At 68.3% G+C, this 49,438-nt stretch carries 55 protein-coding genes and 4 tRNA genes (1 of these 59 cut by a window edge); 33 read left to right on the top strand and 26 right to left on the bottom strand.

Annotated elements, in window-relative coordinates:
• Positions 1-87: 87 nt before the first annotated feature.
• From AC5Y7V_RS20095 to AC5Y7V_RS20085, 3 genes are all read left to right on the top strand, one after another.
• On the top strand, positions 88-1,230 hold the full coding sequence (locus AC5Y7V_RS20095) for an LLM class flavin-dependent oxidoreductase (RefSeq protein WP_499881774.1): 1,143 nt from the start codon (positions 88-90) through the stop codon (positions 1,228-1,230).
• A gap of 11 nt (positions 1,231-1,241) precedes the next feature.
• Positions 1,242-1,694, top strand: a complete 453-nt coding sequence (locus tag AC5Y7V_RS20090; protein ID WP_499881773.1) for a tautomerase family protein — start codon at positions 1,242-1,244, stop codon at positions 1,692-1,694.
• A gap of 61 nt (positions 1,695-1,755) precedes the next feature.
• Positions 1,756-3,408 (top strand): PE family protein, encoded by a 1,653-nt coding sequence (locus AC5Y7V_RS20085; RefSeq protein ID WP_499881772.1) that lies wholly within the window; start codon positions 1,756-1,758, stop codon positions 3,406-3,408.
• Positions 3,409-3,412: 4 nt separating this feature from the next.
• Here the strand turns inward: AC5Y7V_RS20085 and AC5Y7V_RS20080 are convergent.
• The 3 genes from AC5Y7V_RS20080 to AC5Y7V_RS20070 form a co-directional block, all read right to left on the bottom strand.
• Positions 3,413-3,489: transfer RNA gene (locus AC5Y7V_RS20080), tRNA-Phe, on the bottom strand.
• Between the two features lie 26 nt (positions 3,490-3,515).
• Positions 3,516-3,592, bottom strand: a tRNA-Asp gene (locus AC5Y7V_RS20075).
• A gap of 28 nt (positions 3,593-3,620) precedes the next feature.
• A tRNA-Glu gene (locus tag AC5Y7V_RS20070) sits at positions 3,621-3,693 on the bottom strand.
• A 135-nt stretch (positions 3,694-3,828) separates the two neighbouring features.
• Here AC5Y7V_RS20070 and AC5Y7V_RS20065 point away from each other — a divergent pair.
• Both AC5Y7V_RS20065 and AC5Y7V_RS20060 read left to right on the top strand, forming a co-directional pair.
• Positions 3,829-3,901 (top strand) — tRNA-Lys (locus AC5Y7V_RS20065).
• A 115-nt stretch (positions 3,902-4,016) separates the two neighbouring features.
• Positions 4,017-4,826 (top strand): TIGR04255 family protein, encoded by an 810-nt coding sequence (locus tag AC5Y7V_RS20060; RefSeq protein WP_499881771.1) that lies wholly within the window; start codon positions 4,017-4,019, stop codon positions 4,824-4,826.
• Here the strand turns inward: AC5Y7V_RS20060 and AC5Y7V_RS20055 are convergent.
• The gene (locus tag AC5Y7V_RS20055; protein ID WP_499881770.1) at positions 4,816-5,715 is read right to left on the bottom strand and encodes a class I SAM-dependent methyltransferase; all 900 of its coding nucleotides are present in this window, start codon (positions 5,713-5,715) and stop codon (positions 4,816-4,818) included. The genes AC5Y7V_RS20060 and AC5Y7V_RS20055 overlap by 11 nt on opposite strands.
• Before the next feature lie 90 nt (positions 5,716-5,805).
• Here AC5Y7V_RS20055 and AC5Y7V_RS20050 point away from each other — a divergent pair, with 90 nt between their 5' ends.
• Together AC5Y7V_RS20050 and AC5Y7V_RS20045 are read left to right on the top strand one after the other, a co-directional pair.
• Positions 5,806-6,306, top strand: a complete 501-nt coding sequence (locus AC5Y7V_RS20050) for a nucleoside deaminase (protein WP_499881769.1) — start codon at positions 5,806-5,808, stop codon at positions 6,304-6,306.
• An 18-nt stretch (positions 6,307-6,324) separates the two neighbouring features.
• A complete protein-coding gene (locus AC5Y7V_RS20045) occupies positions 6,325-6,735 on the top strand; it encodes an ArsR/SmtB family transcription factor (RefSeq protein WP_499881768.1) in 411 nt (136 codons plus the stop codon).
• A gap of 89 nt (positions 6,736-6,824) precedes the next feature.
• On the opposite strand, the gene AC5Y7V_RS20040 is transcribed toward AC5Y7V_RS20045, so the two are convergent.
• On the bottom strand, positions 6,825-7,838 hold the full coding sequence (locus AC5Y7V_RS20040; RefSeq protein WP_499881767.1) for an oxygenase MpaB family protein: 1,014 nt from the start codon (positions 7,836-7,838) through the stop codon (positions 6,825-6,827).
• Between the two features lie 68 nt (positions 7,839-7,906).
• On the opposite strand from AC5Y7V_RS20040, the gene AC5Y7V_RS20035 reads away from it, so the two are divergent.
• The 5 genes from AC5Y7V_RS20035 (at position 7,907) to phoU (ending at position 13,892) form a co-directional block, all read left to right on the top strand.
• Positions 7,907-8,521, top strand: coding sequence for a TetR/AcrR family transcriptional regulator (locus AC5Y7V_RS20035; protein WP_499881766.1), 615 nt, complete (start codon positions 7,907-7,909; stop codon positions 8,519-8,521).
• Positions 8,522-8,689: 168 nt separating this feature from the next.
• On the top strand, positions 8,690-9,712 hold the full coding sequence (locus tag AC5Y7V_RS20030) for an acyl-ACP desaturase (RefSeq protein WP_499881765.1): 1,023 nt from the start codon (positions 8,690-8,692) through the stop codon (positions 9,710-9,712).
• Positions 9,713-9,728: 16 nt separating this feature from the next.
• Entirely contained in the window at positions 9,729-10,862 is a 1,134-nt protein-coding gene (gene dusB / locus AC5Y7V_RS20025; protein WP_499881764.1) for a tRNA dihydrouridine synthase DusB, read from the top strand.
• Between the two features lie 204 nt (positions 10,863-11,066).
• On the top strand, positions 11,067-13,166 hold the full coding sequence (locus AC5Y7V_RS20020) for an LCP family protein (RefSeq protein WP_499881763.1): 2,100 nt from the start codon (positions 11,067-11,069) through the stop codon (positions 13,164-13,166).
• 57 nt (positions 13,167-13,223) lie between these two features.
• On the top strand, positions 13,224-13,892 hold the full coding sequence (gene phoU, locus AC5Y7V_RS20015; RefSeq protein WP_499881762.1) for a phosphate signaling complex protein PhoU: 669 nt from the start codon (positions 13,224-13,226) through the stop codon (positions 13,890-13,892).
• Positions 13,893-13,898: 6 nt separating this feature from the next.
• Here the strand turns inward: phoU and pstB are convergent, their stop codons facing one another.
• The 6 genes from pstB to AC5Y7V_RS19985 form a co-directional block, all read right to left on the bottom strand.
• Positions 13,899-14,675 carry a phosphate ABC transporter ATP-binding protein PstB gene (gene pstB / locus AC5Y7V_RS20010; protein WP_499881761.1) on the bottom strand — a complete coding sequence of 259 codons (777 nt, stop codon included), beginning with the start codon at positions 14,673-14,675 and terminating at the stop codon, positions 13,899-13,901.
• A gap of 12 nt (positions 14,676-14,687) precedes the next feature.
• A complete protein-coding gene (gene pstA, locus AC5Y7V_RS20005) occupies positions 14,688-15,602 on the bottom strand; it encodes a phosphate ABC transporter permease PstA (RefSeq protein ID WP_499881760.1) in 915 nt (304 codons plus the stop codon).
• Entirely contained in the window at positions 15,599-16,639 is a 1,041-nt protein-coding gene (gene pstC / locus AC5Y7V_RS20000; protein ID WP_499881759.1) for a phosphate ABC transporter permease subunit PstC, read from the bottom strand. Before pstC ends, pstA begins: the two co-directional genes overlap by 4 nt.
• A gap of 59 nt (positions 16,640-16,698) precedes the next feature.
• The gene (gene pstS, locus AC5Y7V_RS19995) at positions 16,699-17,823 is read right to left on the bottom strand and encodes a phosphate ABC transporter substrate-binding protein PstS (protein WP_499881758.1); all 1,125 of its coding nucleotides are present in this window, start codon (positions 17,821-17,823) and stop codon (positions 16,699-16,701) included.
• A 159-nt stretch (positions 17,824-17,982) separates the two neighbouring features.
• Positions 17,983-18,906, bottom strand: a complete 924-nt coding sequence (gene mshD, locus AC5Y7V_RS19990) for a mycothiol synthase (protein WP_499881757.1) — start codon at positions 18,904-18,906, stop codon at positions 17,983-17,985.
• Positions 18,903-19,679 (bottom strand): winged helix-turn-helix transcriptional regulator, encoded by a 777-nt coding sequence (locus AC5Y7V_RS19985; RefSeq protein WP_499881756.1) that lies wholly within the window; start codon positions 19,677-19,679, stop codon positions 18,903-18,905. Before AC5Y7V_RS19985 ends, mshD begins: the two co-directional genes overlap by 4 nt.
• 177 nt (positions 19,680-19,856) lie before the next feature.
• Here AC5Y7V_RS19985 and lmeA point away from each other — a divergent pair, with 177 nt between their 5' ends.
• The 7 genes from lmeA (at position 19,857) to AC5Y7V_RS19950 (ending at position 23,761) form a co-directional block, all read left to right on the top strand.
• The gene (gene lmeA, locus AC5Y7V_RS19980; RefSeq protein WP_499881797.1) at positions 19,857-20,669 is read left to right on the top strand and encodes a mannan chain length control protein LmeA; all 813 of its coding nucleotides are present in this window, start codon (positions 19,857-19,859) and stop codon (positions 20,667-20,669) included.
• Entirely contained in the window at positions 20,666-21,082 is a 417-nt protein-coding gene (locus AC5Y7V_RS19975) for a thioredoxin family protein (RefSeq protein WP_499881755.1), read from the top strand. The genes lmeA and AC5Y7V_RS19975 overlap by 4 nt, the downstream gene beginning before the upstream one ends.
• A 29-nt stretch (positions 21,083-21,111) precedes the next feature.
• On the top strand, positions 21,112-21,201 hold the full coding sequence (locus AC5Y7V_RS19970) for an Ms5788A family Cys-rich leader peptide (protein ID WP_499881754.1): 90 nt from the start codon (positions 21,112-21,114) through the stop codon (positions 21,199-21,201).
• Positions 21,202-21,308: 107 nt separating this feature from the next.
• Entirely contained in the window at positions 21,309-21,773 is a 465-nt protein-coding gene (locus AC5Y7V_RS19965) for a DUF4395 domain-containing protein (RefSeq protein WP_499881753.1), read from the top strand.
• 38 nt (positions 21,774-21,811) lie between these two features.
• On the top strand, positions 21,812-22,645 hold the full coding sequence (locus AC5Y7V_RS19960; RefSeq protein WP_499881752.1) for a sulfurtransferase: 834 nt from the start codon (positions 21,812-21,814) through the stop codon (positions 22,643-22,645).
• Between the two features lies 1 nt (position 22,646).
• Entirely contained in the window at positions 22,647-22,949 is a 303-nt protein-coding gene (locus tag AC5Y7V_RS19955) for a DUF1416 domain-containing protein (RefSeq protein ID WP_499881751.1), read from the top strand.
• Positions 22,950-23,092: 143 nt separating this feature from the next.
• Positions 23,093-23,761 carry a heme-binding beta-barrel domain-containing protein gene (locus AC5Y7V_RS19950; protein ID WP_499881750.1) on the top strand — a complete coding sequence of 223 codons (669 nt, stop codon included), beginning with the start codon at positions 23,093-23,095 and terminating at the stop codon, positions 23,759-23,761.
• A 250-nt stretch (positions 23,762-24,011) separates the two neighbouring features.
• Here the strand turns inward: AC5Y7V_RS19950 and AC5Y7V_RS19945 are convergent, their stop codons facing one another.
• Positions 24,012-24,878, bottom strand: a complete 867-nt coding sequence (locus tag AC5Y7V_RS19945) for an aminodeoxychorismate lyase (protein ID WP_499881796.1) — start codon at positions 24,876-24,878, stop codon at positions 24,012-24,014.
• 124 nt (positions 24,879-25,002) lie between these two features.
• On the opposite strand from AC5Y7V_RS19945, the gene ygfZ reads away from it, so the two are divergent.
• Together ygfZ and AC5Y7V_RS19935 are read left to right on the top strand one after the other, a co-directional pair.
• Positions 25,003-26,085 carry a CAF17-like 4Fe-4S cluster assembly/insertion protein YgfZ gene (ygfZ, locus tag AC5Y7V_RS19940; protein ID WP_499881749.1) on the top strand — a complete coding sequence of 361 codons (1,083 nt, stop codon included), beginning with the start codon at positions 25,003-25,005 and terminating at the stop codon, positions 26,083-26,085.
• Positions 26,086-26,233: 148 nt separating this feature from the next.
• Positions 26,234-26,410: a DUF3073 domain-containing protein gene (locus AC5Y7V_RS19935; RefSeq protein ID WP_499881748.1), complete on the top strand. Its 177-nt coding sequence runs from the start codon at positions 26,234-26,236 to the stop codon at positions 26,408-26,410.
• Between the two features lie 49 nt (positions 26,411-26,459).
• Here AC5Y7V_RS19935 and purM read toward each other — a convergent pair whose 3' ends face one another.
• From purM to AC5Y7V_RS19905, 6 genes are all read right to left on the bottom strand, one after another.
• Entirely contained in the window at positions 26,460-27,554 is a 1,095-nt protein-coding gene (gene purM / locus AC5Y7V_RS19930) for a phosphoribosylformylglycinamidine cyclo-ligase (protein WP_499881747.1), read from the bottom strand.
• Between the two features lie 71 nt (positions 27,555-27,625).
• Positions 27,626-29,161 (bottom strand): amidophosphoribosyltransferase, encoded by a 1,536-nt coding sequence (purF, locus tag AC5Y7V_RS19925; RefSeq protein ID WP_499881746.1) that lies wholly within the window; start codon positions 29,159-29,161, stop codon positions 27,626-27,628.
• Between the two features lie 138 nt (positions 29,162-29,299).
• Positions 29,300-29,689: a sterol carrier family protein gene (locus AC5Y7V_RS19920; protein ID WP_499881745.1), complete on the bottom strand. Its 390-nt coding sequence runs from the start codon at positions 29,687-29,689 to the stop codon at positions 29,300-29,302.
• Between the two features lie 3 nt (positions 29,690-29,692).
• The gene (locus AC5Y7V_RS19915) at positions 29,693-30,307 is read right to left on the bottom strand and encodes an Rv0804 family intramembrane glutamic endopeptidase (RefSeq protein WP_499881795.1); all 615 of its coding nucleotides are present in this window, start codon (positions 30,305-30,307) and stop codon (positions 29,693-29,695) included.
• Positions 30,295-32,580, bottom strand: coding sequence for a phosphoribosylformylglycinamidine synthase subunit PurL (purL, locus tag AC5Y7V_RS19910; protein WP_499881744.1), 2,286 nt, complete (start codon positions 32,578-32,580; stop codon positions 30,295-30,297). The genes AC5Y7V_RS19915 and purL overlap by 13 nt, the downstream gene beginning before the upstream one ends.
• A gap of 17 nt (positions 32,581-32,597) precedes the next feature.
• On the bottom strand, positions 32,598-33,386 hold the full coding sequence (locus AC5Y7V_RS19905) for a helix-turn-helix domain-containing protein (protein ID WP_499881743.1): 789 nt from the start codon (positions 33,384-33,386) through the stop codon (positions 32,598-32,600).
• 125 nt (positions 33,387-33,511) lie between these two features.
• Here AC5Y7V_RS19905 and AC5Y7V_RS19900 point away from each other — a divergent pair, with 125 nt between their 5' ends.
• On the top strand, positions 33,512-33,901 hold the full coding sequence (locus AC5Y7V_RS19900; RefSeq protein WP_499881742.1) for a nuclear transport factor 2 family protein: 390 nt from the start codon (positions 33,512-33,514) through the stop codon (positions 33,899-33,901).
• A gap of 14 nt (positions 33,902-33,915) precedes the next feature.
• Here AC5Y7V_RS19900 and AC5Y7V_RS19895 read toward each other — a convergent pair whose 3' ends face one another.
• The gene (locus AC5Y7V_RS19895) at positions 33,916-34,263 is read right to left on the bottom strand and encodes a VOC family protein (protein ID WP_499881741.1); all 348 of its coding nucleotides are present in this window, start codon (positions 34,261-34,263) and stop codon (positions 33,916-33,918) included.
• 14 nt (positions 34,264-34,277) lie between these two features.
• Positions 34,278-35,534 (bottom strand): M18 family aminopeptidase, encoded by a 1,257-nt coding sequence (locus AC5Y7V_RS19890; RefSeq protein ID WP_499881740.1) that lies wholly within the window; start codon positions 35,532-35,534, stop codon positions 34,278-34,280.
• 51 nt (positions 35,535-35,585) lie between these two features.
• On the opposite strand from AC5Y7V_RS19890, the gene AC5Y7V_RS19885 reads away from it, so the two are divergent.
• Both AC5Y7V_RS19885 and AC5Y7V_RS19880 read left to right on the top strand, forming a co-directional pair.
• Positions 35,586-36,605, top strand: coding sequence for a Dyp-type peroxidase (locus AC5Y7V_RS19885; RefSeq protein WP_499881739.1), 1,020 nt, complete (start codon positions 35,586-35,588; stop codon positions 36,603-36,605).
• Complete coding sequence (locus AC5Y7V_RS19880; RefSeq protein WP_499881738.1) at positions 36,602-37,399, top strand: family 1 encapsulin nanocompartment shell protein; 798 nt, start codon at positions 36,602-36,604, stop codon at positions 37,397-37,399. Before AC5Y7V_RS19885 ends, AC5Y7V_RS19880 begins: the two co-directional genes overlap by 4 nt.
• A 29-nt stretch (positions 37,400-37,428) precedes the next feature.
• On the opposite strand, the gene AC5Y7V_RS19875 is transcribed toward AC5Y7V_RS19880, so the two are convergent.
• Positions 37,429-38,145, bottom strand: coding sequence for an SDR family oxidoreductase (locus AC5Y7V_RS19875; RefSeq protein ID WP_499881737.1), 717 nt, complete (start codon positions 38,143-38,145; stop codon positions 37,429-37,431).
• Between the two features lie 151 nt (positions 38,146-38,296).
• Here AC5Y7V_RS19875 and AC5Y7V_RS19870 point away from each other — a divergent pair, with 151 nt between their 5' ends.
• The 6 genes from AC5Y7V_RS19870 (at position 38,297) to AC5Y7V_RS19845 (ending at position 44,451) form a co-directional block, all read left to right on the top strand.
• Positions 38,297-39,169 (top strand): alpha/beta fold hydrolase, encoded by an 873-nt coding sequence (locus AC5Y7V_RS19870; protein WP_499881736.1) that lies wholly within the window; start codon positions 38,297-38,299, stop codon positions 39,167-39,169.
• 77 nt (positions 39,170-39,246) lie between these two features.
• Positions 39,247-40,578: a TetR/AcrR family transcriptional regulator gene (locus AC5Y7V_RS19865; protein WP_499881735.1), complete on the top strand. Its 1,332-nt coding sequence runs from the start codon at positions 39,247-39,249 to the stop codon at positions 40,576-40,578.
• A gap of 164 nt (positions 40,579-40,742) precedes the next feature.
• Positions 40,743-41,789, top strand: coding sequence for a zinc-binding dehydrogenase (locus AC5Y7V_RS19860; protein ID WP_499881734.1), 1,047 nt, complete (start codon positions 40,743-40,745; stop codon positions 41,787-41,789).
• Positions 41,790-41,835: 46 nt separating this feature from the next.
• Positions 41,836-42,522 (top strand): haloacid dehalogenase type II, encoded by a 687-nt coding sequence (locus tag AC5Y7V_RS19855; RefSeq protein WP_499881794.1) that lies wholly within the window; start codon positions 41,836-41,838, stop codon positions 42,520-42,522.
• A gap of 3 nt (positions 42,523-42,525) precedes the next feature.
• Positions 42,526-43,980, top strand: a complete 1,455-nt coding sequence (locus AC5Y7V_RS19850) for a dihydrolipoyl dehydrogenase family protein (RefSeq protein ID WP_499881733.1) — start codon at positions 42,526-42,528, stop codon at positions 43,978-43,980.
• A 3-nt stretch (positions 43,981-43,983) separates the two neighbouring features.
• Positions 43,984-44,451 (top strand): cupin domain-containing protein, encoded by a 468-nt coding sequence (locus tag AC5Y7V_RS19845; protein WP_499881732.1) that lies wholly within the window; start codon positions 43,984-43,986, stop codon positions 44,449-44,451.
• Here the strand turns inward: AC5Y7V_RS19845 and AC5Y7V_RS19840 are convergent.
• Positions 44,445-44,843 carry a VOC family protein gene (locus AC5Y7V_RS19840; RefSeq protein ID WP_499881731.1) on the bottom strand — a complete coding sequence of 133 codons (399 nt, stop codon included), beginning with the start codon at positions 44,841-44,843 and terminating at the stop codon, positions 44,445-44,447. The two genes, AC5Y7V_RS19845 and AC5Y7V_RS19840, sit on opposite strands and share 7 nt — an antisense overlap.
• 120 nt (positions 44,844-44,963) lie before the next feature.
• Between AC5Y7V_RS19840 and AC5Y7V_RS19835 the strand changes: the two genes are divergently transcribed.
• Both AC5Y7V_RS19835 and AC5Y7V_RS19830 read left to right on the top strand, forming a co-directional pair.
• Positions 44,964-45,434: a hypothetical protein gene (locus tag AC5Y7V_RS19835; protein WP_499881730.1), complete on the top strand. Its 471-nt coding sequence runs from the start codon at positions 44,964-44,966 to the stop codon at positions 45,432-45,434.
• A gap of 110 nt (positions 45,435-45,544) precedes the next feature.
• Complete coding sequence (locus AC5Y7V_RS19830) at positions 45,545-46,360, top strand: lysophospholipid acyltransferase family protein (protein ID WP_499881729.1); 816 nt, start codon at positions 45,545-45,547, stop codon at positions 46,358-46,360.
• Between the two features lie 27 nt (positions 46,361-46,387).
• On the opposite strand, the gene purQ is transcribed toward AC5Y7V_RS19830, so the two are convergent.
• The 3 genes from purQ to AC5Y7V_RS19815 form a co-directional block, all read right to left on the bottom strand.
• Complete coding sequence (purQ, locus tag AC5Y7V_RS19825; RefSeq protein WP_499881728.1) at positions 46,388-47,062, bottom strand: phosphoribosylformylglycinamidine synthase subunit PurQ; 675 nt, start codon at positions 47,060-47,062, stop codon at positions 46,388-46,390.
• On the bottom strand, positions 47,059-47,298 hold the full coding sequence (gene purS, locus AC5Y7V_RS19820) for a phosphoribosylformylglycinamidine synthase subunit PurS (RefSeq protein ID WP_066937110.1): 240 nt from the start codon (positions 47,296-47,298) through the stop codon (positions 47,059-47,061). The genes purQ and purS overlap by 4 nt, the downstream gene beginning before the upstream one ends.
• Before the next feature lie 64 nt (positions 47,299-47,362).
• Positions 47,363-48,094, bottom strand: coding sequence for an ATPase (locus AC5Y7V_RS19815; RefSeq protein ID WP_499881727.1), 732 nt, complete (start codon positions 48,092-48,094; stop codon positions 47,363-47,365).
• On the opposite strand from AC5Y7V_RS19815, the gene AC5Y7V_RS19810 reads away from it, so the two are divergent.
• Positions 48,071-48,709: an MBL fold metallo-hydrolase gene (locus tag AC5Y7V_RS19810; protein ID WP_499881726.1), complete on the top strand. Its 639-nt coding sequence runs from the start codon at positions 48,071-48,073 to the stop codon at positions 48,707-48,709. The two genes, AC5Y7V_RS19815 and AC5Y7V_RS19810, sit on opposite strands and share 24 nt — an antisense overlap.
• A 92-nt stretch (positions 48,710-48,801) precedes the next feature.
• Here AC5Y7V_RS19810 and AC5Y7V_RS19805 read toward each other — a convergent pair whose 3' ends face one another.
• A protein-coding gene (locus AC5Y7V_RS19805) for an FAD-binding dehydrogenase (protein ID WP_499881725.1) crosses the window boundary here: on the bottom strand, positions 48,802-49,438 show its final stretch. The gene runs 1,028 nt beyond the window's last position; 637 of the gene's 1,665 nt are visible here — the last part of the coding sequence; its start codon lies off the right edge, out of view; the stop codon is at positions 48,802-48,804.

Here is a 49,438-nt window from a genome sequence, read left to right as displayed (position 1 = left end):
AGCCATTGATCAACCGCGGTCCGTGCTCTATCGTCCCTGGATAGCCGATCGGCTAGTCTCTGGCCGGCGGCTCGAAGGAGCAGACAGATGGCCGGTCTCGGTGTGGGCGTAATGCACAACACCATCAATTCGCGCTTCGGCCCAAAGCCCTTGATCCACGCCGACTACCTGACCGGGCTCGCCTGCGGCGCCGACTCCTTCTGGGTGGCCGACCATCTCAATTCGGTGCTGCCGCCGTCGATGTGGACTCCCAAGCACGTGGGGGCCGCCCGCATCATCCCCAAGATGGACGCTCACCTCGAGCCGTGGACGATGCTCGGCTACCTCGCCGGCCGCAACCGGCTCGGCCGCATGCGCCTTGGCGTCGCCGTGACCGACACCGGCAGGCGCAACCCCGCCGTCACCGCGCAGGCCGCCGCGTCGCTGCACCTGCTCACCCGGGGCCGGTCGGTGCTCGGCATTGGAACCGGCGAGCGGGAAAGCAACGCGCCCTACGGCGTCGACTGGTCCAAGCCGGTGGCACGCTTCGAGGAGGCGGTGGCCACCATTCGCGCGCTGTGGAACTCCAACGGCGAGTTGGTCACCCGCGACTCACCGTTCTTCCCTTTGCACAAGGCCACTTTCGCGCTGCCCCCGTACAAGGGCAAATGGCCGCAGATCTGGATCGCCGCGCACGGGCCGCGCATGATGCGGGCCACCGGGCGGTACGCCGACGGGTGGTTCCCCGGAACGACCCGCGCGACCGAATACGGGGAGCAGCTCGAGCTCGTGCGCACCGCGGCGTCGGACGCCGGACGCGACCCGATGGCCATCACCCCCGCGCTCATCCGGTTCATCGTCACCGGTCGGTCTCGCGACGAAATCGACGAAGTCGTGGACAGCGACATCGCCAGAGTGTTCACCCTCAACTGTCCCGCCAAGGACTGGGCCCGCCACGGCGCCGAACACCCGATGGGAAACGACTTCACCGGGGTGCAGGACCTCATCCCGCAAACCATCGACGAGGCGACGGCGCTCTCCTACGCGGCCAAGGCCCCACAATCACTCGTCCGGGAGTTGTTCGCCGTGGGCACACCCGACGAGGTCCTCGATCAGATCGCGGAGTTCCGCGACCACGGATTGCAATACCTCGTCGTCGGCAACGCCGGTGCCATCCAACCGAGTCTGCGCAAGAGCGCGTCGGTGACCGCGCCCTACGTCAAGGTCGTGCGCGGCCTGCGAAAGCTGTGAGGCGGTTTGCGATGCCGATGATCGATTTGACGTTCGTGCGTGGGTCGCTGGACGACGACGCATTGGGCCGGCTGGCCGACGAGCTGGTGACCGCGCTGCTGCGCGCCGAACGCGCCCCGGACACACCGTTTCTGCGGGACAACACGCTGGTGTACCTGCACCCGATGGAGGCGAGCGAGCTGTTGGTCGGCGGCCGCGGCCCGGGCGCGGCCCGCTTCCGGGTCGACCTGACGGTGTTCGAAGGGGCGCTGGATCAACACCGAAAGGAACGGCTCGCCGCCGACGTGCACGGCGCCGTGTGCGCCGCGGCCGGCATCGAGCCGCAGGGTCCCCGGGCGTTTCATGTTTGGACGCTGATCCACGAGATCCCCGAGGGCAATTGGGCCGGCGGCGGCAAGGTCATCTATCACCAACAGGTGAAAGGCCTTGTGGCCGAGGACATGCCCGATGAACGCCTAGCCTGAACGCCCGAACGCCCGCCCAGCCCGTCGGACCGCTTTATGCTGGCGTGGGAGGGAGGGGCCGATGGCGTCCGTGTTCGCGCAGCCGCAGGTCTTGGCGACCGCGGCCGCCGACGTGGCGGCGATCGAGACGACGATCGACGAGGCCGCGGCGGCCGTGGCGGGCAGGACGACCGGCGTGGCGGCGGCGGCCGCCGACGAGGTGTCCGAGGCGGTCGCGAAGTTTTTCAGCGCGTACGGCCAGGAGTGGCGGGCGCTGCTCAGGGGGGCGGCGGCGTTCCACGGCGAGTTCGCCCGGGCCCTGGCCTCGTCCGGTAACGCCTACGCCAGTACCGACGCCGCCAATGTGGCCGCGCTGGCGGACCCGCCCGTCACTTTCGTGCTGGGCGGCAGCGGAATGCCTTTCCCTCCGCCGGATTTCGTGTCCAACGTGGTCAGCAAGTACGTCGCGCCCAATTTCCCCGTCGGCCTGGTGCAGGCACTGTTCATGCCCGCGGGCGAATATCCGGATAGCGGCATCAAGGACTTGATGCAAAACATTTCGATAGCCCGGGGTGTCACGGCCCTGAACAACGCGATCCAACAGCAACTCACCGCCGGAAACACCGTCAACGTTCTGGGCTACTCGCAGGGCGCCAACATCGCCGCGCTGGAAATGCAGTTGTTGGACCCCGCCGGCACTCCGAGCAACTTACCGATCAACTTTGTGCTGCTTGGCAATTCGATGAACCCCAACGGCGGCTGGGACGCGCGCTTCCCGGGCTTGAGCCTGCCGACGTTGGGTTTTTCGACGCTTGGCCCGATGCCGACGAATGACTTCGTGACCAAGGTCTACACGCTCGAATACGACGGCTGGGCCGACTTCCCGCAATACCCGATCGATATCTTCGCCGACCTGAATGCCGTCGCGGGCATGGTGACGGTGCACGGGGGCTACGAAAACCTCACGCCCACGCAGATCAATTCGGCGGTGGTGTTGCCGACCCAGGGACCCACGACCACCACCTTCTACATGATTCCGACCCAGAACCTGCCGCTGCTGGATCCCGTGCGATACATCCCCTATGTCGGCAACCCGATCGCGGATTTGGTCCAGCCGGTCTTGCGGCCTCTGGTCAACTGGGGCTACGGCGATCCGAATTTCGGCTGGTCCACCGGCCCGGCCGACGTGACGACCCCGTTCGGTTTCTTGCCGCCGCTCAGCGACACCTTGGCGCTTGGACCGGCCCTGGTCAGTGGGCTTCATCAGGGCATCGGCGCCGCGATCGGCGACCTTTCCGCCGAGGGACCCCCGCAGCTGCCGTCGCTGCAGGACATATCTCAGGCGCTGACGTCATTTACCTCGGCGCCCGGCACACTGGCGCCGCCCAGCGGGCCGCCCTCGATAGCCGACCTCATCTCGGGGTTCGAAGCGGCCAATACCCAGATCGTCGGCGCCGCCACAACCGCGGTCTCGACGGCGTACTCGACGCTCCTTCCGACGGCGGATATCGGGACCGCCGTCCTCGTCTCGTTGCCGTCCTACGACGTGAACCTGTTCCTGAACGGGGTGACCCAGATGGTCAACGGTCAGCCGCTGGCCGGGCTCGTCAACGCGATCGGCTATCCGATCGCCGCCGACGTCGGATTGTTGCCGATGCTAGGCGGTTTGGAGGTTGCCGTGCTCGGGGAGGCCGCATATGCGATCGTCACGGGGACGCCGTACGGGAGCTTCTGACTGGTGGTGGCCAGGGGCGGGATCGAACCGCCGACCTTCCGCTTTTCAGGCGGACGCTCGTACCGACTGAGCTACCTGGCCGGAAGGCATTGAGTGCCTCGCCGTGTTGGCGACCCTGACGGGACTCGAACCCGCGACCTCCGCCGTGACAGGGCGGCGCGCTAACCAACTGCGCCACAGGGCCTCGCTTTGCTCCGCGTCTCCGCGTCGCGTACCCCCAACGGGATTCGAACCCGTGCTACCGCCGTGAAAGGGCGGCGTCCTAGGCCACTAGACGATGGGGGCCAGAACCGAATCACTTCGGGGGCACTCGCAACGCAGTTACCGTTGGGAGCCACGTCAGCTTAGGTCACCGCAGGCCCAATCCTCAAACGAGCGCCGGTCGAGCCGCGTTCCGGGCACAGTATCCTGAACGTTCGCGCCCCTATAGCTCAGTTGGTAGAGCTACGGACTTTTAATCCGCAGGTCCTAGGTTCGAGTCCTAGTGGGGGCACTGACCAGCGCTTATTGCCCGGAAGATGCGCGACGGCGCCACGGCCGAGTCTGAGGGCTCCTGGCCCCGGCCGACACGCGGTATGGCCCCGGTTTGACCGCCGAACGGCTTGACTATGCTCGGCAAGATGAGTGTCGATGCGGCCTACCCGAACGCGCCAGTAGCGCTGGTAACCATGGAAATCCGTCATCCAGCAACGGATTCCCTCACGGAGTCATCGAGCGGGGAACTCAGACACCTGCTTGCGGACCTGCTTCCCATCGAGCGCCAGGCGCAGGACGTGGCCTGGGCGATGGGCGCCGGCGGGCAACCGCAGCCGGCCGCCGAGCGCTTCGTCCGGTACGTCAACCGCGACAACACGCTCGCCGCCTCGATGAAGGCGCAGGCGGTTGTAATCGAAACCACCGCCTACAGCAACTTCGAGTCGCTGGTCGACCTGGTGATGCGCGTCATCGACGCCCGCACTCAGTTCTCGTCGATCGTCGGCGTGGAACGCCTCGGCCTGCGCTACGTCCTCGAGATCCGGGTCCCGCAGGGCGTGGACGGCCGCATCGAGTGGAGCAACTGGATCGCCGAGCCGCTGCTCGGACCGCAACGCATCGCGCCCGCCGGCCTGACCCTGACGGAATGGCAGGGTGCGGCGGTCTACCGGGAGGCGCAGCCGGGCAAGTCCATGATCGTACGCTACGGCCCGGGCGTGGGTCAGGCGCTGGACGCGAGCTACCACCTGCGCCGCACCATGCCGGCCCAGCAGGGACCGTTCTTCCTGATGGACATCGACAGCTTCTGGACCCCGCTCGGGTCGATCCCCGAGTACGACCGGAACACCGTGCTGGCGACCTTCCAGGACCTGTACGACCCGGCCCGCACCGTGTTCCAGGAAATGCTCACCAACCGCCTGAAGGACGACCTGCTCAGCCGGTAAACGTCGCGCTGGTGTAAGTCACGTCGGCGAAGGCTTCGGCGAGCTCGTCATCGGGATAGACGAAGCCGTTGGCGGCGTGCAACTCCCTGACGGTTTGCGACGACGTCCGCCAGCCGCGCTGCTGCAGATGGTCGAGTATGTGGCTGCGGTGGCCGTGATAGACGAGATCGTTGAAGTCGATCTCGAACCCGAGTTCGCTCATCCGATCGTGATGTGCGCGCCACCGCTCGTCGGCGAAAATCGCTGTGTCGGGCACGAATTCGAAAGCCAGGCGGCTGTCGGGGGCACTCAACGCGGTGATGTTGTCGAACAGCGCGTCCTGGGCCTCGTCGGGCAGGTACACCAGTAGCCCTTCGGCGCTCCAGGCCGCGGGAGCCTTCGGATCGAAGCCGGCGTCCCGCAGCGCCGTGGCCCAGTCGTCGCGCAGGTCGACGGCGACGGTGCGCCGCTCGGCGGTCGGCTCGGCGCCGAGGTCGCTGAGCGTCGATGTCTTGAACTCGATCACCTCGGGCATGTCGACCTCATAGACGACGGTGCCCGCCGGCCACGGCAGGCGGTACGCGCGCGCGTCGAGCCCCGACGCCAGGATGACCACCTGGTTGATGCCGCTGCGTGCGGCGTCGAGGAAGAACCGGTCGTAGAACCTGGTGCGGCAGGCCATCCCGCGCGCCATGCGCTGTGGGTCGAACTCGGAATCGGTGCCGACCGGGATCTCGCCGTTGACCAATCGGACGTAGACGTCGATGCCGACGGCGCGCACCAGCGGCGCCGCGTACGGGTCGTCGATCAACTTCTCATCGGTCGACAGCGCCCGCTGGGCGGCGACCATGGTCGCCGTCGCCCCGACGCTCGTCGCAAGGTCCCAGCGATCACGATCGGTGCGCGCCATGGTGTGTCCTCATCCCAGCCGAAAAACATAGACAATCTAGTTACTATCACAGCGCCGCTCACCCGTCCGCGCGGGACTACCCTGCGACCTGTGACGGACTTCGCCCAGCGGACGATCGAGCTGGCCCGCGAGAACGTCGCCCAAGGCGGTCGCCCGTTCGCCACGGTGATCGTCAACGACGGCGAGATCCTGGCCGAGAGCGCCAACAAGGTGGCCCAGACCAACGATCCGACCGCGCACGCGGAGATACTGGCCATTCGCGAAGCGTGCATGCGGCTCGGCACCGAGCACCTCGTCGACAGCACCATCTACGTGCTGGCCCACCCGTGCCCGATGTGCCTGGGCTCGCTCTATTACTGCTCGCCCAGGGAAGTCGTGTTCCTCACCACCCGCGAGGCTTACGGGCAGTACTACCTGGATGACCGCAAGTACTTCGAGCTCTCCACGTTCTACGACGAGTTCGCCAAGGCCTGGGACCACCGTCGGCTGCCGATGCGGTACCAACCCGAGGAGGCCGCGGTGGACGTCTACCGGTTCTGGAATGAACGCAACGGCGGCCGGCGCCAAGCCACGGTCGTCCCGCCGGGATGAAGCGGTTATTATCTGCGTATGCATGCAGATAATAGCGAAGGCCGGTTGCCCGACGACCAGGCCGGCCTCGTCGTCGAGGTGTTCCGAATGCTCGCCGACGCCACCCGCGTGCAAGTGCTGTGGTCGCTGACCAATCGCGAGATGTCGGTCAACGAACTCGCCGAGCACGTGGGCAAGCCCGCGCCATCGGTCTCCCAGCACCTGGCCAAGCTGCGGATGGCGCGGCTGGTCCGGACGCGGCGCGAGGGAACCACCATCTTTTACAGCCTGGAGAACGATCACGTTCGCCAGCTCGTCATCGACGCGGTGCGCAACGCGGAGCACGCCGGGCCCGGGGTTCCCCTCCATCATCGAGCCGAGGGCGGGCTGAAGGCGGTGTCCAACGGCCCTAAACGACAACGTATTTCGCAGCCGAAAGGTAAACGATGACCGAACAGCACACCCATGAGGCGCCGCATGCGCACGTCCACCAGTCCGACCTCGAAGACGCGCACAGCCACGCGCACGCGTAGCGGAAGCTAGGAGACCCTCGGGCAGTAGTGCTTCGGGTTGTCGCGCTCGTCCACCGGCGGCAGGTTGCGCGCCGGGGTCTGCACCAGCGGTGTATCGCGCGGGATCCGCCCGGTCACGCGATCCCAGCCCGCGCGCGCCCGCGGGTGCTTGCGGAATCGCTTTGGCACGCAGGCAAAGACGAGGCGGACAAGATCGCCGAACCGGCGGTGCAGCCATTCGTCGCGGCGCGACCACCGGTAGCCCATCAGCTCGCGTACGGGCGGATCGTAGAGGCCGACGGTGAGCCATACGAAGAACGGGGCCATCAGTTTGCGCTGCGCGGCCCACAGCGGGTTCGGAATCCATTGGGCGAACGGCGGTTTGGCCAGCTCGGTCAGATCGAGGACCGCGCGGGCGGCATAGTTGTCCTCTAACACGTTGCGGCACATGTGGTCCCAGTACTCCTGGAACTCTTCCCAGGACGCCGGCACCGGCCGCATACTCATGCCGTACATGCGATACCACTCGACGTGCTCGTCGAAGAGCTGCCGGCGCTGCGCTTCGGTCAGCCCCCCGCAAAACCGCTCCGCCACATGGATGGTGCCGACGAAGAAGGTCGCGTGCGCCCAGTAGAAGACATCGGGGTTCAGCGCGTGGTAGCGGCGGCCCTGTTCGTCGACCCCCTTGATGTCGGTGTGATAGTCGCGCACCTCGGCGCCGGTGCCCGGGGCGCGGTCGCCGTCGAACACGACGCCACCGATCGGATACAGCGAGCGAAGCAACCGCGGCCAGCGCTCCCGGAAGAACGTCGAGTGGTCGATGACAGCCGCGCCCAGCTGCGGGTGCATGTTCTGCATGGATCCCGCCCACGGACCCTGCAACATGCCGCGCCAGTCGCCGAAGTACCGCCAGGTCAACGAATCGGGCCCGAGCGGGGCCGGAGGCGTGGCATAGCCCAGCGGCGACACCGGGCAGCCGCCGGCCACGCCGTCGTGGGCGCCGCTGTTCAGCGGGCGGGCCGCGGACGTATGTTGAGTCACTATTGGATCCCCGTAAGTATGTGGCAATTCTGACTACACGCGTTGTCACTTTAGAGCTTAGGAGCGATGTGCAGACGGGTCAACGACGGGGGCGTTGGACCGGCGTGCCCCTCGAGAGCCGCCTCGCCCTCCGCCGCGACAACCTCATCACCGCGGGCGTGCAATTGCTCGGCAGCGACCGCGGTCCCGCGCTGACGGTGCGTGCGGTGTGCCGGAAGGCCGCGCTCACCGAACGCTACTTCTACGAAAGCTTCGCCGACCGTGACGAATTCGTGCGCGCCGTGTACGACGACGTCTGCACGCGCGCGATGAACACGCTCACCTCGGCGAAGACGCCGCGCGAGGCCGTCGAACAATTCGTCGAGCTCATGGTCGACGATCCCGTGCGGGGCCGGGTGCTGCTGCTGGCGCCCGCGGTGGAGCCGGTGCTGACGCGGTCGGGCGCGGAATGGATGCCCAACTTCATCGACCTGCTGCAGCGCAAGCTGTCGCGCATCGGCGATCCGGTGCTGCAGAAGTTGATCGCCACCAGCCTGGTCGGCGGGCTGACGAGCCTGTTCACGGCCTATCTCAACGGCCAGCTCGGGGCCACCCGCAAGCAGTTCATCGACTACTGCGTCAACATGCTGTTCAGCGCGGCGGCGCCCTACGTGCCGCTCGCCGAGCAGGAGAAATCCGAGTAGCGGTTTCGCGCACACCCCGCACTGGCTAGCCGTAGGGAGCCAGGTTCTCCGCACCGCCCCGTGCGCCGCCGAGAACTGGGCCGTGCGGCGCGCTGCGAGGAACTTGATGCTACCGGGGGACACAGATATATTGACTGCTACCCGCAGACACAGATAACTGGAGGGGCCATGTCAGCGGAGCTGACTGACTTACAGCTTTTGCATGAACTCGAACCGGTCGTGGAGAAGTACCTGAACCGGCATCTGAGCGTGCACAAGCCCTGGAACCCGCACGACTACATCCCGTGGTCGGACGGCAAGAACTACTACGCGCTCGGCGGCCAGGACTGGGAACCCGGGCAGAGCAAGCTCTCCGACCTCGCCCAGGTGGCGATGGTGCAGAACCTGATGACGGAAGACAATCTGCCCTCGTACCACCGCGAGATCGCGATGAACTTCGGCATGGACGGCGCGTGGGGGCAGTGGGTCAACCGGTGGACCGCCGAGGAGAACCGGCACGGGATCGCGCTGCGCGACTACTTGGTGGTGACCCGCGCGGTCGACCCGATCGAGCTGGAGAAGCTGCGCATCGAGGTGGTGAACCGCGGCTTCAGCCCGGGCCAGAATCACCAGGTTCGGGAAGACCTGTTCGCCGAGAGCCTGTTCGATTCGGTCATCTACGTCACGTTCCAGGAGCTGGCGACCCGGATTTCGCACCGCAACACCGGCAAGGCCTGCAACGAGCCGATCGCAGACCAGATGCTGGCAAAGATCTCGGCCGACGAGAACTTGCACATGATCTTCTACCGCGACGTCAGTGAGGCCGGGTTCGAGATCGACCCCAACCAGGCGACGAAGTCGCTGCACAAGATCCTGCGTAACTTCCAGATGCCCGGCTTCCAGGTACCCGAATTCCGGCGCAAAGCCGTTTTGATCGCCGTCGGGGGCGTGTACGACCCCCGCATCCACCTCGACGACGTCGTCATGCCGGTGCTGAAGAAATGGCGCTTCTTCGAGCGTGACGACATCACCGGCGAGGCGGCCGAATTGCGCGACGACCTGGCCCTCCTGATCAAGGAACTCGAGGCGTCCTGCGACAAGTTCGAGGTGTCCAAGCAGCGTCAACTCGATCGGGAGGCCCGCACGGGCAAGAGGACCACGGCATTCGAGCTGCATGAAACGGCCGGCAAGCTGACGATGAGTCGTCGCTGAGCCTTCGGCAGCTTCCGTGCGCATCGGTCCGATCACGCTCGCCAGCCCGGTGGTGCTGGCCCCGATGGCCGGCGTGACCAACGTCGCGTTCCGGACACTGTGCCGGGAGCTGGAGCTTTCCAAGGTCGGCACCGTCAGCGGGCTGTACGTCTGCGAGATGGTGACCGCGCGCGCTCTGGTCGAGCGGCATCCGGTCACGATGCACATGACGACGTTCGCGCCCGACGAGGCGCCCCGCTCGCTGCAGCTCTACACCGTCGATCCGGCGACCACCTACGCCGCGGCCCGGATGATCGCGGACGAGAACCTGGCCGACCACATCGACATGAACTTCGGCTGCCCCGTGCCCAAGGTCACCAAGCGGGGCGGCGGGGCGGCGCTGCCGTTCAAGCGGCGCCTGTTCGGCCAGATCGTCGCCGCGGCCGTGCGGGCCACCGAGGGCACCGACATCCCGGTGACCGTGAAGTTCCGGATCGGCATCGACGACGAGCACCACACCCACCTGGACGCCGGCCGCATCGCCGAGGCCGAGGGCGCGGCCGCGGTCGCGCTGCACGCCCGCACGGCGGCGCAACGCTACTCGGGCACCGCCGACTGGGACCAGATCGCCCTGCTCAAGCAGCAGGTGCGGACCATCCCGGTGCTCGGCAACGGCGACATCTATGACGCCAGCGACGCGTTGGCCATGATGGCCAGCACGGGATGCGACGGCGTCGTCATCGGTCGCGGCTGCCTGGGCCGGCCCTGGCTGTTCGCCGAGTTGTCGGCCGCGTTCACCGGGAGCCCGGCCCCGACCCCGCCCACGCTGGGCGAGGTCGCCGACATCGTGCGCCGGCACGGGCGGCTGCTGGCCGCGCATTTCGGCGAGGACAAGGGCATGCGCGACATCCGCAAGCACATCGCCTGGTACCTGCACGGATTTCCCGCCGGATCCGAGTTGCGGCGCGCGCTGGCAATGGTCGCGACGCTGGATGAGCTCGACACGCTGCTCGACCGGCTGGACCGCACCGTCCCGTTTCCGGACGCGGCGAGCGGCCCCCGCGGCCGGCAGGGCTCACCATCCCGGGTGGCCCTTCCCGAGGGCTGGCTGACCGACCCGGACGCCTGCACGGTGCCCGCGGGGGCGGACGTCATGCACTCGGGTGGCTAAGCGTTAACACGCGCGAAATCGCGTCCGCGCCGATAACTCAGTACGATGTGGACCTTGCTGCATTGCGCTTCGGTGGGGGTCGGTTGCGTGCCGCCGCGGGAGCGCGGGAACACCGTGCGGCCCACGGGTGGCACGGCTCGCGGCGCTGATGGCTAGTCCGGCGTCGCATCAGAATTGCACCAGAGTTGTGGAGGCCGATCGGACATGGGTAATGGCGGCACCGACGCCACTCGTGGCCCTCGGCGCACCCCGCCACCAGCGCTGGGCGCTGCCCCGTGGGAGCGGTTCGCGGAACCGCCGTCCGATCACGGCGTCCACCGCTGGCTGGCCGAGCCGGCCCCGGACGACGGCGTCGAGCCCGTCGAGAGCGTCGAGGCCGTCGAGGCCGAAAATGCGGGGTGCCACACCGACGGCGGGCTCACGGTCGCCGATCTGATCGCCAAAGTCGGGGCCCCCAGCACCGCCCGGCCCAGTCACCACCACGCCGCGCCGGACGCCGAAATTCCCGAAACCGGGTCCGACCTGCCCATCGACCTGCAGCAAACGCAGGTGATCGAGACCCCGGCCTATCTGTTCGAGCCCCCGCCGGAGCTGCCCGACCCCGAGGCCGCCGACTACGCGGATTACGCGGATTACGACGAGTTCGAACCCGACGAGACCGACGCCGGCCCCGCCCCCGAGCGGGAGTCCGAGAACCGCGAGCCGAAGGCCAAGCGACGGCGGCGAAGCCCGATCTTGGTGGCGGCGCGTTCCATGGCGGCATTCTCCGCGGTGCTGGCGCTGGCCCTGACCGGCGGGGCGTGGCAGTGGAGCGCGTCGAAGAACAACCGCCTCAACGTCGTCAACGCGCTCGACCCGAACTCGAGCGACATCCGCGATCCCGGCGGCCAGTACGGCGACGAAGACTTCCTGATCGTGGGGATGGACTCCCGGTCCGGGGATAACGCCAACATGGGCGCCGGGGACGCCGACGACGCCGGCGGAGCGCGGTCGGACACCGTGATGCTGGTCAACATTCCCGCTAACCGCAAACGTGTGGTGGCGGTGTCGTTCCCCCGCGACCTCGCGATCACCCCGATCCAATGCGAGGCGTGGAACCCCGACACCGGCAAGTACGGACCCCTCTACGACCCGAAGACCAAGACCTGGGGCCCCAAGACGGTCTATACCGAGACCAAGCTGAACTCGACCTTCGCGTTCGGCGGCCCGAAATGTCTGGTCAAAGAAATCCAGAAGCTGTCCGGGTTGAGCATCAACCGATTCATCGCCGTCGACTTCGCCGGCTTCGCGAAGATGGTCGATGCCCTCGGCGGAATCGAAGTGTGCAGCCGCACACCGATACACGACTACGAACTGGGCACCGTCCTCGAGCACGGGGGACGCCAAGTGCTCGACGGGCCGACCGCGCTCAACTACGTGCGGGCCCGCCAGGTCACCACCGAGACCAACGGTGACTACGGCCGCATCAAGCGCCAGCAGCTGTTCCTGTCGTCGCTGTTGCGCTCGCTGATCTCCGAGGACACCCTGCTCGACCTCAACAAACTCAACAACGTCGTCAACATGGTCATCAACGACACCTACGTCGACAACGTCAAGACCAAGGACCTGGTCCAGCTCGGTCAGTCACTGCAGGGGATGGCGGCCGGACACATGACGTTTGTCACCGTGCCCACCGGCGTGACGGACCAGAACGGCGACGAGCCCCCGCGGATGGCCGACATGCGGGCGCTTTTCGACGCGATCATCAACGACGATCCGCTGCCCGAGGAAAACGACCAGAACGCGCTGAATTTGGGGAACTCGTCCACCCCAACGCCGGGTTCGGGCCCGACCAAGGCGCCCACCACCAAGAAGGCGCCGAGCCCCACCGCGACCCCGGAGGCCCAGCACCAGCAGGTGACGACGACGGCGCCGCAGGATGTCACGGTCCGGGTATCCAACGCGACCGCGCAGAGCGGATTGGCGGCCACCGCGACCAGCCAGCTGAAGCGGAACGGCTTCAACGTGATGACGCCGGATGACTATCCCAGCTCGGTGAACACGACGACGGTGTTGTTCTCGCCCGGCAACGAGCAGGCCGCCGCGACGGTGGCCTCGTCGTTCGCCAACGCGAAGATCCAGCGGGTGTCGGGCTACGGCCAAGTCATCCAGGTGGTGCTGGGGCCCGACTTCAACTCGGTGGCCACTCCCGCGCCCACCGGCTCGTCGATCAGCATGCAGATCGAGCGCGGGTCGGGCAATACTCCGACGAAGCTGCCCGACGACCTGACGGTCACCAACGCGGCCGACACCACCTGCGAGTAAAGATATTTGGCGCTACGCGCCACCCTTTTCCGGCGCCGAGAACGTAGGCTTGGCGGCATGCGGACGGCCTACCATGAGCAGCTCTCGGGATTATCCGAGCGCCTGGGCGATATGTGCGGGCTGGCGGGGATCGCCATGGAGCGGGCCACCCAGGCCCTGCTGCAGGCGGATCTGGTGCTGGCCGAACAAGTGATCTCCGACCACGAGAAAATCGCGGCGCTGAGCGCCGAAGCCGAGGAAAGCGCGTTCGTGCTGCTGGCGCTGCAGGCACCGGTCGCCGGCGACCTGCGGTCCATCGTCAGCGCCATCCAGATGGTGGCGGACATCGACCGGATGGGCGCGCTTGCCCTGCACGTCGCGAAGATCGCCCGCCGGCGCCATCCCCAGCACGCGCTGCCCGAAGAGGTCAACGGGTATTTCGCCGAAATGGGCAGGGTGGCAGTCGAATTGGGCAACAACGCGCAAGAGGTGGTGTTGTCGCGCGACCCGGAGAAAGCCGCCCGGATCCGCGAGGAAGACGACGCCATGGACGACCTGCATCGGCATCTGTTCTCGGTGCTGATGGACCGGGAGTGGAAGCACGGTGTCGCGGCGGCCGTCGACGTGACGTTGCTGGGCCGCTTCTACGAGCGCTTCGCCGACCACGCGGTGGAAGTGGCGAGGCGCGTCATTTTCCAGGCGACCGGCAGCCTGCCGGAGGACGAGACCAAACCGCCGGCGCACTAGCGTTTGCTAGCCGAAGCGGCCCGAGATGTAGTCCTCCGTCGCCTTCTGGGTCGGGTTGGAGAAGATTTTCTCGGTGTCGTCGACTTCGATCAGCCGGCCGGGTTTTCCGGTGGCCTCCAGGTTGAAGAACGCCGTCTGGTCGCTCACCCGGGCGGCCTGCTGCATGTTGTGCGTGACGATGACGATCGTGTAGTCCTGCTTCAGCTCGCTGATCAGTTCCTCGATGGCCAGCGTCGAAATCGGGTCCAGCGCCGAGCACGGCTCGTCCATCAGCAGCACGTCCGGCTGCACGGCGATCGCGCGCGCGATACACAGGCGCTGCTGCTGGCCACCGGACAATCCACCGCCGGGCCGGTCCAACCGGTCCTTCACCTCTTCCCACAGGTTCGCGCCGCGCAGCGAGTGCTCCGCGGTTTCGTCGAGCAACTTGCGGTTGCGCACACCCTGCAGCTTGAGACCGGCGACGACGTTGTCCCGAATCGACATGGCGGGGAACGGGTTCGGCCGCTGGAACACCATCCCGATCGCGCGGCGCACACCGACCGGGTCGACACCGGGGCCGTAGATGTCTTGATCGTCGAGCAGCACGCTGCCCTCGACCCGGGCGCCGGGGATCACCTCGTGCATCCGGTTCAGCGTGCGCAGCACGGTCGTCTTGCCGCAGCCCGACGAACCGATGAACGCGGTCACGCTGCGGGGCAGGATCGACATCGTCACATCCGCGACCGCCTTGAACGATCCGTAGTAGATGTTGATGGACTTGAGGTCCAACCGCTTGGCCACTAGTGCTCCTGCCTACGACTTCCTGGGGGCATAGAATTTCGCGATCACCCTGGCCCCGACATTGATGACCGCGATGACCAGAATGAGGGTTAGCGCCGCACCCCACAACCGATCCGTGGGCACCGGGTTCACACCCGCCCCGGCCGACGTCTGGTCGTACATCATGCCGGGCAGCGATCCCATGAACCCGTGCGCGATGTCGAAGTTTATCGACTGCGAATATCCGACGAGGATGAGCAGGGGCGCCGTCTCACCCAGCACCCTGGCCACCGCCAGCATGATCCCGGTGATAATGCCGGACATCCCGGTGGGAATCACGACGCGTGCAATGGTTTTCCACTTCGGGATGCCCAGCGCGTAGCTGGCCTCGCGCAGGTCCACCGGAACGATCCGCAGCATCTCCTCGGTGGCCCGCACGATCACCGGCAGCATCAACAAGACCAACGCCAGCGACACCGCGAACTGGGACCGCGGCAGGCCCAGCGTCGCCACCCACAGCGCGTAGATGAACAACGCCGCCACGATCGAGGGCACGCCGGACAAGATGTCGACCATGAACGTGGCCAGCCGGCCCAGTGGTAGGCCGCCGCCGTATTCGACCAGATAGATCGCCACCATGATGCCGATCGGCACCGAGATGAGGGCGCATACCACTCCCTGCAGCAGGGTTCCGACGATCGCGTGGTAGGCGCCGCCGCCGGGCACGAAGGCCGTCATACCGGCTTGGGAGTGCGTCCACCACGTGGTGGAGGCTATCGCCTTGAGCCCCTTGGCGATTACCGAGTACAGCACCAACAGCAACGGGACGACGGCGATCACCATCGAGATGGTCACCAACGCGGTCGCGGTGTTGTTCGCGACGCGGCGGCGACGGCCGAGGTCGGACAGGGCCCGCGCCTTGAGCGGGCGGTCGAGCATCGAGGTCATCGGCCGCCCCTGCGGTTGCCGGCGCCGACCCGGCTGCTGGTGGCCCCGCGGGCCAGGGTGTCGACGAGGAAGGTGAGCAGGAACAGGACCAGCCCCGCCGCGATGTAGGCGCCGGCCTTGAACCGGTCATCGAATTCCGCTGCCGCGCCCGCGATCTTGGTCGCGAAGGTCGAGCCGCCGTCGAACAGCGACCACCCGAACGCGGCCTGGGTGCCCCGCAAGATGATCAGCAGCGCGACCGTCTCGCCCAAGGCGCGGCCCAGGCCCAGCATCGCGCCACTGACGTAACCGGATCGCCCGAACGGCAGCACGGTCGTCTTGACCACTTCCCAGCGCGTGGCGCCGAGCGCCAGCGCCGCCTCGATCTCCTCGTGCGGCGTCTGGACGAACACTTCCCGGGTGACGGCGGTGATGATCGGCAAAATCATGACCGCCAACACGATCCCGCCCGTGAAGATGGTGCCGCCGCCCGCCACCGACGCGTTGCCGGTGGCGAACAGGAAACACCAGCCGAGACTGTGATTCAGCCAGCTGGCGACCGGCCGCAGCTGCGGCGCCAGCACGTACAGGCCCCACACGCCGTAGACGATCGAGGGCACCGCGGCGAGCAGGTCGACCGCGTAGGCCAGCGGCCCGGCGACCCGCCGCGGGGCGTACTGCGTGATGAACAGGGCGACGCCCAGGGCGATCGGCATGGCCAGGACCAAGGCGAACACCGAGACGAACACGGTCACCTGCAGCAGCTCGGGGATTCCGAAGTGCATGGCCGACGTGTCGGTGGTGACCCAGGTACCCCCGTAGCTGAAGAAGTTCTCGTGGTTGCGCCTCAGGGCCGGGAGCGCGCGCAACAACAAGAACCCGCCGATGGCCGCGATCAGGACAACGACGAGAACGCCCGAACCCCTGGCGAGCCAACGGAATATCCGGTCGCCCATCCGCGGCTGGGCACATCCCCAGGGACTGATCGGCACCACCGGCGTTTCCGGAAAGGGCGCAGCGACGACCGCACCCGAACCCGCGTTGGATGGGTTCGGCACTAAAGACTCTGTCACTGTGATCCCGTCACAGTTCTGCTGTCGCTCCTCGCGCCCACCGGTCACTGCATAGCATTGATCGCGGTAACCAATCGCCCCTTGACCTTATCGGTCAGCGGAACATAACCGGCGGACGCAAGGCCCGCCTGCCCCTCGGTCGCGGCCACGCCGAGGAACGACTTGATCGCCGCGGAGGTGTCCGCGTCGTAGCCCTTCGAGCACACGATCTCGTAGGTGGCCAGGACCAGCGGATACGAGCCCTCCGTCTGGGCCGCGTACACCGGGTTCAGGTCGAGCACCAGATCGTTCCCGTCGGCGACGAAGCTGGCCGCCTGGATGGCGTGGTTGGCGGTGTCGGCGGTGAGCGGAACCACGCCGTTGCCGGTGTCGATCAAGGCATATGGCAAACGGGCCTGGTCGGCGAATCCCTTCTCGACGTACCCGATGGCACCCGGTGTGGCCCGCACGGCCTGGATCACGCCGGCCGACTTTGCGGCCCCTTCACCGACGCCGCCCTGGAACTCCGTGCCCACGCCCCGGGTCCAGCTCTGCGGCGCGGCGGCCGTCAGGTATTTCTGGACGTTGTCGGTCGTTCCCGACGAGTCCGCTCGGTAGATCGGCACGATCTTTGCGGCGGGCAACGCCACGCCGGGGTTGAGCGCCGCGAGTATCGGGTCGTTCCAGACGGTGATCCTGCCGCTGAAAACCTTGGCCAGGGCGTCGCTGCTGAGGACCAGCTTCGGGACCCCGGGCAGGTTGTAGACCAGCGCGACCGGGCCGAAAACCAGCGGCAGATCCCAGGCCGGGTTTCCGTCACAGCGTTTGGCGGCCGGGCCGATCTGGTCGGCCACGAGCGGCGAGTCCGCCCCCGCGAAGTCGACGTGGCCCGCGATGAACTGCTCGCGGCCGGCGCCCGACCCGGTCGGGTTGTACGACACGCCCTTGCCCGGGCAGTACTGCCCCCACACCTGGTTGAACAGCGACATCGCGTTCTGTTGGGCGGTCGAACCCTCCGCCGTCAACCCGTTCTTGCCGCCGCAGCCCGCCGTGCCGGTGAGTCCCGAGATCGCGGCCGGCGACGCGCCGCGGCGGTTGTCGTCGCTGCCGCAGGCGGTCAGGGTTCCACCGCAGAGGGCCAGCGCCAGCGCGACGACCGTCAGCGCCCTGCCCTGCCTGTCGAGCCTCACCGATCTCGCTTTCTGACGCATTTCGGCACGCGTGCGGGCGCCGCTGGCCGCTCCCCAAAGGAGGTTGCCAAGTCACCGCGAAAATATGCGCCGATAGGACCCACAGAAGTCGGTCGAGATGAATGCAATGTGAACACTTCGCGTCCACACGGCTGAGCGTCAGCCGGGCGCCGGCGCGTACGCGGTGTCGACGCTGTACGTGGTGAACCCCAGGCGCTCGTAGGTCCGCACCGCGGCGACATTGTCGGACTCCACGTAGAGCATCACGGTCGGTTCGGCCGAGCCGGACAGCCGCCGCGCCAGGTACTGAATCCCGATGGCCGTCAACGTCTGCCCCAGGCGCCGGCCCTGCGCCGCGGGGTCGACCCCGACGACGTAGACCTCGCCCAGACCCGGTCGGTCGGGGTGCACCTTGGTCCAGTGGAAGCCCAGCAGCCTGCCCGCCGCATCGCTGTCGGGGGCGCCGAAGGCCAGGAACAAGCCGGCCGGGTCGAACCAGGGTTCACTGCGCCGCTCCGCCAGGTCGGCCTCGGTCCACCCGCCCTGTTCGGGGTGGTAGGCGAACGCCGCATTGTTCACCCGCAGCAGCTCGGCGTCGTCGGACGTGCCTTGGTAGGTGCGGATCTGCACCCCGGGGACCGGCGGCACCGGGTCGCCGGCGTCGCGCAGCGATCGTCGCATCTGCACCAGCTCGCGCACGGCGACGAGGCCGAGCGCGGACGCGGTCGACCGGGCCCCCTCGAGGGTGCCGTGCGCCCAGAATCGGTTGTGCCCGCCGGTCTTGGCCACCGCCGCGCGTGCCAGCGCGGCGCCGATCCCGCGCCGGCGGGCCTGCGGGTGCACCACCAGTTCGGCCATCCCGGCGCCGCCATCGCGGGGCGGGCTGAGGTTGAGATAGCCGGTGACCGAGCCCGGTTCGCCGCCGGTGACCAGCAGGTGCTCGGTGCGGTCGTGCCCGAGTTCGCGCAGCACCTGCTCGCCCACCGGGGCTACCCCATCGAACTCCGTTGCCGCCGAGACGAGTTCGCGCACCCCCTGCTGCTCATCGGCCGTCAGAGTGGAGCGCCACCGCGGCGGGCTCACTGACTGCGCAGCGGGTCGCCCAGCGGGCTTGGCAGGTCCTCGGAGTCGGCCTCGGCGTCCTCGACGGCATCGACATCACCGTGCTCGGCGAGCGGCGCGCGACCGCGCGCCGGGCGAACGGCCTTGTAACCCACGTTGCGCACCGTGCCGATCAACGCCTCGTACTCCGGGCCGAGCTTGGCCCGAAGCCGCCGCACGTGCACGTCGACCGTGCGGGTGCCGCCGAAGAAGTCGTAACCCCACACTTCGTGCAGCAGTTGCGCGCGGGTGAACACCCGGCCGGCGTGCTGGGCCAGGTACTTCAGCAGCTCGAACTCTTTGTAGGTGAGATCGAGCGGTCGGCCCCGCAGCCGCGCGGTGTAGGTGCCCTCGTCGATCACCAGTTCGCCGAGGCTGACCTTGCCGGCACTCTCCTGGTCCGTCAGCCCGCCGCGGCGACCGACCACTAGCCGCAGCCTCGCGTCGATCTCGGCGGGCCCGGTGCTGGGCAGCAGGATCTCATCGAGACCCCAGTCGGCGCTGACGGCGACCAGGCCGCCTTCGCTCACCACCGCCAGCACGGGGACCGACCGGCCCGCCGTGCTCAGCAGCCGGCACAGGCCGCGCGCGGACGACAGGTCGGTGCGCGCGTCGACGAGCACGGCGTCCGCGGTTCCGGCCTCTAGCAACGAGGAGGGTTCTGGCGGGGCCGTCCGAATCGTGTGGGGAAGCAACGACAACGACGGCAGCACCGGGTCGGGATGCAGCTCCGAGGTCAGCAGTAATAGCTCCAACTAGCCCCTCCAGCTCGGGGGGAAGGCGTCTCCCAATTTTGTTAACGCCGCGACGCGTTAGTTGCCAAGTCATTAACGATAACTTGCCACCAGCCATTTCGGAGCGGCGTATGCGGCCAGTGTGAGCCCCGCCACCAGACGGTGCATGACACAGCGGCGCTGCGATTACGCGACAATGTGCGGATGCGCAAGGTGCTGATCGGCGTCGCGGCGGCGGGGGTTGCCGTGGCCGTGGTGGTCATCGGCGCCGTCGGCGTCGACTACGGAACCAGCATCTATGCCGAATACCGGCTATCGACCAGCGTGCGAAAGGTGGCGAAGCTGGGGTCCGACCCGTTCGTCGCGATCGTGGCTTTCCCCTTCATTCCGCAGGCGATGCGGCACCGCTACAGCCAGGTGGAGATCAAGGCCAACGCGGTCGATCACACGATGGTCGGCACCGCCACCCTCGAGGCCACCATGTATTCGGTCGACCTGACGCAAGCGTCCTGGCTGATCAGGCCCGAGGCGAAACTGCCGGTGGGCCGGCTGGAGAGCCGCATCATCGTCGATTCGATTCACCTGGGCCGGTATATGGGCATCACCGATTTGATGGTCGAGGCGCCCCCGGCGGTCACCAACACCGCCACCGGCGGCGTCACCGCCTCGGGCATCTCCGACAGCCACGGCCTTGTGTTCAGCGGCACGCCCAAATCGGCCGACTTCGACCACCGGGTCAGCGTCTCGGTCGACCTGTCCATCGCCCCCGACGATCCGGCGACGCTGGTGTTCACCCCGACCGGCGTCCTCACCGGCCCCGACACCGCCAACCAACCCGTTCCGGACGCCAAGCGGGACGCGGTGCTGCGCGCCTTCAGCGCCCGGCTGCCCAACCAGCGGCTTCCGTTCGGCGTGGCGCCGACCTCAGAGGGGGCCCGCGGGTCCGACATCATCATTGAGGGCGTCACCCAGGGAGTAACGGTCGCCCTGGACGGGTTTAAGCAGTCATGACAACCGTGGTCTGCGCGATCGTAGGTGCCGTTTTGGTGGCCACCCTTGCCGGATGGCTGCTTACCCGCCGCTCGGGACACATCCGCGAGATCGCCGCCGATCGGGGCGCCGACCCCGACACCGCGGACCTGGGCCTGTCTCGAAGCGGGCCGACCATCGTGCACTTCAGCGCCCCGTGGTGCGGACCCTGTGATCGGGTCCGCCGGGTGGTGCACCAGCTCTGCGAGGACATGGACGATGTCGCCCACGTCGAGATCGACATGGACGCCGATCCCGCGACGGCCCGGCGGTTTTCGGTGCTCTCCCTGCCCACCACGCTGATCTTCGACGTCGACGGGCGACAGCGGTACCGGGTGTCCGGCGTGCCGAAGGCCGCCGACCTGCGCTCGGTGTTGCAGCCGCTGTTGGCTTGACGACGGCGTCATTGGGTAAGCTTGCCGACGTGTCAGCCCGCCGCGAGCCCATGCTCACCAAGCGCCGCGCAGTCGAACTGTGCCGCATCGCGGGTTGTTGTTGTTGCTGTAGCTGCTGAGTAGCGGCGCCGCCGCGCACACTCGGAGCAGCTTCGGAGCCCCCCAACCGGGCTTTCCAAGGCGTGCCCCACCCTTTCCGCGCAACAAGATTTCTAGGAGTGACACCGTGCCGAGCAGCAACACCGCCGTCGCGCCGGACCGCGTCGACGTCCGCGGCCCCAGGTTCGCCGCCTGGGTCACGACCGCGGTGCTGGTCGCCGCGCTCGTCGTTTCGGCCGCCAGCCCGCCGGTGGCCGCCATCATTCTCGGGGCGCAGGCCGTGGTCTTCGCGATCGGCGCCGTCGGCGGCCCGCGCCGGCATCCCTACGGACGCATCTTCGCCACCGCCGTGGCGCCCCGGCTGGGGCCGGTCACGGAGCGCGAGCCGGTCGCGCCGCTGAAGTTCGCCCAACTCGTCGGCTTGATCTTCGCGGTCGTCGGCGCGGCGGGATTCGCCGCCGGCGCCTTCCTGGTCGGAGTCGTCGCCACCGCATTCGCGCTGGTCGCGGCCTTCCTGAACGCGGCATTCGGCATCTGCCTGGGCTGCCAGCTCTACCCGCTGGTCGCGCGCTTGCGACCGTCTACCTCCTAGCCTCCTGTTCATCAGCAGCAATCGAAAGGAATCCATCCATGGCACGCTCCGACGTCCTGGTCTCCGCGGACTGGGCCCAGAGCAATCTCGACGCCGAGAACGTCGTCTTCGTGGAAGTTGACGAGGACACCAGCGCGTACGACACCGGTCACATCCCCGGCGCGATCAGGCTGGACTGGCGCACCGATTTGCAGGACCCGGTCAAGCGTGACTTCGTCGACGCGCAGCAATTCTCCAAGCTGCTGTCCGACCGCGGCATCGCCAACGACGACACCGTGATCCTCTACGGCGGCAACAACAACTGGTTCGCCGCCTACGCCTACTGGTACTTCAAGCTGTACGGCCACGAGAAGGTCAAGCTGCTCGACGGCGGCCGCAAGAAGTGGGAGCTGGACAGGCGCCCGCTGTCCACCGACAAGGTCAACAGGCCGGCCACCTCGTACACCGCGGCCGCGCCGGACAACAGCATCCGGGCCTTCCGCGACGAGGTCATCGCGGCCATCAACGTCAAGAACCTCGTCGACGTGCGCTCCCCCGACGAGTTCTCAGGCAAGATCCTCGCCCCGGCGCACCTGCCCCAAGAACAGAGCCAGCGGCCGGGCCACGTCCCGGGCGCGATCAACGTCCCGTGGAGCAAGGCCGCCAACGAGGACGGCACCTTCAAGTCCGACGAGGAGCTGGCCAAGCTGTACGCCGACGCCGGCCTGGACGGCACCAAGGAAACCATCGCGTACTGCCGAATCGGGGAGCGCTCGTCGCACACCTGGTTCGTGCTGCAGGAATTACTCGGCCATCGGAATGTCAAGAACTACGACGGCAGTTGGACGGAATACGGCTCCCTGGTGGGTGCCCCGATCGAGTTGGGAAGCTGATATGTGCTCTGGACCCAAGCAAGGACTGACGTTGCCCGCCAGCGTCGATCTGGAGAAGGAAACGGTCATCACCGGACGGGTCGTGGACGGCGACGGGCAGGCGGTGGGTGGCGCGTTCGTCCGCCTGCTGGACTCGTCGGACGAGTTCACCGCCGAGGTGGTCGCGTCGGCCACCGGTGACTTCCGGTTCTTCGCCGCACCGGGGTCCTGGACCCTGCGCGCGCTGTCCCCCGTCGGCAACGGCGACGCCGTGGTGGCCCCGTCCGGTGCCGGCGTGCACGAGGTCGACGTCAAGATCGCCTGACGGACCGGCCGGTCCCCGGGGACTCCCGGGACGAATAGACTCGTTCCCGTGGTGCTCTTCTTCGAGATCATGCTGGTCGTCGCGGTCGTGGTCATCTCATGGTTCGCGCTGTACACCCTCTACCGGCTCATCACTGACGAGTCGTGACGTCCGAGGATCCTGACGGCCCAGTCGTTTCCGGCGGCTCGGGCGACCGCGCGGTCGCTGCCGCCGCCGAGCGCGCCAAGGTGACCGCGGCCCGCAACATCCCCGGCTTTGACGATCTGCCGGTGCCCGCCGACACCGCGAATCTGCGCGAAGGGGCGAACCTCAACGACGCGCTGCTGGCGCTGCTGCCGCTGGTCGGGGTGTGGCGCGGCGAGGGCGAGGGCCGCGGACCCGACGGCGATTACCGGTTCGGCCAGCAGATCGTGGTCTCCCACGACGGCGGCGACTATCTGAATTGGGAAGCGCGGTCCTGGCGGCTCGACGACAAGGGCGGGTACTCCGAACCCGGCCTGCGCGAGACGGGCTTCTGGCGCTTCGTCAGCGATCCCGACGACGACCCCACCGAGTCGCAGGCGATCGAGTTGCTGTTGGCCCATTCGGCCGGGTACATCGAGTTGTTCTACGGGCGGCCCCGCACGCAGTCGTCGTGGGAGCTGGTGACCGACGCGCTGGCCCGCAGCCGGTCGGGCCTGCTGGTCGGCGGGGCGAAGCGGCTCTACGGCATCGTCGAAGGCGGCGACCTGGCCTACGTCGAGGAGCGGGTGGACGCCGACGGCGGCCTGGTTCCCCATCTTTCGGCGCGGCTGTCGCGGTTCGCCGGGTAGTTCCATGCCGGGGTCCGGACATGGAGCGGCCCCCGAGCAAAGCTCCTGGTTGGACTGACCGGAAGCTCGGGGGCCGGGTGGCTACGGGGAATTCGCCAGCGCGCGTTGATCGCCGACTCTTCCGAGCCAATGCAGCTAGCGCGTAGCCACCTCACATGTCCATGAAGCTATCAATTTCGCGGACCACCTCCTTCCCTGTGTACGGCCGACCGTACCGGGTATTTCACCAGCCGACAACCGAATTCAGCGCTCAGCGATCACTGACGATGGCCGCGTCGACCAGTTCGGCGAATTCGGTGGCGATCGGGGATCGGAGCAGCCGGCGTCCGTCGAGCGTGTGCACCCGAGCCGCCAGGGTCATGCTCGATATCAGCCAGATCCCTTGGGCCGCAAGCAGGTCCGCGGCCCGCAGCGCGCGGTAGTCGCAGTCGTAGCCCTTGGCCCGGGCCACCTCGAAGAGCGCCTGTTGCGTGGTGCCCCGCAGGATGGGATACCAGGGCGGCGGTGTCAGCAGGCACGGATTCCCGTCTGCGCCCGGTTCGGCGGCGATCACCACCGTCGAGCGTGGGCCTTCCAGGATGTAGCCGTCGGAGCTGACGAAGATGACGTCGCCGGCGCCCTGCCGGGCGGCGTGCCGCAGCGCGGCCATGTTGACCGCGTACGAGAGCGTCTTGGCGCCGGCCAGCAGCCACGGCATCGCGTCGGCACCCCGGGCCGGCAGGCCGCGATCGAGCGTCATCGCGGAGAGCCCGTCGCGGCGAACCGCGGTCACCCGTTCCGGGACGGGGTTGACCATCACGTAGGCGGTCGGGGCGGAACCGCTCTCGCGGCCGCGGGTGTAGATCAAGCGCATGGCGCCTTCGTCGGAGGTGCCGGCGGCCCATCGCCGCGCGGCCCCCTCGATGGCATTCCGCCAGGCGGCGAGGTCCGGCTCGGGCAGGTCCATCATCTTGGCGGACTGCGTCAGGCGCTGCAGATGGGAGCCGACCAGGCAGGCACGGCCGTCGCGCACCAGCAGGGTCTCGAAGACGCCGTCGCCGCGAACGGCCGCCAGGTCGTCGGCGTGCAACAGCGGCGTCCCCGGCGGATGCGCCTCGCCGTCCAGCGTGACGATCACACCCGTCTGGTCGTCGGCCATGGAGGGTAAGCCTAGCCGCGAGCGTGCGGCCAGCCGCACGGTCGCACCCGAGCGTGCGGCTGGCCGCACACTCGGCCAGCGCCCCGTACGTAGAGTTGATTGCGTGAATCCCGTCCCCGCACCCGATCCCGGACCCGACGCCGGCGCGGTCTGGCATTACGGCGATCCGCTGGGCGAGCAGCGGGCCGCCGAGACCGATGCGGTGTTCGTCGACCGCTCGCACCGCGCCGTCCTCACCCTGACCGGTAAAGACCGGCAGACCTGGCTGCACAGCATCTCCACCCAGCACGTCGCCGAACTGCCCGACGGCGCGAGCACGCAAAACCTCAGCCTCGACGGTCAGGGCCGCGTCGAGGACCACTGGATTCAGACGGAGCTGGGTGGCACGACCTACCTGGACACCGAGCCGTGGCGGGGTGAGCCGCTGCTGCAATACCTGCGCAAGATGGTGTTCTGGTCCGAGGTCACCCCGAGCGGCGCGGACCTGGCCGTGTTGTCGCTGCGGGGCCCGCGGCTGGCCGACGGGGCGGTGCTCGACGCGCTGGGCACCGACGCTCTGCCGGGCGAGCTGACCGCGGTTCCGGTCGCCGGCGGCGGGTTTGCGCGTCGGATGCCCAGCGCCCCCGCCGGCCCGGTCGAACTGGACCTGCTGGTTCCGCGCGCCGACGCCGCCGACTGGCGGGACCGCCTGGCGCGGGCCGGCGTGCGCCCGGCCGGGGTATGGGCGTACGAGGCGCACCGGGTGGCGGCGCTGCGCCCGCGACTCGGCGTCGACACCGACGAACGCACGATCCCCCACGAGGTGGGGTGGATCGGTGCAGCCGTGCACCTGGACAAGGGCTGCTATCGCGGGCAGGAGACCGTCGCGCGGGTGCACAACCTAGGCAAACCGCCGCGGATGCTGGTGTTGTTGCACCTGGACGGATCGGTGGACCGGCCCGCCACGGGAGACGCGGTGCTCGCCGGTGGTCGCGCGGTCGGACGCCTCGGAACCGTGGTCGAGCACGTGGATCTGGGGCCGGTGGCGCTGGCGCTCGTCAAGCGCGGCGTGCCCGCGGACACCGAGCTGGCGACCGGCCCGCAGGGCGACGTCGCCGCGGCGATCGACGCCGATTCACTGCCCGCCACCGAACACGTCGGCGCGGGACGGCGAGCCGTTGAGCGGTTGCGGGGCGGTGCGGGATAATCGTCGATGAGGTCCGCCACAGCGGACAGGGGTCACCGACACCGGACCGTGAGGCACGGTAAACTGTCGGCAGGACAATAACGACACCAAGTAGATCGGAGCCGCCTACTTGTTAGGCCGCTCCGTTATTGCGCGAGGGGGTTCCCCCATGGGCCGCGGCCGGGCTAAGGCAAAGCAGACCAAGGTTGCACGAGAACTCAAATACAGTTCCCCGCAGACCGATTTCCAGCGGCTTCAGCAGGAGCTGTCGGGCACGTCCGCCGACGAACCCAGCGACGACGGCCAAGACGAATCTTGGGCCGACGCCGACGACTGGCGTCGCTGAACCTCTCCCCGCCACTGTGCCGATGCGCTGAGCATCGGCACAGTTTGTGTCAGAACCTCGGGTGCTGACCGACCAGCTTGGCCCGCGGCCCGTCTTTCCCGCCTTTGCCGACGGTGCCCAGCACCCAGCAGTTGAGGTGCCGCGCGGTCAACATGGCCAGCGCGCGGTCCTCGTCTTCGGGGGCGACGACGGCGATCATGCCGACGCCCATGTTGAAGGTTTTCTCCATCTCCTCGCGCGCGACGCGGCCACGCTGGGCGATCATGGCGAACACCGGTGCGGGCGTCCAGGTGCCGCGGTCGACCTCCGCGACCAGGCCCGGCGGGATGACGCGTTGCAGGTTGCCGGCCAGCCCGCCGCCGGTCACGTGGCAGAACGTCCGGACATGGGTTTCGGCCATCAGCGCCAGGCAGTCTTTGGCGTAGATGCGGGTCGGTTCCAGCAGTTCTTCGCCCAGGGTGCGGCCGAACTCCTCGACGTAACCGGCCAGGTTCATCCGGTCGATCTCGAGCAGGACGCTGCGGGCCAGCGAATACCCGTTGGAATGCAGCCCGGACGAGCCCATCGCGATGATCACGTCGCCGGGCTTGACGCGGTCGGAGCCCAGCACGTCGTCGGCCTCGACGACACCGACGCCGGTGGCCGAGATGTCGTAGTGGTCGGGTTCCATCAGGCCGGGGTGCTCGGCGGTTTCACCGCCCAGCAACGCACACCCCGCGCGCACACAGCCCTCGGCGATGCCGCTGACGATCGCGCTCAGCCGTTCCGGGACCGTCCGGCCGACCGCGATGTAATCCTGCAGGAACAGCGGCTCGGCGCCGCACACCACGAGATCGTCGACCACCATGGCGACCAGGTCGAGGCCGACGGTGTCGTGCTTGTCCATCGCCTGGGCGACCGCCAGCTTGGTGCCGACGCCGTCGGTGGAGGCCGCCAGGACCGGCTCGCGGTAGCCGCCGCGCAGCGCGAACAGCCCGGCGAAGCCGCCCAGCCCGCCGCGCACCTCGGGTCGGGTGGCCTTGGTGGCCAGCGGCTTGAACAGAGCGACGGCGCGCTCACCGGCTTCGATGTCCACCCCAGCGGACGCGTAGGTGATGCCCTGACCGCCCGGGTCTCGTCCGGGGCTTTTTCCAGGATCCGTCATCGCGATAAAGGCTACCGGGCGGCGCTTCGCGCCGGTATCACGCGTCGTTGGGGCACCGGGAGCGGCTTCGGTCAGCGGACGATCGGCACTTCATCGGGTGCCAGATCGTCGAGGCCGGATCCGCGCGCGGCGTTGGCGAGCATGTGCTCGATGACGTTCTTGCCCAGCGCGGATTCCTCGGGCAGTTCGATCGGGTATTTCCCGTCGAAGCAGGCGGTGCACAGCCGCGACGCCGGCTGCTCGGAGGCCGCCACCAGGCCCCGCAGCGAGATGTAGCCCAGCGTGTCGGCGCCGATGGCCTGGCGGACCGCCTCGAGCGACTCCTCTTTGTCCGCGACGGCGTTGGCGATCAACTCGGCGGGCGACGGGAAGTCGATGCCGTAGAAGCACGGCCACTTCACCGGCGGTGACGCGATGCGCACATGCACCTCGAGGGCGCCGGCCTCGCGCAGCATGCGCAACAGCGCCCGCTGGGTGTTCCCGCGCACGATCGAATCGTCGACGACGATGAGCCGCTTGCCGCGGATCACCTCTTTGAGGGGGTTGAGCTTCAGCCGGATGCCGAGCTGGCGGATGGTCTGCGACGGCTGGATGAACGTGCGCCCGACGTAGGCGTTCTTCATCAGGCCCTGCCCGTACGGGATGCCGGACTCCTGGGCGTAGCCGACGGCAGCCGGTGTGCCCGACTCCGGCACGCCGATCACCAGGTCGGCCTCCACCGGGCATTCCCGCGCCAGCCGGCGACCGATGTCGACCCGGGTGGCGTGGACCGACCGGCCGGCGATCGTGCTGTCGGGCCGCGCGAGGTAGACGTATTCGAAGACGCAGCCCTTGGGCTCCGGATTGGCGAACCTGGTGGAGCGCACGCCGTCGGCGTCGATGGCCAGCAGCTCGCCGGGCTCGATGTCGCGGACGAACGAGGCGCCGACGATGTCCAGCGCGGCGGTCTCGGACGCCACCACCCAGCCGCGGTCGAGCCGTCCGAGCGAAAGCGGCCGCACCCCATAGGGATCGCGGCACGCATACAACGTGTTTTCGTCCATGAAGGTCAGGCAGAACGCCCCGCGCACGGTCGGCAGCAGCTCCAGCGCCGCGCGTTCCAGGGTGGCGTCGGCCGCACCGTGGGCGAGCAGCGCGCCCAGGATGTCGGAGTCCGTCGTCGCCGGGGCGGGGCACCGGGTGCCCATCAGCCCCTCGTCACGGGCGCGCGCCGCGAGTTCCGCCGTGTTGACCAGATTTCCGTTGTGCCCCAACGCGACCCCGGTGCCGGCCGCGGTGTTGCGGAACACGGGCTGGGCGTTTTCCCACGTGGTGTCGCCCGTGGTGGAGTAGCGGCAGTGCCCGATGGCGACGTGACCTTGCATCGCGGCCAGCGTCTGCTCGTCGAACACCTGGCTGACCAGGCCGAGGTCCTTGAAGACCAGCACCTGGGATCCGTCGGCGACGGCGATGCCCGCGGCTTCCTGCCCGCGATGCTGCAGCGCGTACAGGCCGTAATAGGTGAGTTTGGCGACGTCCTCGCCCGGGGCCCAGACCCCGAACACGCCGCATTCTTCGCGGGGGGAGTTCAAGTCCTGCTCGGGTGCTTCTACTCCAGCGACGGTCACAGTTCGGCGGCTCCCTGGCGAACGATTGGTGACGTACGGGAGTCTACGGGCAGCACGGGCCCGGCGCCGAATCCGACGGGCGTGTTGAGCATCGAAAATCCCGATTCATAACTCTAAACCTGCAGTTCAGGGTTGTATTCAGCTGACACCGAACAGGGGCAACCAGTGGCCAATTTCACCCGCCCGGGAACCGGACAGCCGCAGCGCGCCGGCCGCTTTTGCGTCCTCGAGCGGCGAAAGCCCGGTGGCCAGCCGCAGCCAGGTCCGCGGATCGGTCTCCACCACGTTCGGGGGCGTGCCCCGGGTGTGCCGGGGCCCGGAGATGCACTGGACCGCGGCGAACGGCGGGATCCGGACCTCGACGCTGGCGCCCGGCGCCACCGCCGCCAGGGTGCGCGCGGTGAGCCGCACCGCGGCCGCCAGCGTGTTGCGGTCGGGCGCCGGCTGGGAATCGTCGCGCAGCCAGTCCAGGACGGCCAGCACCGCCTGCCGGGCCTGGGCCGCGTCGGCGCTTTGACGGGCGGGCATACCTCAGCGTTGCACGGCCACCGCGGCGATCGCACCGGCCTCGTTGATGGCCAGGTGCGTCAGCATCGGCGCGGCGAGGCTGCCGGAACGGTCGGCCAGCCACCCGAACAGCCAGCCCGCGACCCCGGTGACCAGCACGGTGCCCGCCACCGGCGCACCCGTCGCCCGCGCGTCCGGGATATGCGAGAGCCCAAAAGCGCTGGCCTGCAACAATCTTCCGCCGCGCCGACCGAAGGCGCGGGAGCCCACGGCGGTCAGCGCGGCGCGAAAGGCGGCCTCCTCGGCCCAGACGGTGCCGACGGGAATGTTCAGCAGCAGCCAAGCCGGCACGGAGACCGGCGGCTCGCGGGCCGCCATCGAGGCCCGCACCAAGGGCACCGCGGTCGTCGCGGCAATCGCGCCCCCCACGGCCGCCCCGGCCGCCGAGCCGAGCCGCATCCCCGCCCACAACCGCGGCGGGCCCAGGCCCAGCGGCGCGCGGGTCACCAGCACCAGCAGCGCACCCACACCCGCCTGCAGCGTCACCCGCCACAGCGGCGGCAGCCGCGGGCTGACGAAGCTCCAGCCGACCAGTGCCGCCGCCAGCGACAGCGCGCGCAGCCGGGCTACCCGAAGAATCGCGGCAGCACCGCCTCGGACGTCTCGCGCAGTTCCGCCAGCGAGACGGTGAACAGGCCCTGGACCTCGACGGCGTCGGAGGCCTGATCGACGACGCCGACGCGGGTCGCGGGCAGCCCGCGCGCCTCGCACATCGACCGGAATCGGCTCTCCTCGGTGCGGGGGACCGCCACCAACGCCCGGCCGGCCGACTCGGAGAACAACATCACGAACGGGTCGGCATCGTCGGGAAGCACAATGCGGCAACCGGTTTCACCCGCCAGCGCCGCTTCCACGATGGCCTGGGCGAGGCCGCCCTCGGACAGGTCGTGCGCCGCGGACACCAGCCCGTCGCGCGACGCCGACGCCAGCACCTCGGCCAGGAGCTTTTCGTGGGCCAGGTCCACCCTGGGAGGCAACCCGCCCAGGTGGTCGGCGGTCACCTGCGCCCACACCGAACCGTCGAACTCGTCGCGGGTATCGCCCAGCAGCAGCAGGGTTTCCCCGGGTTCGGTGCCCAGTCCGGTGGGAATGCGCCGCGCCACGTCGTCGATCACGCCGAGCACGCCCACCACCGGCGTGGGCAGGATGGCCGCCGATCCGGTCTGATTGTAAAAGCTCACGTTGCCGCCCGTCACCGGAATCCCAAGGGCCGCACAGCCATCGGCCAGCCCGCGCACCGCCTGCGAGAACTGCCACATCACCCCGGGGTCTTCGGGGGAACCGAAGTTGAGGCAGTTCGTCACCGCGACCGGGGTCGCGCCGGTGACGGCGACGTTGCGGTACGCCTCGGCCAGCGCGAGTTGCGCACCGGCGTAGGGGTCCAGCAGCGTGTAACGGCCCGACGCGTCGGTCGACACCGCGATGCCGCGGCCGGTCGACTCGTCGACGCGCAGCACGCCGCCGTCGGCATGCTCGGCCAGCACGGTGTTGCCGCGCACATAGCGGTCGTACTGCTCGGTGATGAACGCGCGACTGCACAGGTGCGGGCTGCCCAGCAGCGCAAGCAAAGTCGCGCGCAGCTCGTCGCCGGTGGCCGGCCGAGGCAGGCCCGTCGAACGGTCCGCGTTCAGGGCGTCCTGCGATTCGGGACGCGCGAGGGGCCGCTGATACACCGGCCCCTCGTGGGCCACGGTGCGCGGCGGCACGTCGACGACCGTCTCCCCGCGCCAGGTGATCCGCAACCGGTCGCCGTCGGTGACCTCGCCGATCACGATGGCCAGCACCTCCCACTTGCGGCACACCGCCATAAAGGCGTCCACGTTCTCCGGCGCCACTACGGCGCACATGCGCTCCTGGGACTCGCTGCAGAGCACTTCGGCCGGCGTCATCTCCTTTGCCCGCAGCGGTACGGAATCGAGTTGGACCGCCATCCCGCCGTCCCCGGCCGACGCCAATTCGGAAGTGGCGCAGGCTAATCCGGCTCCCCCGAGGTCCTGGATGCCGATCACCAGGCCGCCGGCGTACAGCTCCAGGCAGCACTCGATGAGCACCTTCTCCATGAACGGGTCGCCGACCTGAACCGAGGGCAGCTTCTTGCGCGAGTTCTCCGCGTCGAACGTGTCCGACGCCAGCACCGACACCCCGCCGATGCCGTCCAGCCCCGTGCGCGCGCCGAACAGGATGATCTTGTTGCCCGCACCCGACGCGAACGCCAAATGCAGGTCCTCCTGGCGCAGTACGCCGACGCACATCGCGTTGACCAACGGGTTGCCGGCGTAGCACGCGTCGAACACGGTCTCGCCACCGATGTTGGGCAGCCCCAGCGAGTTGCCGTAGCCGCCGATGCCGCGGACCACACCATCGACGACACGGCGGGTGTCCGGCGCGTCGGCGGCGCCGAACCGAAGCTGATCCATCACGGCAACAGGCCGCGCGCCCATGGCCATGATGTCGCGAACGATGCCGCCCACCCCGGTGGCCGCGCCCTGGTAGGGCTCGACGTAGGACGGGTGATTGTGCGATTCCACCTTGAAGGTGACGGCCCAGCCGTCGCCGATGTCGACGACCCCGGCGTTCTCGCCGATGCCGGCCAGCATGCCAGCGCGCATCTCGTCGGTGGTGGTCTCACCGAAGTAGCGCAGGTGCACCTTCGACGATTTGTACGAGCAGTGCTCGCTCCACATCACCGAGTACATCGCCAGCTCGGTGTCGGTGGGACGGCGGCCCAGGATCTCGCGGATCCGCTGGTACTCGTCGTCCTTGAGGCCGAGTTCGTGAAACGGTTGCGGCTGGTCGGGGGTGGTCGCGGCGTGTTCGACGGTGTCGATGACCTGGGTGCGCGCGGTTGTCACGGGAACAGTCTAGAGAGCTAGTCGCCGCGGAGCAGGCGGGCGCTTTCGGGGTCGGCGGGATAGAACAGCTCGACGGCGAGCTCGGCGAGGGTGACGTCGAGCGGGGTCCCGAACGTCGTCAGCGTCGTGAACATCGACACCCGTTGCCCGCCACCGGCATCGAGTTCGAACGGAACCAGCAGCGCGGCGTTGTCCGGCGGCGAGCTCCACGCCCGGGCGGCGGCCGCGACTCCCGGGTATTCGCGCACCTCCTCGTGGAGCGCCCGCAACACCGGGTCGCCGGTGAGCGCGATGGTGCGCCGCAGCTGGTGCAGCAGGTAGCCCGCCCAGTCGGGGAAATTGAGTGTCCGGGCGGCCAGCCCGTCGGGGTGCAGCGACAACCGGTAGACGTTGGGCGGCGGCCCGAGCAGGTCGTCGGGCAGGCCCGCGGTCAGGGCGGACGCCGCGGCGTTGGCCCCGACGATGTTCCAGCAGCGGTCGATGACGATGCCGGGGTAGGGGTCGTGGGCGTCCAGGAGACGCTGCACCGCGTCGCGCGCCGGGGACAGCGCGCCGTCCTCGAGCCGGCGCGACTGGTAGCGCGGGGCGAACCCGGCGGCCAGCAGCAGCGCGTTGCGTTCGCGCAGCGGAACGTCGAGGCCCTCGGCGAGGGCGAGCACCATCTCGGGGCTGGGCCGGGAGCGCCCGGTCTCGATGAAGCTCAGGTGGCGCGCCGACACCCCCACGCTCAGCGACAGGTCGAGCTGGCTGACCCGTCGACGCGTGCGCCATTCGCGCAGCAGGACACCGACCGTCGCGTTGCTCACGAAGCCACGGTAACCACGCACACGTACCCGTCGCGATGACCTCGGAGGTAATTGTGCCGCCGCACCGCACCCGCCCAGTCTTGGGACGACGCGCTCGATCGGAGCGCCTGAGTCAAGGAGGAACGATGACCGACGTCCAATCCGCCCCGAAGTTCAGCGCCGAGGTGTTCGCCGCGTATTGGGCCGCGCCCACCATGTCGCGCGGTTTCGACATCCTGGCCGACGACATCGTCGGCTACTGGCCGGGAGACCCCGAGCCGGTCCGGGGCATCGAGCCCTACACGGCGAAGATCGCCGAATTACTGCACGCCGCACCGGATTTGAAGCTCGAGGTCATCGACAGCGCCACCGTTCCCGGTGCGGCCGACGGCGAGGAGTTGGTGTTCTTGCACTACGTGGGTCGTGGCACCGGGCCGGACGGGCCGTTCCAGATCCGGGGGATCGACCGGGTGCGCACCCGTGACGGGATCGTGGTGGAGAACGTCATCCGCTACGAACCGGTTTTCGTGGGCTGAGCGCCGGGCTCGAGCTACTGCTTGACGACACAGAAGACGTTGCCCTCGGGGTCGGTCAGCACCACCCAGCGGAAGGTGTCGCCGAACTGGTGCCGGCCGACCTCGGTCGCCCCGGCGGCCGTCAGTCGCGCCACCTCGCCGTCGACGTCGGCCGCACCCAGGTCGAGGTGCACCCGGTTCTTCCCCGGGGTCGGATCGGGCACCTTCTGGAACCCGAGCCGCAACCCTTCGGGGAAGGTCACCGCGGTGAACTCGTCGGCGAGGATGACGTGTGTCTTGCCGCCGAACTGCTCGGCCCACCAGCCGGCCAGCCCGTCCGGATCGCCGCAGTCGAACGTCACCATTTCCACGTTTAGCGTCATGGCCGGATCGTAGGTCAGCGGGGCGACAGAAACGCTTGCAGCGCGGCGGAATAGGCCGCCACGTCGTGCGCGCCCATCAACTCGCGCGCGGAATGCATCGCCAGCTGCGGGGCGCCGACGTCGACGGTCGGGATGCCGGTCCGTGCGGAGGCCAGCGGCCCGATCGTCGAACCGCACGGCAGGTCGGCGCGGTGCTCGTAACGCTGCAACCCGACCCCGACCTGCCGGCAGGCCAGCTCGAAGGCCGCCGCGGTGCGGCCGTCGGTGGCGTACCGCAGATTCGGGTGCACCTTGAGCACCGGCCCGGCGTTGACCTCGATCAGGTGGCCGGGCTCGTGCCGCTCGGGGTAGTTCGGGTGGGTGGCGTGGGCCATGTCGGCCGAGGCCAGCAGCGATGCGGGCAGCCGGCGCAGGAAGTCCTCCCGGTTGCCGCCGGCGGCGAGCACGATCCGCTCGAGGACGGTGCTCAGCAGGTTGGACTGTGCGCCCCGGTCGGAGGTCGATCCGACCTCCTCGTGGTCGAAGAGGACCAGCACCGGCAGGAAGTCCCCCGGTTCGGCGGCCACTAACGCCTCCATGCCCGCGTAGCAGCTGGCCTGGTTATCCAGCCGGGGCGCGCTCAGCAGGCCGGCGTCGGCGCCGATCACCGCCGACGGCGTGAGGTCGTGTGTCATCAGGTCGGCGGACAGCACATCGGCGGCCGCGACCCCGGCGCGCTCGGCGACATAGTCGATGAACGAATCCCGTTGTTCCCCAACGCCCCAGACCGCGTTGACGTGTCGCTGCGGGTCCAGGGTCAGCGACTTGCGGTCCTCGGCCAGGTGGATCGCCAGCTGCGGCACCCGCAGGATTGGATCGTCGATGCGGACGAGCCGCTCGCCGACCCCGCCGCCCTGGCTGATCGACAGCCGACCGCTGATGCCGAGGTCGCGGTCCAGCCAGGAGTTCAGCCATGCGCCCCCGTACGGCTCGAGCGCCACCACCCGCCAGCCGGCGACCGACCGGTCCGGGTGCTGTTTGACCCGCAGGTTGGGGCTGTCGGTGTGCGCGCCGACGATCCGGAACGGCCCGTCGGGACCGTCCGAATTCCAGGCGACCAGCGATCCGGCCCGCACCACGAAATAGCGCCCCGGTCGGTCCGGCCAACGGTCGGTTTCGGCGACTTCGGCATAGCCCGCGTCGGACAGCCGGGCTGCCACCGTCGCGCAGGCGTGAAACGGCGACGGTGATGCGTCGATGAATTCGCAGAGGCCTGCGGCGCTGGCCGGCATGGTGACCATCATGGCTGTCGGCCTCGCCGTCGCCACGATAGGGTCGGCAGAGTGCCTCCGGTCCAACCCCAACCCATCCTGCAGCCGCTGACACCGGCTGCGATCTTCGTCGTGGTCACCATCGACGACGGTGGGGAGGCGGCGGTGCACGACGCGCTGTCGGGAATCTCCGGGCTGGTGCGCGCGATCGGATTCCGCGAGCCGCCGAAACGATTGTCGGCGATCGCCTCGATCGGCTCGGACGCATGGGACCGCCTGTTTTCCGGGCCGCGTCCCGCCGAACTGCATCCGTTCGTCGCGCTGAAGGGCCCGCGGCACACCGCCCCGGCCACACCCGGGGACCTGTTGTTCCACATCCGGGCCGAGAGCCTGGACGTCTGTTTCGAATTGGCCGACCGCATCCTGCGCTCGATGGCCGGCGCGGTCACCGTGGTCGACGAGGTGCACGGGTTCCGCTACTTCGACAACCGCGACCTACTCGGCTTCGTGGACGGCACGGAAAACCCCGACGGCCCAATCGCGGTCAGCTCCACCGCCATCGGCGACGAGGATCCCGACTTTGCCGGCTCGTGCTACGTGCACGTGCAGAAGTACGTGCACGACATGTCGTCGTGGAATTCGCTGTCGGTCACCGAGCAGGAACTGGTGATCGGCCGAACCAAGCTGGAGGACATCGAACTCGACGACTCCGACAAGCCCGACAACGCCCACATTTCCCTCAACGTCATCACGGACGACGACGGTACCGAGTTGAAGATCGTGCGGCACAACATGCCTTTCGGCGAGTTGGGCAGGGCCGAGTACGGCACGTACTTCATCGGGTATTCGCGGACGCCGACCGTCACCGAACAGATGCTGGAGAACATGTTCCTCGGCGACCCGCCCGGCAACACCGACCGCATCCTGGACTTCTCCACCGCGGTCACGGGCGGACTGTTCTTCTCCCCCACCGTCGACTTCCTCGACGACCCACCGCCTTTGCCGGCCCCGCTGATGACAGCGCGACCGGCCGCACCGGCATCTGATGACGGCTCACTCGCGATTGGCAGCCTGAAAGGAACCACTCGATGAACAACCTCTACCGCGACCTGGCACCCGTCACCGAAGTCGCCTGGGCGGAGATTGAATTGGAGGCCACCCGCACTTTCAAGCGCCATATCGCGGGCCGGCGCGTCGTCGACGTGAGCGAGCCCGGTGGACCGGTCACCGCGGCGATCAGCACCGGGCGGCTCCTGGACGTCGACGCGCCCACCGACGGCGTGGAGGCGCACCTGCGGGTCAGCAAACCGCTTGTCCGCCTGCGTGTTCCGTTCACCCTGTCACGCTACGAGATCGACAACGTCGAGCGCGGCGCGAACGACTCCGACTGGGACCCGGTCAAAGAGGCGGCCAAGAAGCTCGCGTTCGTCGAGGACCGTGCCATCTTCGAGGGCTACGCCGCCGGGTCCATCGAGGGCATCCGCAGTTGCAGCTCCAACCCGCCGCTGAAGCTGCCCGAGGATCCCCGCGACATGCCCGACGCGATTTCGCAGGCGTTGACCGGGCTTCGGCTGGCCGGCGTCGACGGCCCGTATTCAGTGCTGCTGGCCGCCGAGGTCTACACCAAGGTCAGTGAGACGACCGAGCACGGCTATCCCATCCGCGAGCACCTGAATCGCTTGGTCGACGGTGACATCATCTGGGCGCCCGCCATCGACGGCGCCTTCGTGCTGACCACCCGCGGCGGCGACTTCGATCTGCAGCTGGGCACCGACGTCGCGATCGGGTACCTCAGCCACGACGCCGACACCGTGCGGCTGTATCTGCAGGAGACCCTGACGTTCCTGTGCTACACCGCCGAAGCGTCGGTCTGCCTGGCCCCGTAGCGCTCAAAGATTCTGCGCGCCCGCCAAACTCAGACCAGCGGTTCACCGCCGTCCACCTTCAATGTCATACCGGTCATGAAGGTGTTGGTCATCGCGAACAGCGCGGCGCTTGCGACGTCTTCGGTGGTTCCGATGCGCCGCGTCGGGTTGCCGTCGGCGATGTGCTGGAAATACTCGCGCTTGCCGTCGTCGCCGAGCGAATCCCAGGCCCCGGTGTCGATGACTCCGGGCGAGATCGCGTTGACGCGCGTGGGGGCGAGTTCGACGGCAAGCCAGCGGGTGAGGAAGTCGACGGCGCCGTTGGTGATGCCGACCCCGAGATAGCCGACGTTGTGCTTGAACGCATGCACACCCGAGAACAGCACGAATGATCCGCCCGGTTTGATCTGCGGCGCAAAGTGTTTGGCCAGCATGGTGGGTCCGATGACCTTGGTGTCGAAAGAGAGCCGCAGCTTGTGCCGGTCCAGGTCGCGCAGCTTCCCACGGGCACGAGCCGAGGCGGTCGATACCACGTGGTCGACCTCGCCCAGCCTCCCGGCCAGCTCGGCGATCGACTCGTCGTCGGTGATGTCGACGGCCTCGGCGCTGATGTCACCGTCGCTGTAGGCGGCGGCCAGTTTGGCCCGATCCCGTCCGGCGACGACGACCCGCGCGCCTTCCGCCTGCGCGAGCATGGCGATGGCACGGGCGATCCCGCTCCCGCGCCCGACCACTACGACCGTTTTGTCCCGCAACGTGTCACCCACCGTGCGCGCGCTCCTCTTATAAAAATGGGATAGTCAGCCCAGAATATGCCGCTTGCGGCTCCAATGCCAACCCGTCCAGCCACCCGAGGCTGTTGCGTGACGCCGATTTTGGTGCATAATGGGTCATGTAACCCAAAAAAGGGAGGAAGCCATGCCGGCTGTTCATCATCGATACGCCACCGTCGACGGTCATCGGCTGTTCTTCCGCGAGGCCGGCGATCCGGCAGCGCCGGCGCTGGTGCTGTTGCATGGCTTTCCCACCAGCTCGTACATGTTCCGCCACCTGATTCCTGCGCTCGCCGATCGCTACCACGTGATCGCGCCCGACCACCTGGGCTTCGGCCTCTCGGACGCGCCGCCCGTGGACGCGTTCGACTACACATTCGAGGGGCTCACCGACCTGACCGCGGGTCTCCTGCGCGCGCTCGGCCTCGACCGATACGCCATCTACGTACAGGACTACGGCGCGCCGATCGGCTGGCGCCTGGCGCTGCGCGATCCCTCCGCCATCACCGCGATCATCACGCAGAACGGCAATGGCTACGAGGCGGGATTCGTCGAGGGCTTCTGGAAAGTGTTGTGGGCCTACCAAAATGAGCCGACGACCGACACCGAGGGCGCGGTGCGGCAGTTCCTCACGCTGGACGCCACCCGGTGGCAGTACGTCACCGGCGTCCCCGACGAGACCCTGGTCGACCCGGACTCCTGGTACCACGACTACGCGCTGATATCTCGTCCGGGCAACGACGAAGTGCAGCTGAAGTTGCTGCGCGACTACGCCACCAACGCACCGCTATATCCGCGCCTGCACGAGTACCTCCGCGCGTCACAGGTGCCGTTGTTGGCGGTGTGGGGCCGGGGCGACGAAATCTTCGGCCCGGCGGGCGCGCAAGCATTCGCCGACGACCTGCCCGATGCCGAGATCCACCTGCTCGACGGCGGACACTTCCTGCTCGAGTCCGCACTCGACGAAGTCGCCGAGCTGATCCGCGACTTCCTCACCAGGGTCCCCGTGGCCGCCTGACCGGTCCGCGGTCGGCACGGCCCATCAATGGGATGAATATCCCATAGTTCGCGCCGCCCGCGGGCTAGCCTGACGCGATGGCCGATGTTCAAGAGGAACAACGGTTGACCGCCAAGGGGCGCGCCACCCGCGACCGAATCGTGGAGGCGGCCGCCCAGCTGATCGTCACCGAGGGCCTGTCGGCGGCGAACATGGAGAACGTGCGCAGGGCCGCCTCGGTCAGCGGCTCTCAGCTCGCGCACTACTTCGCGGATAAGAGCGCGCTGATCCGCGCGGTCATCAAGCGCCAGATCGGCGTGGTTCTGGGCTTTCACCGCCAGCCGCGGCTCCACGGCCTGCAGTCGTTCGACGACTACGAGCGGTGGATCGACCTCAACATGCGCTACCTCCGACACATCGGATACTTCGGCACCCCCACCTACCACGCCCTGGCCGCGCAGTTGGCGAAGTCCGACGAAGCGACCCGCGAAACGCTGGGGGCCGGATATTGGCAGTGGGTCGAGCTGCTCGAAGAGTCCGTCCGGTGCATGAAGGACTGCGGTGTTCTAGTCGCGGATGCCGACCCGAGACGCATAGCGATGGTCATCGTCAGCGCCCATCAGGGGGGCGGCACCCTGGCCTTCACCTATCGAGCGGATTGGCCGCACGCCGACGCCGTTCGTTTCGCGGTCAACTATCTACGCATGTTCGCCGCCGATGCCGCCGAACGGGCTCCGCGCCCCGCTCGCCGTGCGCGGGGTCGCGCGGTACGACGAAAGGCCAACGACGACAACGCATCACCGCTTACTCGCAAGGGGCTGGCGACACGGGAGCGGATTGTCGAAGTCGCCGCGCGGCTGATGTTCGAGCGTGGCGTCGCCAACACCAGCATCGAACAGGTGCGGCGCCGCGCCGGGGTGGGCGGCTCGCAGATCTCCCACTACTTCAGCGACAAACGCGATCTGACCCGACACGTCATCGCCGCGCGCCGCGACGACGTACGGGAATTTCACACCCGACCGGCGTTGGGCGCGCTGGACAGCCTCGCAGCCCTGCAATCGTGGGCCGACGCCGTCGCGGCCGACGTCGACACCGTCTACCGCGTCGGCGGTTGCGTCTACGGCTCATTGGCGGGCGAGTTGATCGACGCCGACGACGAGGTGCACGACGACCTCTCCGCCGGTTACGACCAGTGGATCGAGCTCTTTCAGGCCGGCCTCACGGCGATGCGGCGCCGCGGAGATCTGCGGCCCGACGCCGACCCGCGACACCTCGCCGCGTCGCTGGTCCTCGCACACCAGGGCGGCGCGACGGTGACCTATGCCACCGGTGATCCGGAACCGATGCGGGCCGCCGTCAGTGCCGCCGTCGACTACGTGCGTTTCTTCGCACCCGCATCCCGCAAGACCCGCGGCAAGCGTAAAGCCTGACTGAGTCGTCACCTGCGCGCCCTGGACAGATTGGGTCTGGTGGCCCATAATAATGGGTTAGATGGCCCATTCAACAACTGCGGGCGGGCGGGGAATCATCGCGTCGGTTCGACGCTGAATGTCCATATCCGAAGGCCACCAACGGATTTCAGAAAGAGGAAGCAATGTCGGTAATCTCTTCACCCCAGTTGCCCACCGCACCGGCGGTGGTGCGGGAGCAGCCCGGCGGGGACACCATGCGCGCGATCATCCTCAAGGGGTTCGGCGGACTCGACAACCTCGTCTATACCGACATCCCCAAGCCACTGCCCAAAGGCGGCGAGGTCGTCATCGAAGTCAAGGGATTCGGGATCAACCACGCCGAGATCCACATGCGCCGCGGGGAATGGGCGGAAGCCGCCGAAGTCAGCGGCATCGAATGCGTCGGCATCGTCGATGCGTGCCCCGGGGGCGAGTTCCCGGTCGGCGCCAAGGTGGCGGCCCTGATGGGCGGACTTGGACGAACGATCAACGGCAGCTATGCCGAGTACACCCGCGTGCGCGCGGCGAACGTCACCCTGATCGATTCGGACCTGCCGTGGTCGCAGCTCGCTGCGCTCCCGGAAACGTACGCAACCGCTTGGACGTGCCTTTTCCGAAACCTCCAACTGACGGCGGGACAGACGCTGGTGATCCGCGGCGCGACGTCGGCGTTGGGCCAGGCGGCGCTCAAAATGGCCGTGGCCACCGGGGCGAACGTCATCGCCACCGCGCGCGGCCGCGAGCGATTTCCCATGCTGGAGAGGTTGGGCGCCGCCCGCGTCGAGCTGGAGCGCCGCGACCTCGCCGCCCATATCGCCGAGGCGAAGCGCATCGACGCAGTGCTCGATTTCGTCGGTAACAGCACCATCCTCGACTCGCTCGACATGCTGCGTCGCGGCGGTTCCGCATGTCTGGCGGGGTGGCTCGGCGGACTCGCACCCATCGGCGATTTCAACCCGCTCGCGCGGATGGCCAGCGGCGTGAACTTCACCTTCTTCGCCAGCCCAGTCTTTGGCAATCCCGGCTTCCCGGTGTCTGACGTGCCGCTGAGTGACATCGCACGGCAGGTGGCGGAGGGCAAACTCGACGCGACGCCGGCGCGCGTTTTTTCGTTCGACCAGATTCACGAAGCCCACCGGGTGGCTGAGTCCGGAGAAGCTGGCGGCAAGGTGGTGGTAGTGATGGACTGAGGCCGGATGTTCACCCACCAACCGAACGTGAAAGTTAGCCATGCCCATTACCAGGCCGTCCGTGCTCGTCTTCGACGTGAATGAGACGCTCGTTGATATCGATTCTCTGGCACCGCTTTTCGTGGAAAAGTTCGGCGACGAACGGGTGCTGCGCGACTGGTTCGGTCAGCTCGTCATGTACTCGATGACCGTCACGCTGGCGGGCAATTACGTGGACTTCTCCACGCTCGCGCAGGGCGTCCTGCGCATGCTCGGTGACATCCACGGCGTAGCCGTCACGGAAGACGACCTGCAAAGCCTCAAGAACGGCCTGCTGACGATGCCGGCGCACCCGGACGCGGCCGAGGGGCTCGCCACCCTGCGCGACAACGGATTTCGCCTGGTAACCCTGACCAACTCGCCGCCCAACCCGAACGGGCCGACGGCGCTGCAGAATTCGGGGCTGGCCGGTTTTTTCGAACACCAGTTGAGCGTCGACGCCTGCCACGCTTTCAAGCCCGCTCCGGTGGTGTACCGCCATGCGTGCGACACACTCGGGGTGGCACCCGCGGAATGCATGATGGTGGCCGCCCACGTCTGGGACACGCTCGGCGCCCAACACGTCGGCTTCAGCTCCGCTCTCATCACCCGACCCGGCAATCCACCGCTGCCGGTCGACGGGCTGCCGCAACCGAACATCGTCGTGGATGACCTCCGCCAGCTGGCCGAGCGGCTCATCGAGGGGAGGCGCTGACGTATGGCGGCGGTCATCGAACAGGACTACGACGTCGTCGTGCTCGGCGCCGGGCCGATCGGCCAGAATGCGGCGGAGCGTGCGCGGGCGGCGGGTCTCAGTGTCGGGGTGGTCGAGCGCGAGCTGGTCGGAGGCGAATGTTCGTATTGGGCCTGCGTGCCCAGTAAAGCGTTGCTGCGCCCCGTGATTGCCGTCGCGGACGCCCGAAGGGTCGATGGCGCGCGCGAGGCGGTCAACGGATCCATCAGCAGCGCGGGGGTCTTCGGCCGCCGCAACCGCTATGTCAGCGATTGGGACGACACGGGCCAGGCCGACTGGGTGAGGGGAATCGGTGCCACGTTGATTCGCGGCCATGGCCGGTTGGACGGTCCGCGCCGAGTCACCGTCACCGCCCCCGGCGGCGAGCGGCCGGTACTGACCGCGCGGCACGCGGTCGTCGTCTGCACCGGAAGCCGGCCCGCGCTCCCCGACCTGCCGGGCATCGCCGAGGCCAGACCGTGGACCAACCGTCAGGCCACCGACAGCAGCCATGTCCCGGAGCGACTCGCCGTCATCGGCGCCGGCGGCGTGGGCGTCGAAATGGCCACCGCCTGGCAAGGATTGGGCGCACAAGTGACCCTCCTCGCTCGCGGATCTGGCCTGTTGCCCCGCATGGAGCCATTCGTGGGTGAACTCATCGGCCGCGGGCTCGTCGACGCGGGCGTGGACGTCCGCGTGGGAAAATCGGTCCGCGCGCTGCGCCGGCGCGACGGCGCGCGAGTGGTCCTCGAATTAGGTGACGGATCCGAAGTGGAAGTCGACGAGGTGCTTTTCGCCACGGGCCGGACGCCGCTCACCGACGACATCGGCTTGGACACGGTGGGACTGACGCCGGGCAGCTGGCTCGACGTCGACGACACGTGCCGGGTACGGGCCGTCGAGGACGGCTGGCTCTATGCGGCGGGCGACGTCAATCACCGGGCCCTGCTGACCCATCAGGGCAAATACCAGGGACGCATCGCCGGTGCGGCGATCGGGGCCCGCGCCGCGGGAGCGCCGTTGGATACCGCGCCGTGGGGCGTGCACGCGACCACCGCCGACCACTACGCCGTGCCGCAGGCCTTCTTCACCGACCCGGAAGCCGCGGCCGTCGGGCTGACCGCGCGGCAGGCCGAGGAAGCCGGGTACCGCGTGCGCACGGCCGATGTGGAAATCGGCGACGTCGTGATGGGGGGCAACCTCTACGCCGACGGGTACACCGGTCGGGCCCGGATGGTGGTCGACCTGGATCGCGGCCACGTTCTGGGCGTCACACTGGTCGGCCCCGGGGTCACCGAGATGCTGCACTCGGCCACCATCGCCGTCGCCGGCCAGGTGCCCGTCGACCGGCTGTGGCACGCCGTGCCGTGCTTCCCGACGATCAGCGAAGTGTGGCTCAGGCTGCTCGAGGCCTATCGGGACGCGGCGGACGATAATTGACCCATGGCCACCGCAGACGGGTTTCACCCCGACTTCGACGACACGACCACCGAGGTGACGCGCCACCGCGTGCACCACATCAAGGCGGCGGACATCAGTCCCGACACCGCACAATCGGAAGGATTGCGCCGGTTCGCCGCCCTGTCCGGCAAGTCGGTCGGCGCCGAGAAGCTGTGGATGGGTGAGACACACGCCGCGCCGAGTTCCGCTTCGGACAACCATCATCACGGCGATTCGGAGACCGCGATCTACGTGCGAAGCGGCAATCCGGAGTTCGTCTTCCACGACGGCGTCCAAGAGGTGCGCATCGCGACCGCGCCCGGCGACTACGTCTTCATCCCGCCGTATCTGCCGCACCGGGAAGAGAATCCCGACCCGAACTGCCCCGCGGAAGTCGTGATCGCGCGCAGCACCCAAGAGGCCATCGTCATCAACCTGCCCGAGCTGTATCCGCTGAAAGACGCTCAGTAGATGGCGATTTCGATGAGGTTCCCGTCGACATCACGGCAGTAGTGCGAGGTCATCGGCCCCAGCGCCCCGATCTTCGTTACCGGCCCCGAGACGATGTCCACCCCGCACGCGGCGAGGTGGTCGCGAACGTCGTCCGGCGTCGCCTGCGTGACGAAGCACAGGTCCGCGGAGCCCGCAGCTTCGACGGACCCGGTCATCCAGTCCGGGTCGTCGGTAAGCGCCCCGACCGGTCGGAGGTTGATCTTCTGGTTCCCGAACGACACGGCGGTCCGCCGCGACGGTCCGAACGTCTCTCGCCTCATGCCCAGCACCCGCTCGTACCAGGAAGCCGTGGCCTCAACGTCGTTGCAGTTCAACACGATATGGTCGATACGTTCCACCGCGAAGCCCACCCTCGACCCTCCTCGTCGGTGCGCAGCTGCCCCACGCTCAGCCAATTCTCAACATTTTCTTCGGTCCCGGCTAGCTCGGCTCAAAGGATCCGCAAAGCCAAGGGCCTCACCATCGATCTCATGACTACCGAGCCGGTCTGCGCGAACCTGGTCGAACGCTATCTGTGCACGCGCGGCAGCCGGTATTTCCGGGGTCGGCACGACGGCGAGTTTTTCTACGTCGCGAACACCCGTCCGCGGCGGCTGCACGTCCACCTCGAGGTCTGCCCGACGCAGGGCGACGTGCTGATCGTTCGCGTGACGCCCGCGTGCTTCTTTCCCGCCGCCGACCGTCCCTGGCTGATGCACTTCGCCGACACCTGGAACGCGCAGGACCGTGAGGTCATCGCGGTCGTCCACGGCTCGTCCGACCCGCAGCGCATCGGAGTGGTGGCGCGCAGGTCGCAATGGATCCGCAAGGGCGTCGCCTTCGAGGACTTCGCCGCCTTCGTCGACGCCGCCATCGCGGACGCGATCGACCTCTTCGGGCAGTTGGCCCCCGTCGTCGAGTTACCGCCGACGGCGCCCCCGTTGCTGTGTGACGCCGGCTGAGGGGTGGTGCCGAACGTAGCGCCACGGCGAAATTGTGGGCGGTATTTCGCGGCGGCGTTACGTTCGGCGCCTAGGTTTAGGGCACACGTCACATCGGCAATCCGTAGCGAGTGACAGGTAGGCAACGGCGGGCGGTCCAGAACCGCGAAACCGCCAAATGGGACCCGGACTTCACGCGAGGGGTCGCCCAAGCCCTCGGGCCCCTCGTCAAGCGGTGGTACCGCGCCGAGGTGCGAAATCTCGAGAACATCCCGTCGACCGGTGGGGCGCTCGTGGTGTCCAATCACTCCGGCGGCATGTTCACGCCGGACGTGTTCATCTTCTCGCCGGCGTTCTACGACAAGTTCGGCTACGAACGCCCCGTGTACACCCTGGCCCATTACGGCCTGTTCATAGGCCCCCTGGACGGCTGGCTGCGCCGCCTCGGCGTCATCGAGGCGAATCGGGAAAACGCCGCGGCGGCGCTGCACTCGGGCGCGATCGTGTTGGTTTTTCCGGGCGGGGACTACGACGCCTACAGGCCCACCTTCAACGCGAACATCGTCGACTTCGACGGGCGCACCGGATACGTACGGACCGCCATCGAAGCCGGGGTGCCGATCGTGCCGACCGTGTCCATCGGCGGCCAGGAGACCCAGCTGTTTTTGACCCGCGGAAACTGGATGGCGCGCACGTTGCGGCTCACCAAGGCCCGGATGAACATCCTGCCGGTCAGCTTCGGCCTCCCATTCGGCCTGAGCGTGGTCTTTCCGCCCAACGTGCCGCTGCCGGCCAAGATCGTCACCGAGGTGCTCGAACCCATCGACGTCACCGCACGCTTTGGCGAGAATCCCGACGTCGACGAGGTTGACATGCACGTGCGCGCGGTGATGGAGGCCACGCTGCAACGGCTTGCGGACCAGCGCCGTTTCCCGGTTCTGGGCTGAATTGCGCTGTGCGGCGGGGGTTTACGGCTAGGCGGCGAGCACGGCGTCCAACGCCGAATAGAACAGGCCGAGGCCGTCGTCGGAGGGCCCCGTCAGCGCCTCGATGGCGTGCTCGGGATGCGGCATCAGCCCTACGACGCGACCGTTGGCGGAGCTGATGCCGGCGATGTCGCGCTGCGAGCCGTTGGGGTTGTCGTGGTAGCGGAAGACCACCCGGCCCTCGCCCTCCAGCTCGTCGAGCACGTTGGCGGGCGCGACATAGCGGCCCTCGCCCGACTTCAGCGGCACCAGCAGGTCCGCGCCGGGCTCGAAACGCGAGGTCCACGCCGTCGACGTCGACGCCACCCGCAGCCACACGTCGCGGCACACGAAGTGCAGACCCGCGTTGCGAGTCAGAGCCCCGGGCAGCAGCCCGGCCTCGCAGATCACCTGAAAACCGTTGCAAATTCCCAATACCGGCATTCCGCGGCCCGCGGCGTCGACCACTTCGGCCATCACCGGGGCGAACCTGGCGATCGCGCCGGCGCGCAGGTAGTCACCGTAGGAAAAGCCGCCGGGAACCACCACGGCGTCGACCCCCTTCAGGTCGGCGTCGGCGTGCCACAGAGCGACCGCCTCAGCGCCGACGCGCCGCGCCGCGCGGGCGGCGTCCACGTCGTCAAGCGTCCCGGGAAAGGTGATGACGCCGATCCGCGCCGTCACTGCGGCTCCCGGCTGATCGTCCAGTCCTCGATCACGGTGTTGGCCAACAGCGATTCGGCGATCTCGGCGAGCTCGGCGTCGCCGATCGTGTCGTCGACCTCGAGCTCAAACCTCTTGCCCTGCCTCACATCCGAGATCCCCGGGTGGCCGAGCCGACCCAGCGCGCCGACAATTGCCTGACCCTGCGGGTCCAGAATCTCCGCTTTGGGCATCACATGAACGACCACCCGGCTCACCGGCGCTCCTCCTCAGGGCTCATCTCGGCACCCAACTCTACCGGCGAGCCGTGCCGACGGCCGATCACGGGCACGAGGCGATATAGGCGTCGCACAGCGGCGCGATCATGGAATTCAGTACCGGGTCGTCGGCCATCGCCGGCCAGGACACCTGCGGCGGCCCCTGCGACCACAGCGTGAGCTCGCTGACCGTGCTGCTAGCCACGTGGGCCACCAGGTAGGTGTGCATGACCACCGGGCCGCTGACGACCGCGGCCATCCGGTTCGGCTCGTCGCTGGTGATCGACGGCGACTGCGCCGGGGCCCGTTGCTGGCAGCCGCGCAGGGCGGCGACCGCGTTGCTGAACACCGACGCCGCCGTCGGGCCGCCGCGGGCCGTGTCACCGCGCCAGTGCAGGATCTCGGCCTGCAACTGCCACTGGCCGTCCGGGTGGGTGATCGTGACGCGCGCCGCGACCGCCGAAGCGCGGGCGTCCTGCGGCGCCTCCGGTGCGCCACACAGGTCCTCGAACCGAAACCTCGCCGTTCCGGTGCCCGTCAACGGAACCGACGAACCGGCCAGCGCCGGCCAGTTGTACACCGAGTCCAGCGGCACCGCACGCTGCTGGATCCAGGCGCTGTTCGGGATCTGGTCGCAGGTGGTCGGGCACGTCTCCGGGTCTGCATGGGCGGGTACCGCGACGATCAGAGTCACCACGAAGCCGCCGACAGCAACCATCGCCGCCAGGATCACCCGCATCGGCATCACCCCCGTCAGGGCACAATCGTAAATATGCAACTTACGCACTTCGGCCATTCCTGCCTACTTGCCGAGTTCGACAACACGCGTTTGCTTTTTGATCCCGGAACCTTCGCGCACGGTTTCGAGGGAATCACCGGTCTCTCGGCCATCCTGATCACCCACCAGCACCCCGACCACGTCGACGTGACCCGGTTGCCCGCGCTGCTCGAGGGCAACCCCGATGCGGCGCTCTACGCCGATCCGCAAACCACCGAGCAGCTGGGCACGCCCTGCCGGGCGGTACACGTCGGCGACGAGCTACAGATCGGGGAGCTGACCGTCCGCGCCGTCGGCGGTCGACACGCCGTGATCCATCCGGAAATCCCTGTGATAGAGAATATTTCGTTTCTGGTCGGCGACGGCGGCCATGCGGCGCGACTGATGCACCCCGGTGACGCGCTGTTCGTGCCCGACGAGCCGGTGGACGTGCTGGCCGCGCCGGCGGCGGCACCATGGATGAAGATCGCCGAGGCCGTCGACTACCTGCGCGCGGTGGCGCCGGCGCGGGCCGTGCCCATTCATCAGGGGATCATCGCCCCGGACGCGCGGGGCATCTACTACGGCCGGCTCACCGAGATGACCACCACCGACTTCCAGGTGCTGCCCGAAGAGAGCGCGGTCACCTTCTAGGGGCGAGCAGACGCAGAATCGCACGATTTCAGGCGAATCAGTGCGATTCTGCGTCTGGTGGCCGGGCAGGCCCGGCGAACACCACCGGCGGATTACGAAATGTCGTCGGACGCGCCGCGGCCGGCGGCGCGCCCGGAGAAGATGCACCCGCCCAGAAACGTGCCCTCCAACGCCCGGTAGCCGTGCACGCCGCCGCCGCCGAATCCGGCCACCTCGCCGGCGGCGTACAGCCCGGTTAGCGGGGTGCCGTCGGCCGTCAGCACCCGCCCGGCCAGGTCGGTCTCGATGCCGCCCAACGTCTTTCGGGTCAGGATGTGCAGCTTGACGGCGATCAGCGGCCCGGCCTTCGGATCTGTCAGGCGGTGCGGCGCCACCACGCGGCCCAGCCGGTCGCCAAGGTAGTCGCGCGCGGCGCGGATCGCGGTGATCTGGCCGTCCTTGCTGAACCGGTTGGCCACCTCGCGGTCCCGGGCGGTCACCTCGGCCTCCACCGTGGCGTAGTCCAGGGGTTCCACGTCAGGCAGCTTGTTCATCGCGGTCACCAGCTCGCGTAGCGAGTCCGCGCTGATGAAGTCCGCGCCCCGGTCGATGAAGGCCCGCACCGGTGCCGGGGGTCCGGAGCTGGCCCGGTTGCGCAGCAACTCGCGCACGCTCTGTCGGGTCAGGTCGGGGTTCTGCTCCTGGCCGGAGAGGGCGAACTCCTTTTCAATGATCTTGGCGTTCAACACA

The sequence above is a fragment of the Mycobacterium sp. NGS34 genome, from assembly GCF_059812845.1.
Note: the sequence above shows the minus strand (reverse complement) of the source record. Positions and strands in the feature narration are given on the sequence as shown.

What these genes read in the sequence shown, in the direction of transcription:
- AC5Y7V_RS20095 (WP_499881774.1), top strand. Translation starts at nt 88, where the DNA reads ATGGCCGGTCTCGGTGTGGGCGTAATGCACAACACCATCAATTCGCGC.
- AC5Y7V_RS20090 (WP_499881773.1), top strand. Translation starts at nt 1,242, where the DNA reads ATGCCGATGATCGATTTGACGTTCGTGCGTGGGTCGCTGGACGACGAC.
- AC5Y7V_RS20085 (WP_499881772.1), top strand. Translation starts at nt 1,756, where the DNA reads ATGGCGTCCGTGTTCGCGCAGCCGCAGGTCTTGGCGACCGCGGCCGCC.
- AC5Y7V_RS20060 (WP_499881771.1), top strand. Translation starts at nt 4,017, where the DNA reads ATGCTCGGCAAGATGAGTGTCGATGCGGCCTACCCGAACGCGCCAGTA.
- AC5Y7V_RS20055 (WP_499881770.1), bottom strand. Translation starts at nt 5,715, where the DNA reads ATGGCGCGCACCGATCGTGATCGCTGGGACCTTGCGACGAGCGTCGGG.
- AC5Y7V_RS20045 (WP_499881768.1), top strand. Translation starts at nt 6,325, where the DNA reads ATGCATGCAGATAATAGCGAAGGCCGGTTGCCCGACGACCAGGCCGGC.
- AC5Y7V_RS20030 (WP_499881765.1), top strand. Translation starts at nt 8,690, where the DNA reads ATGTCAGCGGAGCTGACTGACTTACAGCTTTTGCATGAACTCGAACCG.
- AC5Y7V_RS20020 (WP_499881763.1), top strand. Translation starts at nt 11,067, where the DNA reads ATGGGTAATGGCGGCACCGACGCCACTCGTGGCCCTCGGCGCACCCCG.
- phoU (WP_499881762.1), top strand. Translation starts at nt 13,224, where the DNA reads ATGCGGACGGCCTACCATGAGCAGCTCTCGGGATTATCCGAGCGCCTG.
- pstA (WP_499881760.1), bottom strand. Translation starts at nt 15,602, where the DNA reads ATGACCTCGATGCTCGACCGCCCGCTCAAGGCGCGGGCCCTGTCCGAC.
- AC5Y7V_RS19975 (WP_499881755.1), top strand. Translation starts at nt 20,666, where the DNA reads ATGACAACCGTGGTCTGCGCGATCGTAGGTGCCGTTTTGGTGGCCACC.
- AC5Y7V_RS19960 (WP_499881752.1), top strand. Translation starts at nt 21,812, where the DNA reads ATGGCACGCTCCGACGTCCTGGTCTCCGCGGACTGGGCCCAGAGCAAT.
- AC5Y7V_RS19955 (WP_499881751.1), top strand. Translation starts at nt 22,647, where the DNA reads ATGTGCTCTGGACCCAAGCAAGGACTGACGTTGCCCGCCAGCGTCGAT.
- AC5Y7V_RS19935 (WP_499881748.1), top strand. Translation starts at nt 26,234, where the DNA reads ATGGGCCGCGGCCGGGCTAAGGCAAAGCAGACCAAGGTTGCACGAGAA.
- purM (WP_499881747.1), bottom strand. Translation starts at nt 27,554, where the DNA reads ATGACGGATCCTGGAAAAAGCCCCGGACGAGACCCGGGCGGTCAGGGC.
- AC5Y7V_RS19920 (WP_499881745.1), bottom strand. Translation starts at nt 29,689, where the DNA reads ATGCCCGCCCGTCAAAGCGCCGACGCGGCCCAGGCCCGGCAGGCGGTG.
- AC5Y7V_RS19900 (WP_499881742.1), top strand. Translation starts at nt 33,512, where the DNA reads ATGACCGACGTCCAATCCGCCCCGAAGTTCAGCGCCGAGGTGTTCGCC.
- AC5Y7V_RS19895 (WP_499881741.1), bottom strand. Translation starts at nt 34,263, where the DNA reads ATGACGCTAAACGTGGAAATGGTGACGTTCGACTGCGGCGATCCGGAC.
- AC5Y7V_RS19890 (WP_499881740.1), bottom strand. Translation starts at nt 35,534, where the DNA reads ATGCCGGCCAGCGCCGCAGGCCTCTGCGAATTCATCGACGCATCACCG.
- AC5Y7V_RS19880 (WP_499881738.1), top strand. Translation starts at nt 36,602, where the DNA reads ATGAACAACCTCTACCGCGACCTGGCACCCGTCACCGAAGTCGCCTGG.
- AC5Y7V_RS19870 (WP_499881736.1), top strand. Translation starts at nt 38,297, where the DNA reads ATGCCGGCTGTTCATCATCGATACGCCACCGTCGACGGTCATCGGCTG.
- AC5Y7V_RS19865 (WP_499881735.1), top strand. Translation starts at nt 39,247, where the DNA reads ATGGCCGATGTTCAAGAGGAACAACGGTTGACCGCCAAGGGGCGCGCC.
- AC5Y7V_RS19860 (WP_499881734.1), top strand. Translation starts at nt 40,743, where the DNA reads ATGTCGGTAATCTCTTCACCCCAGTTGCCCACCGCACCGGCGGTGGTG.
- AC5Y7V_RS19850 (WP_499881733.1), top strand. Translation starts at nt 42,526, where the DNA reads ATGGCGGCGGTCATCGAACAGGACTACGACGTCGTCGTGCTCGGCGCC.
- AC5Y7V_RS19845 (WP_499881732.1), top strand. Translation starts at nt 43,984, where the DNA reads ATGGCCACCGCAGACGGGTTTCACCCCGACTTCGACGACACGACCACC.
- AC5Y7V_RS19835 (WP_499881730.1), top strand. Translation starts at nt 44,964, where the DNA reads ATGACTACCGAGCCGGTCTGCGCGAACCTGGTCGAACGCTATCTGTGC.
- AC5Y7V_RS19810 (WP_499881726.1), top strand. Translation starts at nt 48,071, where the DNA reads ATGCAACTTACGCACTTCGGCCATTCCTGCCTACTTGCCGAGTTCGAC.
- AC5Y7V_RS19815 (WP_499881727.1), bottom strand. Translation starts at nt 48,094, where the DNA reads ATGGCCGAAGTGCGTAAGTTGCATATTTACGATTGTGCCCTGACGGGG.